The sequence below is a fragment of the Streptomyces albidus (ex Kaewkla and Franco 2022) genome (genome assembly GCF_013870515.1).
Taxonomy (GTDB): domain Bacteria; phylum Actinomycetota; class Actinomycetes; order Streptomycetales; family Streptomycetaceae; genus Streptomyces; species Streptomyces albidus.
Genome location: NZ_JACBXA010000001.1, coordinates 1 through 57,671 on the forward strand (window position 1 = coordinate 1; position 57,671 = coordinate 57,671).

The window sequence follows — 57,671 nt, forward strand, 5'->3', positions numbered from 1 at the left end:
GAGCCGGTCGAGCGCGACGCCGACGTCGGCAAGGCCGGCTCCGAGGGCTTCGGCGAGCAGCGGCAGGTCGGCCACTTGGGCGTCGTCCCACATGGCCACGGCGGCCAGCACCCGCTCGGCCTGCTGACCGAGCGCCTTGGCGCGGGCCAACAGCTCGTTCCCGGGCGGGAGTTGGATCGGCTGCTCCGGTACACGCAGGCACACCCGCCCTCGGAAGACGGTCAGCCGGTCGCGGTCCCAGAGGTCGGCGAAGGTGCTCAGCAGTGCACCCGGGTTGGTGAACAGCGGCCCCAGCGCGTTGCGCAGGCCGGCCGTCACCGCGTCGTCCAGGCGCCGGCCCGCCGCCCTGCGTACCAGTGCCTCGGCGGTCTTGCCGGCCAGCGGTCCGAGAGTGATCACCTGGTCGGCGACGTTCATCAACTCGACCACTCCCGGCGGCCGTTCGAAACCGTCCCGGCAGGTGGCCACCACCAGACAGCCGGACCGGCGGGCCGCGTCGAGCAGTGGGGCGGGTTCGGCGACGGCGTGTGCGTCATCCACGAGGATCGCGGTACGGCCATGGAGGCGGATCCGGTCGAACAGCAGGCCCAGTTCCGTCACCATGCCCGTGACCCGGCCGCCGGCGTCCCGTCCGTCGGACTCACCCAGCCGCACCAGCGCGGTGAGCGAATCGGCCAGCCTGCCGTCGTCGAACTCCTCGAACCGCTCACGTACGGTGCGCTCCGCGCAGGCGATCCCGAAGACGTCGCCGCACCCGTCCGCCGAGCCGGACGAGCTTCTCAACTCGTCAGCGGCAGCGGGGTCGTTCCGGCAGTCCGAATGATCCGTATGGTCCGCACGGGACGCGCCGGCGCCGAAGGACATCGGCAGCACCCGCGCCCCGTCCGCCTGGAGCAACTGCCCCGCAGCGTCGAGGAGTGCCGTCCTGCCGACGCCGGCCGGGCCGCGAACCACCACCAGCCGGCCGTTCCCGCTCGCCGACGCAGCGCGGAACGCGGCCAGTTCAGAGTCCCTGCCCAGCACCGTCGCACGGTCTCGGGTCAATGGCCGCCCCCCTCGTGAGGCTGTCCGTGTCGGCCACTCGCGGGCGTTCGCCACCGATTCCGAGCCCTCGCGAGGGAGTCGGGGGCGGTCCGGCCCGCTGGACGGGAGACTCTACATTCCGACGTCGGGCCGAGCGCCACGATGTGCATACTGGCTTCGTGATCCACCACTGGCGCGACTCGGTCAGGACCACCGAGTCACATCACAGACTGTACGGCCGGGACGCCGAGGTCGCGCGGATCACCGAGGTCGCCACCACGCCGGAGGCAGCGCCGCTGGTCCTTGTCACGGGCCCCATGGGCACAGGCCGCAGCGCCGTCCTGCACGGAGTCCGAGAGGCGCTCACCGCACGAGGCGTGGCCACCCTGACGCTGCGCATGTCCCGCAATGAACGCGACCGCTCCCACGCCCTGGTCTCCCGGCTGTCCGCCGAACTCGGCGCCTTACAAGGGGGCGGTGCCGCCGGACGTCCGGCAGGCGGCGCGGCGACTGCCCCGAGCCACCCGGACATCGGTCACCAACTGACCGCCGAATTACGATCGTTGCAGGTCGAAGGACGCCAACTGGTGGTGCTCGTCGACGATGTGCAGTGGGCCGACCCCGGCTCGCGCATGGCGCTGCTGCCGGTGATCCGCACCCTCGCGGGAGGCTGCGTCACCTTCGTGTGCGCCTACCGTCCCTCGCTGTCCGACCCCGCGGGCGGGCCGGCCTCGATGCGTCAACTGCGCGCCGCCGGGCTCGCCGAGCTGGTACCCCTGCGTCCGCTGCCCGCGGCGCAGGTGCGCGCGCTGGTCACCCACGAGATGCAGGCCGTACCGTCCGCCTCGCTGACCGCGTACCTCCGGGAAAGCTGCCGTGGCGTCCCCGGAGCCGTGCGCGCCGCCGTCGAGGGTCACCGCCGCAACGGCTCGTTGTGCGTCTTCGACCGGCATGCGTACCTCAAGTCACCCGACATGCCACCCGAACTCCCCAGCGAAGAGCCGTTGGTGGAGCAGGTGCGGCAACTGGGCGGACTGGCCTGGCCGGTGGCCAGGGCCCTGGCGGTGCTGCATCCGCTGGGTGGCGCAGCGCCAGGGCTGATCGCTCAGGCTCTGGACGTCGCAGAGAACGAGGTGCGCGAGGAGCTGTCCCGTCTGTGGGCCGAAGGGCTGCTGCGCCACAGTCGGCGAACGGGTGCCTGGCGGTTCCGGCTGCCGCTGCTGGCGGCCGCGCTGGCGGCCAGGCTCGGACAGTACGAGCGGCGCATGCTCGCGCGGTCGGCGGTCACCTCCATCTGGGCGGGCGACGCCACGCCCCCCGACGGGTATCTCGCCGATCAACTGGCCACCGCAGGCAGGTTCGTGGAGACAGGGCGCGCCGCCGGCGAGTTGGTCGCCCGGAGCGTGGAGGCCATGCTGCACAACGGGTCCTCCGCGGAGCGCTGGCTGCGGGCCGCCGTCAAGCTGACCGCTGAGCCGGGCGCGCACACGCAGGCACTGCTCCTGCACGCCTCCACGTGCTACATCCACCACTGGTACGCCGAAGCGCTGGAGAGTGCCTGGGCGGTGATCTCCACTCATCCGGACCGTGTCTCCTCAGCCGCCCTGCTCGAAGCCGAGATGATCTACGTCATCTCGGTGGCGGCGACCTCCGACACCTCGGCGCTCGCCAACATCGCCCAGGACGGCTGGCGTTCCCTGCCGGGCGGCGAGGGCCACCGAAGCATCGTCAGGTGTGCGGCGCTGTGCCACCTGGACCGCTGGCGCGAGGCGGACGAACATCTCAAGGCGACGCACGCCGCCTGGTCCCAGGGTGAGGCCATCGTCGCCGCCCTCGGGCAGTTCCTGAGCGAATGCGTCGCCGCCGCGCTGGGGCGGATGACGGCCTTCGACGGGAGCGTCGCCGACCCGACGAGCTGGCGTCTGTGGGAGAAGGGCTCCCGTCACCGGTACGAGCGGCTGTCCGGGCTGAACCGCACCTTGCTGGCCTGCGGTGAGCTGGACCGCGCCAATCGTCTGCTCACCGACCACGAACTGCCGTCCAACCACCGGCCGGTGCCGGACGAGATCGTGGCCCACTGCCTCGCCGGGCGCTGGGACCGGGCCCTGGACCTGGTACGGATGTTCCTGGCCAGCGACTCCGCGCTCGGCGACCTTCCCAGCCACACCATGATGTGCCGGGAGGCGAGCATCATCTTCGTCTGCCGCGGACGGCTCACCCAGGCCCGCACCGTGCTCGACAGGGCACGGGACGAACAGCCCGTCCAGCTGCATCTGACGGCCGTACCGGAATCCGAACTGGCACAGGCCCTCGGTGCGACCGAGCAGGCCGCCCGGGTGATCGCGGAGGCACTCGAGAGCACTGCCGAACGCGGGGTCGTCCTGGGTACGGACGAACTCTGGCTCAGCATGGCCCAATGGGAGCTGGCTGCGGGCAACGAGGACGCCGCGCGACGGTGCGCCCGGCGGGTGACGGAGGTCGCCGAACAACTCGGCACCGGCCGGTCCCGCCTGTGCCGGCTGCTCACCACCGCCGTGGCGCACCAGGACACCCAGGCCGCAGCGGAGGCCGTCCGCCTCGCCCGGCGACGCGCCCAGCCCTACGAACTGGCCGAGACGCTGACCACCGCGGTCCGCCACGGGCTCGCCGACGTGGCACTGCTGCGGGAGGCGTACGCGCTGTACGGCGAGTTGGACGCGCTGCTTCCACGGGCTCGGCTGCGGAACCTGATGCGTGCGCGGAACATCGCCGTGCCGGGCCGCAGCGAGACCATCGCGGAGAACGAGCGGCTGCTGGCCATCCTGGTGACCGAGGGGCTCACCAACCGCGAACTGGCCGTCGTGCTGGGCGGCAGCCAGAAGAGTGTGGAGTCCAGACTGGGCAGGCTGTTCAAGCGCACCGGCTACCAGTCCAGGGTCGAGCTCGTCTCCGCCATGCTGACCGGGGAGTACCCCGCCTGAGACCGCCCGCCGGCCCGGTCAGAAGTACCCCTTCGACCCGTCCAGCAGCTCACGGATGATGTCTGCGTGACCGGCATGGCGGGCGGTCTCCTCGATCATGTGGTGCAGGATCCACCGCAGAGATGTCTGGTCCGCCTTGTAGCCGGGGTGCTTGCCCACCGTTTCGAGCGCGTACGACGCCGTGATCCGGTTCGACACCTCGCACTGCCGCTCGTATTCGTCCAGCAGCCGAGCCAGGGGAATGCCCTCGACCATCATGTCCGCGCTCTCCGGCCCGTCTTCGAACTGCGGGCCCTCAGCGGGCCCTCCGGTCAGCAGGACCTCGAACCAGCAGTGCTCGACCCAGCGCATGTGGGAGACGAGCCCGGCCATCGTCATGTGCGGAGAGGTGGGCAGCACGGCCCGGTGTGCCTCCGCCTCCGAGAGCCCCTCGCACTTCCAGTGGATGACGGCGCGCTGCAGGTCGAGTCATTCGACGAGCTGTGTGCGCTCGTCGGCGTCGAATCGTGGACGTACGCGAGGAGGCGTCATGCCCGGACGCTAGCCCTTTCCCGTTCCGGGGCGCAGGGCGATCTCAGGGCTCCGGCGTGGTGCTGTCGGTGCCGGCCGGGGGCTCGCCGATTCCGCCGCGGCAGCTTCACCGGCCCGACAGCGCCGCCGCGAACGCGCCCTCGTCCTGGGTGACACCGCTGCAGGTCTCGTCGACCTCCGCCTTGGCGCCGCCCGCGCACTCCCGGTCACGTGCGGAGGACCACATGGACAGCCCGCCGAGGTCTCTTTCGGACGCGAACCCGGCCAGCTGCGTGGCGTCGTCCAGCGTGAAGGTCTCGGCCTCGATGTCGTTGACGCCGATCATCACCGTCAGCCGCAGCGTTCGCCAGGCGTCGGCTTCGGACAGCCCGAGGAGGCTCTTCAGCTCGCCCTGTACGGCATGCGCCGCCGCCTCGCCGTAGTCGCCCATGTCGCCGGTGTGGGACGGGCTGTAGCTCATCGCCATGACGTTCACGGCGGAGATCTCCACGTCCTGGCCTTCGGCGACGCGGAGCAACTCCTTGCCCTCCGTCGTCAGTCCTGTGGGCATCACGGGCAGGGTGAACGACACGTCCAGTCCGTCGCGCCCGCGCTGAAGCAGCTCGATCGCCTTCGCTCGGCGAAGCGTGGCTGCGGAGTCCTCCAGCGTGTCCCCTTCGATGTCGAAGTCGGCGCTTTCCGCGCCGGTCTGATGCAGCACCTGCTCGTAGGCCGCGGCGAGTTCGGCCGGGCTGTCGCAGGCCAGAGCAAGTTCGGTGTCCGTGGCGCCTCCGAAGGACACGCGGATGTCCGCTCCGTCTTCCCGCAGCGCGCTGATCCGCTTCTTGGCGGCCGCATCGCCGATGGCGGTCTCGTCGTCCCACATGGGGCTGCATTCGTCGCGCCCCGACGCGACGGCGAACGCCACGTGGTACGCCGACGGTTTGCCTGCGGTCTCCGTCTCCGCGGCCGAGGTGGCGCTCACGTACGGAGCGAAGGGGACAGCGTCTCCGGCTGAATCGTCACCGGCGTGGTCGGGTGACGTGCCGCCCGACGAGCATCCCGCGCAGGCGATCGCGAGAACGGCTGTCAGACGCACCATCCAGTGCCGCACGCCGATCGCCCCCTTCCGCACCCTTCGAAGTGGCTCTCACGGGAAGGCAGTTCGCGAGAGCGTCCCGGCTCAGCAGCAACCTTGGCACTTGCGCTGCGTTCCGGGCGGGGCCACAGAGAAATCACAAGAACGGTCTCCAGGATGCCCGCCCATGAGTCTCTCGCCTAGCGACGCGCATCCCGACCACCGCCGGCGGCACGGGAGCCCGGACCGGTCCGAGGAGGCGGACGAGCTCGTCTTCGTCGATGCCTCCGGCCGCCGTGCCCTTCTCCTGCGCCGGGCCGGGATGGTCGTCGGGGCAGCTTTCCTCGTGTACGGGGGGATGGTCGGTGTGGCCTTCATGGGAGGTCCCTCGCTCGCCCCCGCGGAACTCGCGCCCTTCGAGAACGTCGGCACCACGCAGGATCCGGGCACCGAGCGTGTGCAGAAGGACGACTCACCCTCGGCGCGGAACTCGGCGAGGCCGTGCCGGAAGCAGTGCCGCAAGAACTGCAGGAAGCACCTCGGAAAGCCGTGCAGGAGAACGGCGTTCGGCAGAGCTGCCGACAGGAACAACGGCCCGACGCCCGCGCGGTCCGCCCCCGCCGCCGGTGAGAGCCCCTGAAGCAGATGACCTCCACCGCCACACGTCCGAGGCATGCCAAGCCCGGCCAGCTGTCCGCCGCCCGCCGACCGGCCTTCTTCGGGCCGCGCGCGGTGCTCGCCTTGCTCGCTCTGCTCACGCTGGTCGGCGTGATGCTCTTCAACGGCTATCTGCACTCCGAACTCGGTGACGACACCCGCGTGCGCGAGAACGCCTCCTCCGACCGCGTCCCGGAGAAGGTCCTCAACGGCGGGTCCACGCTGTCGTTCCCCGACGGCAAGGCGCGCAGCCGGCCCGTCCCGCGCAGGACCGTGGCCTTGACCTTCGACGACGGCCCGGATCCGCAGTGGACCCCGAAGATCCTCGCCATCCTCGAGAAGTACGACGTGCCGGGCACCTTCTTCGTCGTCGGATCCATGTCGGCCCGCTATCCGGGCGCCGTCCGCGAGATCGTCGACGGCGGCAACGAGCTCGGGGTCCACTCCTTCACGCACGTCGATCTCTCGTACCAGAGCAAGCAGCGCGTCGACCGGGAGATGGCCCAGACACAGCTCGCTCTCGCCGGCGCCGCAGGGGTCAACACCTCGCTGTTCAGGGCTCCTTACTCCTCCACCCCGGATGCCGTGGACGACTACAGCTGGCCCGTCTACCGGCGGCTCGGTCGCAACGGCTACACCAGCGCCTTCGTGGACACCGACAGCGAGGACTGGCAGAACCCCGGGGTGTCGAAGATCGTCGAGAACGCCACGCCCAAGGGCACCAAGGGCACATCCGTCCTCTTCCACGACTCCGGGGGCGACCGTTCCCAGACGCTGAAGGCGCTGCCCGAGTACATCGAGAAGATGAAGGCGCGCGGCTACACGTTCGCCACCGTCAGCGAGGCGACGCGACAGCCCAGCGCCCACAGGCAGGTCTCCGGAGCCCCCTTGTGGCAGGGCAAGGCACTCGTCGCGGCGACGGCGGTCGCCGATTTCATCATGCCGGTCCTGGTCGTCGGGCTCACGGTCGTCGGCGTCGCCGTGCTCGGCCGCTTCGCGCTCATGCTGGTACTCGCCCGCCGGCACCACCGGCAGCGCAACCGCCCGGGCTTCTTCTGGGGCCCGGAGGTGGTGGAGCCGGTGAGCGTGGTCGTCCCGGCGTACAACGAGAAGGAATGCATCGTCGGCACGGTCACCTCGCTCGCGCGGAGCACCCATCCGATCGAGATCATCGTGGTCGACGACGGTTCGACGGACGGCACTCCGGAGCTGGTCGAGGCGCTCGGCCTGCGCAATGTCAGGGTGGTCAGGCAGGAGAACTCGGGGAAGGCCACTGCTCTCAACAGAGGGATCGCGCACGCCCGTTGGGGAATCGTCGTGATGATGGACGGTGACACGGTCTTCGAACCGGACACGATCCACGCGCTGGTGCAGCCCTTCGGCGATCCGTCCGTCGGCGCGGTCGCGGGCAACGCCAAGGTCGGCAACCGCAGGACACTCATCGGGGCCTGGCAGCACATCGAGTACGTGATGGGCTTCAACCTCGACCGCCGCATGTACGACCTGCTGCGCTGCATGCCCACCATCCCCGGTGCCGTCGGCGCCTTCCGCCGCGAGGCACTCGCGCACACGGGCGGCATGAGCGAGGGCACCCTCGCGGAGGACACGGACGTCACCATCGCCCTGCAGCGCAGCGGCTGGCGGGTCGTGTACGCCGAGCACGCCGTCGCCTGGACGGAGGCGCCGGGCTCCATGCGGCAGTTGTGGCGGCAGCGCTACCGCTGGAGCTACGGCACGATGCAGGCGCTGTGGAAGCATCGCCGGTCCGTCTTCGACCGTGGGCCGTCGGGGCGGTTCGGCCGCGTCGGCATGCCGATGGTCGTCCTCTTCCAGGTCCTCACACCGCTCCTGGCGCCGCTGATCGACCTCTTCACCCTCTACGCCGTGGTCTTCATCGACCCGGTGAAGTCGCTGGCGGCGTGGGGGCTGGTCCTGGCCGTTCAGCTGATGGCCGCCGCGTACGCCTTCCGGCTGGACCGGGAGCAGTACCGCTACCTGCTGATGCTGCCGCTTCAGCAGATCGTGTACCGGCAGCTGATGTACCTCGTACTGATCCAGTCCTGCATCACGGCCGCTGCCGGAGGGCGACTGCGCTGGCAGAAGCTCAAGCGCACGGGAGAGGTCGGAGCGGTGGGGCCGGGATGACGCACGCGGGACGGCGCGGGCGGTGGTTTGCCGGCTCCGGCCACGTCGTGGCGAAAACGTGACTCCCCGGCATCTTGTCCAAATTGGACGTACGGGGTCATTCTCTACATGAGCGGTTGGGACGGGGTTCGTTGACTGACCAGTCTCCCGTTCGCTCCCGTGGGGGGTGGCGAACGGTCCGCCCCGCCTGATCCTGTGGGGGGATCAGGCGGGGCCCTTCTCCGACGAGCCCCGTACCGGTTTCCACGGGCCGAAAACGCGCAGGCGACCTAGCTGGTGACGGCGGCGGCGCTTCCTGCGGAGATCGATGCCATGGTCCGCATCACGGCGGAGTTCACTGCTTCAGCGCCCCAACTCTCCAGCTCCAGTTCCTTCGCACGCTTGTAGACCTTGCCCGACCACGGGATGGAGCGGTGCAGGGTTGTCAGGGTGCCGCTCGCGGAGAGCAGCCCCACCAGAGCCGCTGTCCGCGCATCGGGCTCCGCGTGGTCCACGAGTACGGCGCGAACCTTCTCCACCAGGGCCTTCTTGCGCCGGGTGTCCGCGATCGTGATCGACGTCGAGGAGAAGAGCCCCAGCCACTTCTTGGTGTCCCGACGGAGCACGCCTCGCTTGACGAGCCGGTCGAGTACGGTCCCGCGCAGCGTGGGACCGATCTCTGCGAGGAGGCTCTGGACGCCGCGTACGCGTCGGGCGACCTTGTCGTGGGCGTCCTTGAGAATCGGATCCGGTAGCCGGCTGCCTGGGACGGCGCGCACCTTCAGGCCGGTCAGTCCCCTGTCGTTCTGGTCGACCGTGACGTGGCCGCCGAGACCGAGTTCGACGAGCACGGCGCCGCCCAAGGTGTAGTAGAGCGTTCCTTCCCCAGCGACCGCTCCCGACTTGTCGTCCATCATCAGCAGCATCAGATCTTCGACGACGAGCAGCTCGTTCTGCATGGTCCTTCTTCCAGTCTTCGTGATGCGGACGGTGGGTGTCAGGGACGGGATCTGCGCTGCCCTCCATCGCGGGCGGGGCTCGCCCCCCCTCCTCGCCTGGAAGCCGTCGGCCGCGTGGGACGGCAACGCGCCGGGGGGCTCCCCGAGTGGGCTGCCACCACTCACGACACACTGTGCCGCTGCGTCACAGTCAAGTAGTCCGTGGTGCACGACCCGGCCGGCAGTGGGCTTGCCCATGCCGCCACGGCATGGTGTGCACTTGTCGTATGGCCTGGAGCACCCGAGAGATCGCCGAGCTTGCCGGAGTCAGCCTGCGAGCGGTCCGGCACTACCACGACGTCGGGCTGCTGACAGAACCCGAGCGGCGCGCCAACGGCTACAAGCAGTACGGCGTCGCGCACCTGGTCCGGCTGCTGCGCATCAAGCGCCTCACCGATCTCGGGTTCTCACTGGCGCACATCGCCGACATGGGCGACGTCGAGCACCACCCTGAGGAAGCTCTGCGCACCCTCGACGCTGAACTCGCAGCCACCATCGAACGCCTCCAGCGGGCCCGCGCCGAACTCGGCCTGATACTGCGCCAGTCACTTCCGACCGACCTTCCGACCGAGGTCGGCCCGGTCCGAACGACTCTGTCCGATGCGGACCGGTCTCTGTTCACGGTGATGACGCGCGTCCTCGGCCCCGCCCCTCGGCAGGCCTGGGCGGACGTGCTGCGGAATCAGCCCGAGGACCCCGTGGACAAGGAATTCGACGCACTGCCCGCCGACGCCGACGAGCAGACCCGGCAGGACATCGCCGAGCGCATGGTGCCTTCCGCCCGAGAGCTGTTCGACGAGCACCCGGCCCTGGGCGCACCTGCTGCCGGCGCTCCTCACGGCGAAGCCTTCGCCATGGAGACGATCGGGAAGGCTCTCAGGGACCTGTACAACCCGGCGCAGCTCGACGTCCTTCAGCGCCTCAACGCACTGCTCGCCGCAGGCCCCGACGGGGGCATCTCCCAGGCCGAAGGCTCTGGGGGAGAACAACCGTAGCCGTCCAACTCGGGGAAGCCGGCCAGGACTCCCCGCTGCCGGAAGGCGGGCAGCACTCACGCCAAGGACCGCCCCGGAGGCCTGTGGGCCGCTGCCCTTCGGGGCGTTCAGGAGAGGACGTCCTTGCGGGCGAACCCCCGGAAGGCCAGGGCGAACAGCACCAGCGCGTAGGCCACCGAGACGGAAGTCCCCTTGATCATCCCGGCCCACTCCAGCTGGGGCTGTACGGCGTCCGCCCACGCGTACTGCCAGTGCGCGGGCAGGAACTCACGCCAGGAGCCGAGAGCTTCGACCGCGTCGAGCAGATTGCCTACGATCGTCAGCCCGACGGCTCCGCCGACGGCACCCAACGGCGCGTCCGTGGTGGTGGAGAGCCAGAACGCCAGTCCTGCCGTGACGAGTTGGGAGACGAACACGAACGCGACGGCGAGGGCGAGTCTGAACAGGGCGTCCGTGGCGGGAATCGAGCTGCCCGTGGGGCTCTGAAGCGGGTGCCAGCCGTAGGCGACCGCGCCCACGGCCAGTGAGAGGAGCGGCAGGAAGACGATCGCGGCCAGGCTGAAGGTCAGAGCCACTACGAGCTTGCTCCACAGCAGCCGCGCGCGGGGCACGGGCGCGGCCAGCAGGTAGCGCAGCGACGACCATCCGGCCTCCGAGGCGACGGTGTCCCCGAAGAACAGCGCCACGGGGATGACCAGCAGGAACCCTGCCGAGAGGAACAGTGCCGAGGCGGCGAAGTTGAGGCCGGAGGCGGTGGCGGTGTCCATCAGGTTGATCCGTTGCTCCCGCCCGCCCCCGCCGCCGTCGTCGTCCCCGCCGATCGCGAAGGCGAGGACCAGGACGAAGGGAAGGGCGGCGAGGATCACTGCCACGACCGCCGTGCGACGGCGCCGCAGCTGCCGTACGGCCTCCACCCGGAAGGGGAGGGTGCGGCCCGCCCGATAGCCGGACGCGGTCTCCAACTGGGCGGTCACGAGGTCTTCTCCCCTTCGATCAGCGTGAGGAAGGCGTCCTCGAGGCGACGGTGCGGGCCCAGGGCGTTCACCGGGATCCCCATCCCGACCAGTTCCGCGAGCAGTTGGGACGGACTCGCTCCACCCAGGCGTACGAGCAGGCCCTCGTCGCTCCGCACGACGGAGACGACGCCCTCAAGTCCGGCCACCTTCCCCACCACGGCGTCGGACAGAGCCGGGCCGTCGATGCCGACGAACAGCGTCTCTCCGGAGCCGATGATCTCCGTGACCGTGCCCGCCTGCACCAGTCGGCCGCGGTCCATGACGACAAGGTGGGTGCAGGTCTGCTCGACCTCGGCGAGGAGGTGGGAGGAGACGATGACGGTGCGGCCCTGGGCGGCGTAGCGGATCATCACCTCGCGCATCTCGCGGATCTGCGGTGGATCGAGTCCGTTGGTCGGCTCGTCGAGGATCAGCAGATCGGGCAGGCCGAGCATGGCCTGGGCGATGGCGAGCCGCTGCCGCATGCCCTGGGAGTACGTGCGCACCGCACGTTGGAGTGCGTCCCCGAGCCCGGCGATCTCCAGGGCTTCCTCGATGTGGGCGTCCTGGGCGGGGCGGGCGGTCGCGGCCCAGTACAGCTCCAGGTTGGCGCGCCCCGACAGGTGCGGGAGGAATCCCGCGCTCTCGACGAAGGCGCCCACCCGGGACAGCACGGGCGCACCGGCGTGAACCGCGTGTCCGTAGATGCGGATCTCACCCTTGTCGGGCTTGACGAGGCCCATCAGCATGCGGAGGGCCGTCGTCTTGCCCGCTCCGTTCGGGCCGAGGAGGCCGAGCACCTGCCCCTTCTCCACCCTGAAGGACAGGTCGCGTACGGCGTACCTGTCGGCAGACTTCGAATAGCGCTTCGTCAGCCCGGAGATCTCCAGCGGCACGTCCGTCAGCTGCGGATCGGGGGCCGGGGCCGCGGTGCGGCGCCTGCCGACCACCAGCAGCAGGACCGCGGCGACGGCGCCTGCGAGGGGAAGGCCCCACACCCAGGCGGGCAGCGAGGCCGTTTCGGCGGTGACGCCGCTTGCGGTGGGAACGCTCAGTGCGCTCTCCACCGAGGCGGTGTACGAAGTCGGTTCGACGGGCGACGCGTAGCCGAGGTCGGTGGCGGCGAGAACGAGCCGCAACCGGTGGCCCGCCTCGGCCTCGTAGTCGACGGCAGGCAGGCGGAGTTGAACGGTCCGGCCCTTCTGGGCACCGGTGACCCTGACTGGGGAGACGAGCTGGGAGGGCAGTCTCCTGCTGCCGTCCGGCCCGACGTCGTACAGCTTCGCGAAGAGCACGGCGTCGTCGGCGCCGTCGGACTTCACCCGGACCCTGACGGTGGGCGAGCCGGTGATACGCAGGGAGTTCTTCAGCGGACGGGAGTCGAAGCGTGCGTGCTGGCCTGGGAAGTCGATGTTCAGACTGCCGACGCCGAGGGAGGACAGTTGCGAAAGGCCGCCGCCGAGGCTGGGAATGGAGGAGATCGAAGGCGGCCCTGCGCCCGGCGGGTTCTCGAAGGACTCCTCCGCGGTGCCGAGGGCGACCGTGCCGGCACCGCTGTTCAGCCCGGGGTAGGCGGTTCCGGTGGCGCCCCGCGTCTGGAGCGTGCCGTCCGTGGAATCCATCCCGCCGGACTCGGTGATGCGGAAGGCAGGGCCTGTCTCCGCGCCCTCGTCGCCTTTGAGGTAGTGGTCGAACCAAGCGGTCGTACGGGCGTCGAGCCGGGCCGTCTCCAGATCGCCGCCGTCGTGCCCACCGGCGAACCAGTCGACGGCGACAGGCGCCCCGTTGGCACGGATCGCCTTGGCCATGGCATCGGCCTGGTCGAGCGGGAAGAGGGAGTCGGACTGGCCCTGGGCGATCAGCGTGGGCACCTCGATCCGCTCCCCCACCGCGGAGGGGCTGCGGGCTTCGAGCAGGTCACGGGCGGCGGCGTCCGGCTTGCCGCTCACCGCCACCCGCTCGTACATCTCGCACACCTCCGCCTCGAAGCTGCCGCAGCCACCCTCGGGAGAGCCGGTGCCGAAGAAGACTCCCGCCCAGAGCCTCTTGAAAACCCCGTCCGGGAACAGCGCGTCAGCCAGATTCCAGTACGTCATCCGCGGCGCGACGGCGTCGACCCGCTTGTCGTGTCCGGCCGCGAGCAGCGCCATCGCACCGCTGTAGGAGCCTCCGGCCACGCCGACGCGTGGGTCGCCGGTCTTGTCGAGCCGGACCTCCGGACGCTGCGCCAGCCAGTCGATCAGTCGGGAGACGTCCGCGACCTCGTGATCCGGGTCGTTGAGGCCGATCTCGCCGGTCGAGGCCCCGAAGCCGCGTGCGGACCAGGTCAGTACGGCGTACCCCTCGCGCGCCAGCTTCTGCGCCTGCTCACGTACGTCGTCCTTGCTTCCGCCGAAACCGTGCCCGAGCAGCACGGCGGGCCGCTTCCCGGAGCGGGGGCCCGAGGTGAAGTACGAGGTGTCGATCTGCGCACCGGGCATGTCGAAGGTGCGGTTCGCCCGGTGGACGGGCGGCTGCTCATCGGACGCCATCGCGTTCCAGGTGCCTGCCCCGGCGAGTACGACGACGGCGGCAGCCACGACGAGCAGCCGTCTCCAGCCGCCGCGTGCCTTGCCGCGCAGTCGGGCCGGCAGTCGAGCCGGCGATATCCCGCGGCTCTTGCGCAGATTCATGCTCGAACCTTAGAAGGACGGAAGGCCTGATTGGGGCGCTCTGCAGGTGGATTCCGGCTCCGCTCAGAGGAGTACACGGACTGTCCGGCGTACAACCGACGGGGTACGGGCCCTCGTGGTGCCTTGAGACGCTCAGCCGGCCGGTGGTTGACCGGGGCACTCGCGAGGCTGTCGTCGGCAGATGCATCTGACGGCCAGGCATCGTCCCGTTCAGGTCGAATCGTGACCGCCGCCGGGCGCTGTCTCCACGGAGGACGGCATGCTTCAGGGGCCGGGCTTTGAGGGCTCGGCCCCTGAAGCATTGCCGGCGGAAGGCGGTTGCAGTGACTACATGATGTCGCCGGCGATCGATGTCCCGGTGCCACCGGTGGAGTCTCCGGCGGTGTTCACGTTGTCGTCGTTGCCGAGACCGCAGATCTGCTGGGTAGCGCTGGAGTCGGCGTCGCCGGCATCGCCGGTGGTCACCGGGGCGGCGGTGCCCTCGAGCGTGAACACCAGGGTGTTGCTGTCGGCTTCCTGCTCGCAGTTGACCGTCGGGATCTCCTGCTCGACCTGGGCGGATGCGACACCGGCACCGAGCATGCTGACGCTTCCGACCATGGCGGCCACAACGACTGCTTCGCGAAGCTTGCGCATTACTTCTCCACTTCCATGAGGCTGGACCGCGATCGGCAAAGATCGCTTACAGATGCACAGAAGCTATGGGCGGAAACACCCAACAAGGGAAACAACACGCCATTTCACCCGATTCGGCGTCTCGACGTACCGACGATCGCGGGTGGCCCCGACGTGAGCAGTTGAGTAGCACACATTGTCGGCGCGGTCCTGGGTGAGCATCATCGGGGGATGCGAACGCAAGCACATGGATGGCTCCTGGTGGCCGGCGGTGTTCTGGTCTCCGGCGTACCGGTGGCCACCTGGGGACTGATGGGGCAGGACGATGCGCAGGTCCTACAGCAATCCCAACTCGACCACGGCTACCGGCCCTTGACGCTCCCGGCGGGCCTGGAGACCGCGTTGGGTATCGGCGCCCTGTTGCTCGCGGGAGCCGGCGCGGTGCTGCTGGTGCGCGCCCAACGCCGCGGGGCCTTCGATCGGCGCTGGTGGCAGGTGCTCGCGCCCCTGGTGGCGGCGGGACTGATCGTCGGCGCGGGGTGGCGTGTGGTCAATGCCGGGGGGACCCCCGACAACATCGGAGCCGGTCTGGTCGTGTTGTTCGGCGGCCCGTTCGTGGTGGCGCTGGCGCTGTGGGCACTGGGCCGCGGGGTGTCGCTCGCACTGCAGCGGGACGCTCGCCGTCCGGAGCCCAGGGCCACGCAGGGGTCGCTGTCATGAGGAACGACGGCCAGGACCCCGAGGTAGCCCCGAGCATCCGGGGGCTGCGCATCACTTCAGGCATCGCACTCGCTCTGCTGCCCGTTCTGTTCATGCTGGCCTTCGGCCTGGTCCTCGACGATGCCCTGAACGGGGAGTCGACACTTCTCTTCGACGTCGGCACCTGCATGTTCGCCGGCTCCGGGCTGCTGGGCCTCGCGGTGCTGTTTGTGCCCGCGCGGGCGCTGGACCGCCGCGCGCGGATCGCTCTCCTCGTCGCCCAGTGCGGGCTGATGCCCGTGGCTGTGGCTCTGGTCGCCGTGGCCTGACCCCGCCGCCCTCGCTCGGATGCCGCCTGCGGCCGGCGTGGGCGGCGCCGGCTCCTCAACGTGGGAGGCAGAGGGCGCAACGAGTTGTCCCATGGCTCGAATTGGCGGTGTCTTATCCCTGACCCTTCTTCCACGCGGGCGGTATTCCGCTGCTGAAGCGGCCCGTCATCACCTGCACTGGTTGCGGGAAGCTGGACCTGCGGCCCAAGTGGGGCAACAGTGCGGCAATTCGGTTTGCCACGGGTCGTAAGGAATTGTTGCAGGTGTCAGCGAGAAGGATCTCGATAGCGCTTCCCTACGATGACTGATTTTCGCGGCGATTCCCGGGCAAGGGACTCAGCGGGAAACCGTCTTGAAAGCCTTGGATATTTCATGACATGTCCTGCTCCCCCGATGCCGTGACCGTGGCCGAAGCAGCCCTCACCCGTCCCATCGTCACCTGTTGACGACCCCCGGCATAAGGCGCCTGTTCAGCAGCCAATGCCTGGCTGTATTCATGGGGGTCAACCCGGTTTCGTCGATTGAGGCCGCGTCCGTGGGCCCGGCCGAGCCTGCTTCCGCGTGGGGGACGCGTACGTGTTCCGTCCCTGGACGGCAAAATGCAAGAGCGCTGATGTGTGGTCTTCACGTCACGCCAGAGCGTTTAGAAGGTTCGTTATTCGGTCGCAACTCTTTCACCAGCGACAATGTCGGCGCGTGATGCAAGGATGCAGCGCAACTCGCCCTTTCGAGTGCGGCTTTGCCGAACAACCCTCCTGGAGGCTCAAAGGTGTCTGCGCGTACCCTGCTTCGCCCCGTCGCAGTTGCTCTCCCCTTTGTCCTGGCGTCCGGCGTGCTGGCCGGATGTACCAGCACCAAGTCGTCCGGTGCGGGAGGCTCGGAGGTCCAGCTGGTCGCGAAGGGCAAGCTGACGGTGTGTACGCATCTGCCCTACGCACCCTTCCAGTTCAAGAAGTCGGGCAAGATCGTCGGCTTCGACGTCGACATGATGGACCTGGTGGCCAAGAAGCTCAAGGCCGATCAGAAGATCGTGGACACGCCCTGGGAGGGCATCCAGTCCGGCGAGGACCTCAACGCCAACAAGTGCGACGCGGCAGCCGCCGGCATGACCATCAACGACGTCCGCAAGAAGAACCTGGACTTCTCCGCACCGTACTTCGACGCCACCCAGGCCCTGATCGCCAAGAAGGGCGCCAAGTACTCCTCGCTGAAGGACCTCAAGGGCAAGAAGCTCGGCGTCCAGGCCTCCACCACCGGTGAGGAGTACGCCAAGAAGCAGGCCCCGAAGGACGTCGAGCTCGTCCAGTTCGAGGATGTCGCCCTGCTGCTCACCGCCGTCAAGTCCGGCCAGGTCGCCGCGGGCATCAACGACAACGGCGTGCTCTACGACTACGTCAAGAAGAACCCGGACACGGATGTCACGGCCGAGTTCGACACCGGCGAGCAGTACGGCTTCGGCGTACGCAAGGGGAACTCCGCCCTGCGCAAGGAGATCAACGAGGCGCTGAAGAAGGCCAAGTCCGACGGCACGTACAACAAGATCTACAAGAAGTGGTTCGGCACCGCGCCCGAGAAGTAGGCCCCGGTCCGGTCCCCGAGGGCCGGGAAATGCCGCCGAGAACACAGCAGTTGAGGAGTTGCACACCACATGCCCATGTCCCGCCGGCAGCGGACGCGGACCGTCCGGGGCGTCCAGTACGGGGTGCTGGCTCTCGTCGTGGCCGCCATGGCCTTCGGTGCGAACTGGGGCGAGATACGCCGCGCCTTCTTCGACCTCGACGTCGCGCAGGCCCTGTTCCCCGACATCATCACCACCGCCCTGGTCAACACCGTCGTCTACACCCTCCTCGGGTTCGGCTTCGGTCTCGCGCTGGGCCTGGTCCTGGCGCTGATGCGGCTGTCGTCGGTGCCGCCGTACCGGTGGCTGGCGACCGGGTACATCGAGTTCTTCCGCGGCGTGCCGGCACTGCTGGTCTTCATCGCGCTCGGCTTCGGCGTCCCGATCGCCTTCCAGGTCGTCATCAACCAGTACGTCACCGTGATGCTCGCCCTCGGCCTCGTCGGTGCCGCCTACATGGCGGAGACGATCAGGGCCGGCATCCAGGCCGTGCCCAAGGGACAGGTGGAGGCGGCCCGTTCGCTGGGCATGTCGCAGGGGCGGGCCATGCGCTCGATAGTCATCCCGCAGGCGTTCCGGATCGTCCTGCCTCCGCTGACCAACGAGCTGATCCTGCTGACCAAGGACTCCTCGCTGGTCTATCTGCTCGGCCTCTCCCTCGGCCAGTACGAGCTGGCCAAGTTCGGCCGTGACGCGCTGAACGAGAACCGCAGTCTGACTCCGATTCTCGTCGCCGGGCTGTGCTACCTGATCATCACCCTCCCGCTCGGCCACCTGGTCCGGCGGCTCGAGGCCCGTACCGCGAAGGCCAGGTGACCGAAGGTGACCGATCACAAGGCAGACGAGGCCGCGATCCGCGTCGAGGGGCTGCACAAGTCCTTCGGGGAGCTCGAGGTCCTCAAGGGCATCGACGTCACGGTGCGCCCCGGTGAAGTCGTGTGCGTCATCGGCCCGTCCGGCTCGGGCAAGTCGACGCTGCTTCGGTGCGTGAACCTCCTGGAGGAGCCGACGGCGGGCACCGTCGCCCTCTCCGGCACCGAACTGACCGATCCCGACGTGGACATCGACCGGGTACGGCGCCGCATCGGCATGGTCTTCCAGAGCTTCAACCTCTTCCCGCACCTGTCCGTGCTGGACAATCTCACCATCGCCCAGCGGCGTGTCCTGGGGCGCGGCAAGGACGAGGCCGAGCGGATCGGTCGGGCCAATCTGCGGCGGGTGGGGGTCTCCGAGAAGGAGTCGGCCTACCCCGCGCAGCTCTCCGGCGGCCAGCAGCAACGGGTGGCCATCGCCCGGGCCCTGTCGATGGACCCGGAGCTGATGCTCTTCGACGAGCCGACGTCCGCACTCGACCCCGAACTCGTCGGCGACGTCCTCGCCGTCATGCGCCGCCTCGCCGACGAGGGCATGACGATGATGGTCGTCACCCACGAGATGAGCTTCGCCCGCGAAGTCGCGGACCGCGTGGTCTTCATGGACGGCGGCGTCATCGTCGAGGAGGGCCCCCCGAGCCGCGTGATCGGCGACCCGCAGCACCAGCGCACCCGCACCTTTCTCTCCCGAGTCCTGGACCCGGCCGCCGCCGACGTCACCGAGGACAGCGCACCACCGGGCCGATAGCCCCTGGGTGCGCGGCCGGCGTAAGGCTGGCGGAGGAACACCCGCTTCAGGAGTGACGAGGGCGGGTGAGTGCTCACCTGGGCACGTGGACATCGCCCTCCACCGGCCAACTCGCCCGTCGGACAGCCGGTTTCCCCGTGGGCCGCGGCCCGTCTCCACGGTTCCAGGCCTGCGAAGAGCCGATGAACGTCGCCGATCAGTGAACGTGGACGTACTGATCGAGGACGTTGATCGAAGGCGACGGATGGCTCTCAGTGGTGCCGTTGGGGTGCGGCCCGACGCGACAGATGTGTCGCAGGCGTGGGACCCACAAAGATGTGCCGAGGTAACGATCACTTCGCTGATCTGGGGTTCTTGCGCTGGTTGGCATTGAAGCGCGCCTTCTTCTGACGATTCCCGCACGTGTTCATGTCACACCATTTGCGGGTGCGGCTTCGGCTGGTGTCGAAGAAGGCGGCCTGGCAGGTTGGCGACGCGCACAAGGCCAGACTTCCGTCTCGTTCGCCGGCGATGATGCTGATCGCGTCGGCGGCGATCACGCTGAGGGCATCTTCCACGCAGGAAGCCGAGCTGAGCTGCCATCGCCGCTCCCCCTCGGGCGTCAGGACGGCCGCGGCCCGGCCCTGAGCGCTGCGGTCATTGATCACTTGGACAGCAGACGCAGGAAGCGCCTCCCGGATCGCCGCCGCTGTCGCGGCGGCGTGAATCGACTCCCTCAGTTCCCGAGCGAGATCGAGCTGGGCGGTGCTGCAGGAGTCCACGGCGAGGCCGTTCACTGCCAGCCAGTCGACGAGCCGGTGCGGCGTGGGAATGCGCTCCACGGCGTCGCCATGACGCTCCGACAGAGTCCCCGTGAAGCTGGTCGCCAGCACGTTGCCGAGGCGGAAGTCAGGAAACTCAACTCGCATGGAACCACCATAGCAGGTTCCACATTCACGTGACGGCATGGTAGAACCGTCATAGCCGGTTCACGTGAGTCGTAGCCGGCTCCGCGATGGCCAGGAGGTCTCATGCCCCGTCCAACCAGCGACGTGCAAGCATTTGAAGCCCACGCAACCGACGCCGACCTCGACGATCTGCGCGCGCGACTGGCCGCGGCGCGGCTGCCGGAGGCCGAGACGGTCCATCGCGCCGCGCCCGGCCCTCGCCGATGGGATCAGGGCGTCCCTCTCGCCGACCTCGTCGACGTCGTGAACTACTGGCGCACCGGGTACGAGTGGCGGTCGTTCGAAGAGCGCCTTGACCGGATCGGCCAGTTCCGCACGACCATCGATGATCTGGGAATCCACTTCCTCCACCGCCGGTCCGCGCGCGCAGATGCCACTCCTCTGATCTTGACGCACGGCTGGCCAGGCAGCGTTGCTGAGTTCATCGACGTAGTGGACGAACTGGCGGATCCGGAAGATGCAGCCGCACCGGCGTTCCACGTCGTGGTCCCGTCGCTTCCAGGCTTCGGCTACAGCGACAAGCCGGCCATCACCGGGTGGGGAACCGAGAAGATCGCGGCCGCATGGGTGGAACTGATGGGAAGGCTCGGCTACAGCAAGTTCGTGGCCCACGGCGGTGACTGGGGAGGCAACATCACCACGGTTCTCGGCGGCAGGTTCCCGGCGCACGTTCTCGGCATCCACACAACGTTCGCGGAGGGACCGCCCGGGTCGGCAACGGACGGGCTGACGGCGGCCGAGCGCGAATGGATCGAGGAGACCCGCCATTTCTGGCGCCACCGCGCGGCGTACGCGAAGCAGCAGGCGACCCGACCGCAGACCATCGGCTACTCGCTCGTCGACTCACCGGTCGGGCTTCTCGCCTGGATCCTTGACAAGTTCGCCGAGTGGACGGACACCGAAGACAGCCCCTTCGAGACGCTTTCCATGGACAGAGTTCTTGACGACGTCACCCTGTATTGGCTGACGCGGACCGGCGCATCGGCGGCCCGCATCTACTACGAAAGCCACAACTCGCTCGACCCCGAACTGCGGGTCGACGTCCCGTCAGCAATCACGATGTATCCCCGCGACATCGAGCGGTGTCCGCGCCCCTGGGCACAGGAGCGGTACCGACAGATCGTCCGCTGGAGGTCGCCCGAAAACGGCGGACATTTCCCGTCGCTGGAGGTTCCCGAGTATTTCGTCAAGGACCTGCAAGAGGGCCTCGCGGCAGTGCTGGCCGCTCATCGGTGAAACGCGGCTCGGTGCCGGCGCTCGATCACGGCCTGATCCGGCTCAAGGCGTTGCCCGACGGCTTCCGGACCGGGTTCATCGAGACGGCAGAACGTGGTCAGCCGGGGGCGCGGCGAAGATAGCGTGGAGCAGTCGAGGTCTTTCAGACGGTAGACCTCGGCGCCGACCTGCCGACACCCTCAACTGCGAAGAGCCGTCATCGTGCCCGGCGCGGTTGATGGGGCTTCAGCCGTACCACGACGTAGAGAGATGCAATGAGCGCCGTCGTACACAAGACCGTTCTCGCCACTGACGGCGAACAACTCAGCCTCTACACGGTGACGCCGCAACACGAGAGCGTCGGTGCCTGCGGCGTCGTCATCATGCACGGCGCCGGCACCGGCGACAAAGAACGGCATCTGCCGTTCGCCGAGGACTTCGCCGCGTACGGGCATCCTGCCGTCGCGCTGGACTTCTCGGGTCACGGCGAGAGCACCGGAGAGCTGCTGAACCTCAGCCTCAGGCGGCGGCGCGACCAGGCCGCGGCAGTCGTCGACGAGGTATTCGGCGCCGAACGCCGTCTGGTCTTGGTCGGGTTCAGCATGAGCGGCCAGACCGTCGCCGACCTGGTGGACCTGTACGGCAAGCGTGTGGCGGCCATCGTTCTCTGTGCACCGGGGATCTATGGAAAGGACACCTGGGACGTTCCCTTCGGCGCCGGGTTCACCGAGTTGATCCGGCGCCCGGAGAGCTGGCGCGACAGTCAGGCTCTGGACACCTACGCGAGCTTCGACGGTCGCGCGCTCCTCGTCCTACCGGAACACGACGCGGTCATTCCCGACGGTGTGACCGAGCTCCTTCGCACCGCGCTCTCCACCCGCGCGGACTTCTCCTCCCTCCGGCTCGCGGGGGCCGGCCACCGGCTCGGAGCCTGGCTGGCCGACCAGTCGCAGGCCCGCAGCGACATCATCAGCACGCTGCTCCGGCGACGCCCCTCCGTTCAGACCACTGGAACCGGGCCCCGATCCGCTGGACTTCCCGCGGATGCGGATGTCCCGTCGTCCTGACCTTCGCTGCTGTACGGCGGCGCCCCGGGGCGTGAGGCGGCCGGCGGTCCATGCCGGCTCTCAGAGGCCGAGCGTCACCGGCTCGGTGCGGAAACAGCTACACGATGAAGAGGAGTTGGGCGGCGACGAGTACGTCCACGACGCCGCACCATTCAGCGAACGTACGGGCGACGACCTTGTCGAGCCAGAGGTGCACGAAGTCCCACACGCCGTGGAGGAACCAGCCGGCCGCCACGAGACAGCGTCCCAGCTCGGGATCGACCGCCAGCCCGGCGATCGCAAGTCCCCCGAATACGAGCGCCCCCGCGGCCTGGGCCCCGAAGGTGGCCCGACCGTGCGGAGTTCCGCAGACGGCGCCCCAGATCAAGAAGACCAGCGCGCAGGCGACGAGCACGGTGGACGGGGCGACCACATCCTGTACGGGCAGGGCGAACACGGCCACGAGTCCGGCTCCGAGCACCGGCCAGGTCCCCCGGGGCTTCCCGATCTGGTTGACGACCAGATAGATCAGCGGGAGCAGCGGCAGGACCTCCCCGAAGCCGCCGACGGCGTCGGCCAGGTCCTGCGATCCGGAGTCGATCACGTTGAGGGTGGCGAGTGCGACGGCCAGCGCCGTCGGCCAGCGACGCTTGAGCACCTCGGCCGTGTGCCGCGTCTCCGCCGTCATGTGAGGTGTCGGAGCGGTCATGGGAAGTCTCCAAGTCGTGGAGCAGTACGGGAAGTCGAGCCGGATCAGCAGCCGTACTCGTCGCGGCGGCGGAGCATGACCAGGAACATCAGAGGCAGCATCGCGACGTGCTCGAGTGCGACCACCGAGCCAGGGGCGACGACGTCCAGCCAGAGCAGAGGGAAGAGCAGGAGCATCGGCGCGAACATCGCCCCGCACATCTCGAGCGTGCTCGCCCATCCGTGACCGCGAAGGCGCATCCAGACGGCCATCCCGGCAGACATGTCGAACGCCATCTCCAGGGAGGCGAGTTCGGGATGACGGCTCGCGGAGAACTCCACGCCCGCGAGCGCCAGGATCCCCTGCGTCGCCGCGCCGAGGACCAGCATTCCGACGACCATCGCGGCGACCATCTCCAGGAAGTGGCGGGCGAAGCGCCGACGTGCGTGCTGATCGCCGTGCGAGGTGTGCGTACCTCCGGCTCGGGTCGGCGGCGGGCCCTGACCTTGTCGGATGTGCTGCATGGGGAGCTCTCCTTTCGGTACCGGAAGGGGACATCTCGGTCGCCTCAAGCGTGTGCCGGGGGCGGGGCCCGCCAGTAGTGCCGAATCCCCCCTGCGTGCGTGGGCTTGTCACGTCCTCGCATGACATCTGTCAGACGAGGACCGGCCGTGCAGCACCCTGAAATCGGCTGGCTTTGAGCGACAATGGCGAGATGACGGACGGGGCGGTCGATCGCGGGGCGGGGCTGACGAGTCTCCGTCGCTACACGTGGTGGACCGTGCCGGGCATGACCGCATGCGTGCTGGTCGTCATCGTCGGCGCCTGGGTCCTCGACGGCGACGTCACACCCTGGGTCCGCGGCCTGGTAGCCACTGCCCTCGTCGTCGAGGCCGTGGCGAGTGTGGTGTTGCTGAGCCGACGGCTGGCCATGCTGCCGGTGACCGACGCGCACCCCGGTGGCCCGCCTGCGGCTTGGCTGATCGCCGCGGGCGCGGCCGGGGTCGTACTCGCCGTCTTCCCACTGGCCCTGCGCAACTACGGGTTGTGGGCGGTCGGGCCCGCCGTGTTGGTGGCGATCGTCGCGACGTACCTCTCGCCGCACGTCAGGCGATTGCTGATCGCGGGAGCCGTGCTTCTCGCGCTCCTGCCCGGGAGTGCCGTCAGCCTGGTCGAGGGGGACGGGGAGCTGATGTACGCCGCGCTGTTCCCGGCCGGGCTCGTCGCCTTCACCTCCTGGGTCACGCTCGGCCCTCTGTGGGCATGGGACACGGCACGGCGGCTGGACGAGGCGCGGCTCCTGGAAGGGGAGTCGGCTGTCAAGGACGAGCGGCTCCGGTTCGCCGCCGACCTGCACGACATCCAGGGTCATCACCTGCAAGTCATCGCGCTGAAAAGCGAGTTGGCGGCCCGGCTGGTCGAGGTGGACCCGGCCCGCGCCGCCGCGGAGATGAAGGAGGTTCGGCGGTTGTCGGCCGACGCCCTCAGCGACACCCGTGCCGTGGTGCAGGGCTACCGCCGTACGACGCTGGACGAGGAGATCACCAACGCGACCCGGGTGCTTGCCGCGGCAGACATCGACGCGCGGACGGCCGTCGATCCCGCGGCCGTCGCGACCGACCTCGCGGAGCCCGCACGCCACCTCCTGGGCCTGGTGATGCGGGAAGCCACCACCAACGTCCTCCGGCACAGCCGGGCCAGGCACGCCGAGGTCGACTTCCGGGTCGCGGACGACTTCGTCCGCCTGCGTGTGAGCAACGACGGCGCCGATGAACTCCCCCGCGTCCTGGAGGAGGGCACAGGGCTGCGCACTCTCGCAGAGCGACTCGCCGCGGCCGGCGGCGCGTTGACCTGGGAGCACGTGGAGGATCGCTTCGTGGTGACGGCATCCCTGCCCGTAGAGGCCCCCAACTCGGCGAACGGGGCGGTGCGGTGATCCGGTTGCTGCTCGCCGACGACGAGGACCTTCTCAGAACGGCCCTGGTCGCGCTGCTCGCGCTGGAGGAGGATCTGACCGTGGTCGCCGAGGCCGCGACGTCCACCGACGCGGTCCGGCTGGCACGTGAGTGCCGCCCCGACATCGCCGTGCTCGACCTGGAGATGCCGCCGGGCGACGGGCTGAAAGCCGCGGAGGAGATCAGGTGCGAACTGCCCACCCAGATCGTCATGGTCACCCGGCACGCACGGCCCGCGGTGCTGCGCCGGGCGCTGGCCGCCGGCGTGCGCGGATTCGTTCCGAAGACGACGTCGGCAGCCAGACTGGCGGAGATCATCCGTGACATCGCAGCCGGCCGCCGCTACGTGGACCCGGACATCGCGGCCTCCGCCCTGACCGAAGACGACTGCCCCCTCACCGACCGCGAACTGGAACTCCTGCGCGCCGCCCGCACCGGATCGTCCGTCGCCGAGATCGCCGCCGAAGTCCACCTGGCCCCGGGCACGGTCCGCAACTACCTCTCGTCCGCGATGTCCAAGCTGGGCGTCGCGACTCGCCATGCCGCCGCCCATCACGCCTGGGAACAGGGATGGATCTGAACGCCCGTACCGGCACGACGTGTTGGGCGACAGGACGGCGACGCTCCCCCTGAACCGACGCACGCCCCTGAGGCGTCAGCGGTCGCGAACGAAGTCCCGGAGCACCCGGTGACCCAGCGCGGCAGTGAGGACCTCGCCGCAAGTGGATCGTGCGCCCGCGAGGCGCTGCCTCCCCTCCTCAGTGATGACGGCGTAGACACCGCGCTTGCCGTGGGGAGTCCAGCATCTCCCTTGGACATCGTTTGACAGCAAGATACATGCTCATGCAAGCTCCTGTCTCAACTCTCGCTTCTCCTAGAGGGAGTTGAGGCACTCCAATTCCTTGCACGTACAAGCAACTGCCTGCCCGGGTACCCCGCTCTGAGCGCGCCGCCTCAGCATCGACGGATGTTGAGCGGAGACGCGTGGTCACACCGCGGCAGACGCACGACCCGGCCGACCGGCCGAAGACTCAACTCCCCTGACGGGCCCGCGTCTCGATGGTTGCTCGATGGCGGTCGGGCTGGACCAGCAAGCTCCCCACCTGCCCGCCGACCCGCAGCTCGCCCTGCACCGTCAGCCCACTCGTTGAACGAAAGGACCACGACTCCCCATGCACTGGCTCTACCTCTCTGTCGCCGTCATCTTCGAGATCACCGTGGCCATCGCAGCCGGAAAGGCCGCGGGCTTCACAAACCGCCCGTGGACCATCGCGACCCTGCTCAGCGGTGCCATCGCGACCTGGTTCCTCAGCAGGGCGCTGCTGACCTTCGACGTCGGCGTCGGCTACGCCCTCTGGACGTCCGTTGCCGGCATCGGCATCACCGTTCTCGGAGCGCTGCTGATCGGCCAGCGCCTGGACTGGCGCAAGGCACTCGGTATCGCCGTCGTCATCGCCGGGGTCGTCGGCCTCCAACTCAGCGGTGCGGCCTGAGGATCCCGCCACCCCCCTGACTCTGACTTGCTTCGACGAAAGGACTCGGGCAGATGCCCCAGACGAATCCCAGCTCATCTCGCTCCTGGCTCATGCTCCTGCTTGCCGGAGGTTTCGAGATCGGCTACGCCCTCTCCGTAGGCGGAAGCGAGGGCTTCACGCGCCTGACGTGGTCGCTGGTCGCTGTGGCCTTCTTCCTCTTGACCCTCTACGCACTGAGCGTCGCGCTGCGCGCCATCGACGTCGGGATCGGCTACGCCGTCTGGGCAGGAATCGGCGCAGTCGGCGCAGCGCTGCTCGGTCCCGTCTTCTTCGACGAGACGCTTACTGCGACCCGCGCACTGTGGCTGGGCGTCATCATCGCGGGAGTGATCTGGCTCAAGCTGGCTGACCGGCAGCGGGCCACTCAGGAGGTTGCCGACGGGCCGCGGGACGCTCAAGTCGCAGTGAGCTGACGGCGAATCCCAGGCCCAGCCGCCGGATCTCCGACGAAGACAACGGCCTCCCCGGCCGAGTCACCGTTCAACCCCCGCCTCACCGAAGGGCCGGCGCCAGCTGCGGCGCCGGCCCTTCGGCATGGGGCGTTCCGGAATCGGTGGAGGCTCAACGGGCCGACTCAGGCGGCAGGTCGGCGACTGATGATCGGCCGCCTCACGCCCACCACGCGCACGATTCGCCGTCGCACCGCAGGAGTTGAACTGCACAGCCCACAACCTCTGTGCCCTGGAGATGAATCGGACGCGAGCACCAACGGTTACCTGGCAGGTCCTCCAACTCGCCGTGCGCGGTGCTCTCTTGAGGCCTCACCTGCCTGAGCGGAACGCGACGGCAGCAGCCCGCCGGGCGTCTGGTCGACGGGCGTTCAGGCCGGGGGCGTCGGTGCGGCGAGCTCGGCCAGGTGGTGCAGCGAGTTGATGAGGTGGTCAGGGCCGAACGGCGGGAACCGGAGGTACTCCCGGACGTACTGAGGCACCGCCGACCAGTCGTAGGTGAGCGTGACCTCAACCTCCGACGGACCGAGCGGCGCAAGGTCGTAGCGCCAGATCCAGCCGCCGAACTCCACCTGTCCGTCGCCCTTCTCATACCCCGTCATCCAGCCGACGGCGTGTGGCGGCTCGATCACCTGGACCTTGTTGACCACCTGGTAGTCACCGTTCGGATGGTCGGCGTGATACATGTCCATCCGGAAGATCTGACCCGGCTCGGTCAGCGGTGTGCGGTCTACGGACCGCTGAACCCAGCCGGTGCCGTCGATCGCGGAATGGGTCGCCGGATCCGCCAGCACCGCGAACACCCTCGCGGCGGGCACGGCCACAGCCAGGGTGGCGCTCACGTTCTCCTCGGCCACGGTGTGCACGCTCCTTGGCACCTCATCTCGGGCCGCCTCCCGCAGGCGCGGAAGGGGACGTTCCCAGATGCAGACGACACGGCGAGGCGGAACTCATCGGTCGTGCGAGCGGAGCCGTACCCGTGCCACCGCTACCCCGAAGGCACGCGCGAGATCCCTGCGGGCTGGACGCGACAGCGCCCGAGCCCCTGGCGGGGGCACGGGCGCGGCTGTTGTCGCGATGGCGTGTGGGTGCCTCGGGTCAGTCCTCGTCGTCGCAGTCGTCGTTGTTCCTGTGGCCTGCGGTGACGCCGCCCTTGGTGGTGCCGCCCTTGATGGTGCCGCCCTTGCTCCCTCCGCTGGTGGTGCCTCCGCGACTGCCGCTCGTACCGCCACTGGACTTGGTGAGGGAGGCGAACTCCGCGTCGTTGCCCGACGTGGTCCGGGTGGGGGCGCCCTGGTCGCGCTTGTCGCAGTCGTCGTCATCGGGGCTGCATCCGACCGTGACGGCCAAGACTGCGGTGACGGCGATGGTGGCGGCGAGGACAGCGGCGCGGGGACGGTCGATGATGCGAGAGTTCACAGTTCCTCCTGGCGGTTGGACTTCTCTCGTACCCGCTGAAGTGCGTTGTGTGCCAAGCCTGTTGGCATCTCGCAGGCTGTGGAAGCGGGGGCACGACTGCTCGTTGCGCCGTGAGCATGCTCGCCCCCTTCTGCACGACGTCACCGTGCCTCCCCGCTGTTTCCTCTGAACTACCTCAAGTCGCATCCTCCTCGCCGCCAAGTGGGCAACGATCCCTCCCGAGACCGCATGCGGCTCAGGTGACTCTTCGCGTCGGGCGAGTTCTCTGCAGCCCCTCCCTGACCAGCTGGGGCGGAGGCATGGACTCGCTGCGGGGTTGTGCGGACCAGGGGCCGTGAGACGAAGAACGACGAACGAAACGGGAGGAAGAATGCGCAAGAGAATTGTGCGGACATCGGTTCTGGGCGGTGTGGCCGGCTGCATCACGCTGGCACTGGTCGCCTTGCCGGAAGCCAACGCCGCACGTGATGTGGCACTGATCCTCGACTACAACGTGGCGAAGAGCTGCCGGGTGTACGAGAACTATCCGAAGGACGGAGTCGTAGGAAACGACCCGTCCTGGACGATCAAGCCCGGGGAAATCGTCGCCTGGCGCTACAACGTCAACAGCCACTGGGCGATGATCAGCGACAAGAAGTACCGCAACAGCCCGGACCACCCCTGGTGGGGATTCGTCGACCCGAACTGCATCGGCACCTCGGTGGGCGGCGAGCCCTTCCCCACACCGAGCAGCTCCTATCCGGCCGGGCGCGCGGTTCCCAAGCGCGTCCTCGAAGGGCGCAGCGCCGTCGAGAAGGACCACTACCGCAAGGTCGACTTCCGCGTCGCCGCCGGCTCGGTGGTCGACTCGAAGCAGCGGATCCGCAGCAAGGGCACGCTGCGCGACTTCCCGAACCGGTTCGTGATCGGCAACGTCAAGGGCGACTGGCACGTACACCGGACATCGGAGAGCAAGGCCGGCTGGACCAAGGTCTACGTCCCGAACGCGAAGCGCTGGGGCTGGGTGCAGAACACCCACTTCTGACGAATACCGCGGTGGTCGGTGCCAAGGCTGCTCTCCGGCCGATCCCCTTGAAGGCGAGCCCCGGTTGGTCCGTCACAGCAGCCAGGCGACCAGGATCAAAATCGGTGGGCCCCTCTTTGGCCACCTGGACAAACGAGAGGCCCATTCGTGATCGAGCGGGTGGGCCTCTCGCCGGTGTCGGGGTGGCGGGCAGTCATTGCGCGCAGACCGAGCCCGATTCCGGGTCGGTGTGGGGGCGTACCAGTCACATCACCCGGTGATGCAGACCCTCACGCTCGCGCACGACCGGCACAGCCGGGCGGAAGCCGTTGTCGAACGCAGTTCTGGTTTCGGCTGCGTACCGTCGTCACGATGACGGAAGATAGGGCGCCTGGCCCGCTCATTGTCTGTCGAAGCGGCGGGCTCGTAGCAGCCGAGGTCGACCCGGGGGGATTTCGGGCCATTTGGTGAACTGAGGCTTTGGCGGCTGCGAGCACGTGCGCAGAGGTGTGTTCCCTATGACTCAGCCGCCGGAGGACCGTTACGGCAGTCCTCGGTACGGAGGGCAGCGGCCTCGGCCGCCGCGCGTACCTCAGCAACCGCCGCAGCGGCTCCAGCCGAGACAGCCGCAGCCGCCGACGTCCGGACTCGGGTACTGGGATTCACCGCAGCAGCTTCCCCCGCAGCCGCCGCCCGGATGGCAGCCGCCTCCGCAGCCGCCGTACGGAAATGAGCCGCCGTACGGAAATGAGCCTCTGTACGAGGAGCCGCCGGGTGCGTACGACCCCGCACCGGTGCCGCCTGTGCCGCAACGGTCCGGTCCTCGACGGGCCCCTCGACGGGCCGGCCGATCCAGGCTGAAGCGCCTGCTGCTCATCCTCGGCACCCTCGTCGCGCTACTGGTCGCAGCGGGCGGCGTGTATTACCTGGTGGGCGGACTCGGCGGAGGGTCCACCGGCGCGAGTTCCCAGGAGGAGGCCCCACCGGAGCAGGGACAGGCCGGTGAGCAACCGGCAGGCGGGAATCCGGGCGGAGCCCAGGACGACGACGCTTCCGGAGCCCCGGGGAACGGATCCGGCGGAAAGAACTTCGTGGCGAAGTGGCAATCAAGCCGCGGAGAGACGCTGACGATAGGAAAGGCCGAACGGTCCGGGAAGGCCGCGGGCAAGAGCGCCGTCTCCTACAACCGCTCCGGCCGCCTGAGCACCTGCCGCGGCGTCGGCGAGCCGCGCAAGTCCGGCGCGGCTTTCCGGCTGGCGCTCAAGTGCGCCAACGGAGAGGTCAGGACCGACCTCGGGGGCACCGCGACCCGATCCGGCGACAAGCTCATCGTCGGGTGGGACGGCGGCAGCCGCGACACCTTCGCCAAGGCACGCAATTGACGTAGCCGTTCGGCTGAGCCGACCGCATTCATCCCCGGTCCAGGCGTCCTTCCGAGATCGCTGACGCCTGCTGGTAGTGCTCCTCAGCGTCTCAGGTGGGGGTTGGGCGCTACCGGCAGGCGCCGCCGAGAGGGCTCGGATGAGGGCTTCTCCGGCACGGTCCCTTCGGCGGCGGGCGGCTTCACCCGGCGGTCGGGAGTGGACGCCGGCGTGACCGTTCAATTCGGTCGCCGTCCAGGGCCGACTCTGTTGAACAGGATGTCCGGGAACACCTTCGCGTACTGCACAGTCAGCCCGGCCCGGAGACGGTCGTGCACACAAGCGCGGACTGAGCGCGGCTCAGGCCGCGCGGCCTCGGGGCCGTAGGCGTCCAGGAAGGTGTGAGTCGCACGGGCGACGGGCTCGCTGTTCGACTTCTGGGACGCGACGGGTGCCCCCCAGCCGGGCAGGGCCGAGCGCACTCCCATGGGCCCGGGCTCCGTGCCCGAGGCGGGCGCCGGGCACTTGAGGAGTCTGCTCGCACCGGACTCGGCGAGCCGGCGCGGTCGGCAGGCCGTTGGGAGCACTCCTCGGACGTAAGGGCGGGGCGACGAGTCGCGCGCCCGCGGCGTCGACGCTTCCGAGGCCGGATCCGCCGCCGGGCCGGGAGAACTCTCAATGGAGTACTCGAGCGCGTGCGGACGGCACAATCATCGCATCTGGCGCTTTTCGGAGAGTGAGCGATGTCTGGTTCCGCCATCCACGTCGAGGGTCTCGTCAAGCGCTTCCGAACCACCACGGCGCTTGCCGGCATCGACCTGAACGTCGAGGAGGCCAGCGTCTTCGGGCTGCTGGGACCGAACGGGGCGGGCAAGACGACCCTCGTCCGGATTCTCGCCACCCTGCTCGCTCCGGACGCCGGAACGGCCAGAGTCTTCGACCGCGACGTCGCCGACGATCCCGCCGGTGTACGCGAGCTCCTGGGGCTGACCGGCCAATTCGCGGCAGTCGACGAGATGTTGACCGGCCGGGAGAACCTTCAGATGTTCGGGCGCCTGTTTGATCTCTCGGCCATGGCTGCTCGCCGCCGGGCGGACGAGCTGCTCGAGCGCTTCGACCTGGCCGACGCAGGCGATCGCCGGGTGGGCACGTACTCAGGTGGCATGCGGCGACGTCTCGACCTCGCATCGAGCCTGCTGACCCGCCCGCGCGTGCTGTTCCTGGACGAGCCGACGACCGGCCTCGACCCGCGCAGTCGCAATGAGATCTGGTCGGTCGTGCGTGAGCTCGTCCGCGAGGGGACGACGCTCCTGCTCACCACCCAGTACCTGGAGGAGGCGGATCAGCTCGCCGACCGGATCGCCGTGATCGACCACGGTCGCGTGATCGCGCAAGGTACGGGGGACGAGCTCAAGGATCGGATCGGCGGCAAGCTCTTGGAGGTCGAGCTCGCCAGCGCCGTACAGCGCGACAGAGCACGGTCCGCGCTCGTCGGTGTCGGCTGCGGCGAGCCCGAACCCGGAGACCAGCTCACGCAGTTGACGCTTCCCGCGCCCCATGACGGCCTCGCGATGATTGAGAATGCGGCTTCGGCGCTTCGCAGGGCGGAAGTCGCGGTGCGCGATCTCAGGCTTCGCCGCCCGACGCTCGAGGACGTGTTCCTGCAGCTGACGGGCGCGCCGCCGAGCGAAGACGAAGCGGACTCCGAAGGCACGACGGACGAGAGACGGCCGAGCGCCGACGTCCCTGCTGCCGACACCCGGGCGGCCCGGCCCCCGGCCCCGACGCGACCACCGCTGTGGAGGCGCCTCTCGCCGGGGAAGATCCGTGCCGCCGGCTCCGACGCACGGGTGGTCAGTGCCCGCAACCTGCTCCACTTCATCCGCCAACCGGACCTGCTGGTCTTCTCGACGATCCAGCCGATCACGTTCGTGCTGCTCTTCTCGTTCGTGTTCGGCGGCGCGATCAGTCCGTCGCTGCCCAGCGGCGTCTCGTACATCGACTATCTGCTGCCCGGCATCCTCGTTCAGTCGGTCACCTTCCGGGCGAGCATGACGGCACTGGGCCTCGCCGACGACCTGAAGCTCGGCGTGATCGATCGTTTCCGCACCATGCCGATGGCCCGCTCCGCGGTGCTTGTCGGCCGCACCGCGGCGGACTTGGTTCGAAACGTTCTGATCATCGGCCTGATGATCCTCGTCGGCTACGTCATCGGCTTCCGCTTCCATGCGGGCGTCGTGGAGGCCCTCGGCTCCATCGTTCTCGTCAGCGCCTTCGGGCTCGCGCTGAGCTGGATCTTTGCCTTCGTTGCACTGATGGTGCGGAGCGCTGAGGCAGCCCAGTCAGCCGGCTTCGTGATCCTGTTTCCGCTCGTGTTCGCGAGCTCGGTGTTCGTGCCGGTCTCGAGCATGCCGAGCTGGCTGGAGGCGTTCGCGAACGTGAGCCCGGTGACCCTGACTGCGGACGCGGCGCGTTCGCTGGCGCTCACCCCTGGCGTCCCCTCCACGCTCAACGGCGCAGTCGCATGGATCGCCGGCATCCTCGCACTGTTCGTCCCGCTGGCCGTGTGGCGCTACCGACGCATGACCTGACGTGTGCGCGGTTCTTCCGGAGGCCTCCCCGTCGCGTGCGGACGCGCGGTTCACACAACTCGCCGCACCAGGAAGGTTTCCTGACCAATCATTTGTTGCGGCCATGCCAATACAAGTAGGTTCACCTGTCGAGAACGGGCAGTTGCGTCTACTCCCCGGAAGGGTGTTCCCCCACATGCGCAAGAGCCTCATAGCCGGCATCAGCGGGTCCGGTGTCCTGGTCGCGGCAGCGCTCCTGATTCCTGCGGCGGCCGCGTCGCCCGGCGACACCGGCGCGCGATCCCGCCCCGGTCACGCCACCGAGGACGTGAAGAGGGACCACGGAACCCAGGAAGGCTCGGTCAGCGCCGCCGACCTGCTGGCCAAGGTGAAGGACTGCGAGCAGATCTCGAACGGCAAGTACAGGACCGACGAAGACGGTTCACCTACGGTTCCGGTCTGCGACACCGAGAGCGCCGTGTTCTGGAAGGCGGACCTGGACGTCGACTGCGACGGCCAGGAGAGCGAGAAGTGCAACAAGGAGACCGATCCGGCCTACCAGGACGACACCGCCTTCCACACCTCCGACGGCCGGCCGCTCGACGCCGCGCAGACGCCGTACGTCGTCCTCCCCGGCAAGAGCGACATCTGGGACTTCAGCGACTCCGGACTCCAGGGCGGCAGCATCGTCGCCGTCATCAACGGCGACCAGGTCGAGTACGCCGGAGTCGGCGACATCGGCCCCGAGCAGGCCATCGGAGAGGCCTCCTACGCCGCCGCCGAAGCGCTCGGCATCGACCCCGACCCGGCCACGGGCGGAGCGGAGTCCGGCGTCACCTACATCGCGTTCAAGGGCTCCAAGACGGACGCGATCGAGGACCATGCCGAGACGGTCGAGCTCGGCGACGAGCTGGCCAAGGAGTTCGTCAACGAGGGCTGATGCTGCGGCCGTCGGACCTCGTCCCGCCGGCCCGGGGCCGGGTCTCGACGGTCACGGCAGGACGGCACCGAAGCCCGACGGGCAGGCCCCGGCGCCGTCCTCGTCCGGCAAGCCGCGCGACCCGACGCGGGCCACGGCACTCAGCGGTACTGCCGCTCGATCCTGGCCAGTTTCTCCTCGAGCGAGTCGAGCCGCGGTCCGGTAGGGCCGTCATCCTCGCCCCGGGCACCCGGCCACGCGTCCTCGCCCGACCTCGAGCTCGCGCTGTGCGTCAGCGGCGCGGGCAGCTGCGGGGTGGTGGGAGCGCTCGCAACCTCCGCGGGCACGGGAGCGCCCGCTGCACCGCCGAACCCGCGTCCGAGCCAAGGGCCGCCACGCCACTGCTGCGGGCCGCCCAACGCCTTGGCCTTCACCCGCTCCAGCCTGTGCTGCTCCCTGCGGTGCAGACGTTCCTGCTCCTCGCGGCGGCGCTCCTCGCGCACCTCGTCGACCGCCTGGTCGAGGCTCCGTACGCCCTCCAGCAGCATCAACGACCAGGCCCGAAAGGTCTCGCGTGGAGCGCGGAGCCACCGTACGACCCGGATCTGCGGCAACGGCCGTGGCACCAGGCCCTGTTCGCGCAGCGCGGCGCGGCGGGTCTGCTTGAGGGCGCGGTCGAAGAGGATCGCGGCGGACACCGACATCCCCGCGAAGAACTCCGGCGCTCCCGCAGCCCCGTCACCGCGCGGCGCGTGCACCCAGTTGAACCAGGCGGAGGCGCCGGCGAACGCCCATACCAGCAACCGCGATCCGAGCGACGCGTCGCCGTGACTCGCTTCCCGCACGGCCATGACAGCGGAGAACATCGCTGCACCGTCCAGCCCGAACGGCACCAGGTACTCCCAGCCTCCGGACAGCCGCAGGTTCTGGCGGCCGAAACCGACGAGGCCGTGGAAGGAGAGCGCCGCCGCCACCGCCGCACAGCAGAAGAGCAGCAGATACGCGGCGAACGCGTAACCGGCCTCCCTGCGGCGGCGGCGCTGTTCGAGCTGCTCCCATGGGTCGTCGGACGAAGTGTCGTTCTCGCGCTGCTGCTTGATCACTTGCTTTCCTCGTGTTGTCAGCACGACCGCCGTCAGTGAGGCGGTCAGCAGCACGACGCCGGCCACCACCACGCCCGGCGATATCAGTGTCTCTGCCATACCTTGCCCTTTGCCGGACGCGCCTGCCCGTCGCCCGACGTGCTTGCTCCGCCTGCTTCGTCCTGCTGCCTCCGTTCAACCGCGAGGCAACCGATGCAGGAGCCGGAACATTAACGTGGATCAAGCTCAAGTGCACACCGGCGAGGGTTGCCAGGAATCGCCAACACCCTTGCGCTACGCGGTAGTTGCCAAGCCTTCACGAATGCGGCCGCTCCCCCCGCGGTCGCATTCACCCCTCGTTCGCCGCCGCGATCCTGATGTAGCGCCGGAGGACCGCGAACCAGCCGTGGGCCAGTTCCTCCACCTCTTCGTCGGGAACCACTCCGGCCGGCCACGTCCATCGAGCCGCCAGCCGTGGGCCGCCCTCCCGTTCCTCGACGGCGACCGTCAGCGCCAGCGCACGGTTGAACCCCATCTCCAGGTCCGCTCCCCCGCCCATCGCGGACCCGGCCTCCCCCGTGGGCTCCCAGTAGCCGGCCCCGTCCCCGACCCGGAAGCGCCCGAGATAGTTGAGCGCGATCTCCGGGTCGCCGAGTGGGGCCAGGCGGGCGGCCGTTTCGGGATTCAGATACCGCAGCAGTCCGTATCCGATGCCGTGGTCGGGCAGGGCCGCCAGCTGGGCGCCGACGCTCTGGGCCGCCTCGGACAGCCATGCGCCCTCGTCCTCGACGGCTGCGGCAGGCGTCCCGGCGGCGAGCAGCATTGGGAACTGAGCGGTGAACCAGCCGACGGTGGAGAAGGGTTCGTGCTCCCCGGCGACCGCCTCACGCCCGTGCGCCTGGAGATCCACCAACACCCCGTCGCCGCCGTGCAGTCGCCCCCAGGCGATCGCGAACGCGGCGTACAGCACCTCGCGCAGGCCCGTTTCCAGTCGGTGCGGGACGCCGAGGAGGCTTCGCGTCTCCTCCTCGGACATGTCGAGTGCGAGCCCGCGCGCCGACGCGAGCGTGTCCGCCGACCGGTCGAGCGCCCGGCGCCCCGGTCTCGTCGCCCCGGAGGCGAACATCCTTTCCCACAAGGGCAGTTCAGCCACGCGAGCCGGCTCGGCGGCCTCCTCGGCGAGCAGCCGCGCCCACCGCCGGTACGTCACGGAAGTCTCCGCCGGCGTCGGACGTTCGCCCGCGGCCACGGACTCGTAGGCGCGGGCCAGGTCGGCCAGAAGGATCCGCCAGGAGACCCCGTCCACTGCCAGGTGGTGCACGAGGGTCAGCAGACGGCCCTCGCGTCCCGCCCCGGGGTCGAGCCAGACCGCCGACAGCATCTGCCCTGTGTCGGGGTCGAGTTCACGCTGCCGGCGTTCGGTCGCAGAGCGCAGCGCCCGCTGCCACTCGTCGTGCGTGGACGCGTCTGCCGGCTCGCGCGAGAAGTGGTCGGCGGCCTTCACGGACCCGGGCGGGGTCGTCTCCAGTGACCACGCCTCAAGGCCACCGCCCTCCGGGGCCCTGCGGGTCAGGCGTATCCGGAGTGCGTCGTGGTGGTCGATGACCGTCTGCAGGGCCTCGACCAGATGGTCCGGCTCGACGTCCCCGGGCAGGCGCACCGCCATCGACAGGTGGTAAGCGTCCACGGCGGTCGCTTCCTGCCGCAGCCGCTCGATGATCGGGGTGGCCGGGAACGGGCCGACGCCGTCCGCGAGTTGGTCTCCTCGGCCGGGTACGGAGTTGTCGTCAGGGCCGACCGGGCCGACGCACTCGGCTGATTCCGCGGCTTCGGCTCCCCCGGCGGCTTCGACTGCTTCGGCGAGCGCGGCGACCGTCCGCTTCTCCAGCACGTCCCGCGGCCTCAGCGCGACGCCCTTCCGGCGGGCGAGGTCCACGAACCTCATGGACGTGATGCTGTCGCCGCCCATCAGGAAGAAGTCGTCATCGACGCCGAGCTGCGGCACGCCCAGCGTCTGGGCCATCACGGTGCACAAGGTCCTCTCCAGGGACGTGCGAGGTGCGGACCCGGTGGAGACGGCGGCGTAGTCCGGGGCAGGCAGGGCGCTACGGTCCAGCTTGCCGTTGACGGTGAGGGGCAGCTCGGGCACCGTCACGAACGCCGAGGGCACCATGTGGCCCGGCAGACGGTCCCCCGCCAGGGCGGACAGTTCGGCCGCGCCGGGCAGAGCGGCGCCGTCCGCAGCCACCAGGTAGGCGACCAGCTTCGGCTCGCCGGGCCGGTCCTCGCGCAGCGTGACCGCCGCCTGGCCGACCTCCGGCAGGCCGCTCAAGTGGGCCTCGATCTCGCCCAGTTCGACTCGGAAGCCGCGCAGCTGCACCTGTCCGTCCGACCGGCCCTCGTAGAACAGCTCACCGTCGAAGGCGCGGCGGGCGAGGTCCCCCGTCCGGTACATGCGCTCTCCGGGAGGGCCGAACGGATCGGCGACGAAGCGTGCCGCTGTCAGCCCGGGCCGCCCCGTGTAGCCGCGGGCCAGGCCGGGGCCGGCGACGTAGACCTCGCCGACGGTCCCGGGTGGGACCGGCCGCAGCCAGCGGTCGAGGACATAGGTACGCAGGTCCGTCAGCGGCCGGCCGATGCGGCTCTCCGAAGAGCTCTCTGTCACGTCCTGCCCGCTGATCGCGGTGTGGGTGACGTGGACGGTCGTCTCGGTGATGCCGTACATGTTGGCCAGCCGGGGAGCGTCCTGCGGATGGCGTGCGTACCACTCCCCCAGCGGGCCGAAGTCCAGCCGCTCACCGCCGAAGACGACGTGACGCAGCGCCAGGCGGTCGCCCAGGGCGGGCCTGGCGCGGTCGGCGCGCACCAGCTGACGGAACGCCGAGGGCGTCTGGCTGAGCACGGTGACGCCCCGCTCCACGAGGAGTTCCAGGAAGCGTTCCGGGTCGCGCGTGACCTCGTGCGGCACGACCACGAGGGTCCCGCCGTGCAGCAGTGCTCCCCACATCTCCCACACCGAGAAGTCGAACGCGTAGGAGTGGAAGAGGGTCCACACGTCGCTCTCCCCGAAGGAGAAGAGCTCCTCGACGGAGGTGAAGAGCCTGACGACGTTCGCATGCGGGACCAGCACCCCCTTCGGACGTCCGGTGGAACCGGAGGTGTAGATGATGTACGCGCCGTGCTCAGCGGTGAGCGGTGCGGCGCGCTCTGCGTCGACGAGGTCGGCGTCATGGGCAGCGACGTCGTCGGGCGCTGCGGCGCTGCCCGCGCGTGGGCCCTCAGCATGGGCGTCGGACTCAGGCCCGGCCCCGGTGTCGGGGCCGTCCAGCGTGACGACGGGTATCCCGGCGGCGGGCGGTGGGAGTGTCGCCGCGTGCGCCTCCGTCGTGACCAGGCACACCGGGGCGGCGTCCTCGAGGACGAGCCTGGTGCGCTCAGCAGGATGGGTGGGCGGCAGCGGCACGTAGAGCGCTCCGCTCTTGAGTACGGCCAGCACAGCGACCACGAGGTCCGTGCTCTGGCCGAGCACCAGCGCCACGGGTTTCTCCGGGCCCGCGCCGTGTCGGACAAGGCGTCGCGCGAGTCGGTTGGCGCGGCCGTTCAACTGCGCGTAGCTCAGGGTCAGTCGGCCGTCGGTCACCGCTGCCTTTGCCGGTGTGGACCGTACTTGGGCCTCGAACAGGCCGGGCAGCGTCGGGCCACCCCGTTCCGGCCGGGCCGCCCGTGCCGAAGAAGACCGCTCGGTTCCGTCCGTCAGCGCGAGCGAGGCCAGCTTCGCCTCCCGCCCTTCGGCAAGGCCGGTGAGCAGCAGCTTCAGGGCGTCGGCCGCCGCTGCGGCGCGGTGCCCCTCGAAGGCCGAGGGACGGTGGTTGAGCCTCAGTACGAGCCGCTGTCCCGGCACCACGACGACACTGAGGGGGTAGTGGTTGCCGTCGCTGCCCTGAAGGCCCGTCACCCTCAGCTTGCTGGGCGCTTCGGCCGAACTCCCGCTGTCCATGGGGTAGTTCTCGTAGACGAAGAGGGTGTCGAAGAGCGGGCCCGTTCCGGCCGTGCGCTGGATGTCGGACAGGCCGACGTGATGATGGTCCATCAGCCGGGTCTGCTCGGCCTGAAGCTGTCGAAGGAGCTGCGGCAGGGTCGCCTCGGGGTGGACTCGGACCCGGGTGGGAACGGTGTTGATCAGCAGGCCGGCCATCGCCTCGATGCCTTCCACCGGGGCCGAGCGCCCCGAGACGGTGGTGCCGAACACCACGTCGTCCTGGCCGGTCAGCCATCCGAGCGTCACTGCCCAGGCGCCCTGAACGACGGTGCTCACGGTGACGCCCAGTTCACGTGCAACCCCCGTGAGAGCGGCCGTCTGTGCTTCGGAGAGTTCGCGCGTGTGGTGCGTGACGGGCGTCGTCCCCGGCGTCTGCGCCGGGCGATCGGCGCAGGGGCGGGCGGCCAGCGTGGGAGTGGTCACCCCGGACAGCGCCGTGCGCCAGGCGTCGAGCGCGGGGGCGGTCTCCTGACGTGCGTACCAGGTCATGTAGTCCCGGAACGGGCTCACTTGGGGAAGCGCGGTGGTGTCGCCGTCCGCGTCGTACAGGTGCAGCAGGTCGCGCACCACCAGCGGCAACGACCAGCCGTCCACGAGGAGATGATGCATGGTCAGCACGAGCCGGTGCCGGTCCTGAGCGACACGTATCAGCGCACCACGCGCGAGAGGGGCCTCCTCCACGGTGAAGGGCTCGGAGCCGAGCTGCTGTGTCAGCTCCTCCAGGCGAACGCCGGCATCCTCGATTCCTTCTGCCGTCAGGTCGAACTCCCGCCAGGGGAGCTCCACTTGCGCGGGGACGACCTGCACCGGCTCGGTGAGCCCGGAGTAGACGAAGCAGGCGCGCAGATTGTGGTGCCGGACGAAGAGCGCCTCGGCGGCGGCCCGCATCGCGGCTGCGTCCAGCGGGCCCTCCAGATCCATGGCGCAGCGCACGAGGTACTCGTCCTGCTGCTGGGCGTCGACGGCGTGGAAGAGCAGTCCCTTCTGCAACCCGGTCAACGGCCATACGTCCGTGGGCGTTCGAACCGTGGTCTCGAGCCGTTCGACCTCGTCGAGGGAGAGCCGCACAAGGGGGAAGTCGGCGGGCGAACGCCCGCCGGCTCCGGGCGTACCGATGTGCCGGACCAGGCCGCGCAGCGCGCCGAACCAGGCATCCGCGAGGTCCGCTACGGCTTCTTCCTCTAGCAGTTCCCCCGCCCAGGACCAGACGGCCACCAGCTGCGGTCCGTCCGGCCGGTCCTCGGTCATGGCGTTGAGCTCAAGGGTGTGCGGCAGGGGCATCCCCGGGTCGGCGCCTCCGGCGAGCGGTCCCAGGGCCGGGTCGGGCTGCCAGTCCGCGCCCTCCGGAAGGGGGAAGCGGCCCAGGTAGTTGAAGCCGATCTGCGGGTCGCCGTAGGGGGCGAGCACTTCAGCCGTCTCCGGGTCGAGATGGCGCAGCATCCCGTAGCCGATGCCGTGGTCGGGGACGGCGGACAGCTGCTCCTTGACCTCCTTGAGCGCTCGGCCGAGCGGGGGCCCGCCCTCGGTCACCGCCGCCCAGTTCAGGGCCCCGGGGCGCAGCCGCACCGGGTACTTGCTGGTGAACCAGCCGACGGTGGAGCTGAGGTCGACGTCGGGTGTGAGCTGTTCGCGGCCGTGGCCCTCCAGGTCGAGGAGTACGCCTGGTCCGCTGCCTGAGTCCGTGTGGCCCTGCCCTCGCCGCCACTCGGCGACCGCGAGGCTCAGCCCGGTGAGCAGCACGTCGTTGATCTGTGCGTGGTAGGCGGCGGGTACCGCGGTCAGCAGAGCGGCGGTCGCCTCTGCCGGGAGCCTGAGCGTCAGCGACCGGGAGGTGCCGGCCGTGTCCCGCTCCGGGTCCCGCCGGCGGCTGCCGATGAGGGGGTCCTCACCGTCCAGGACTTCCGCCCAGCGGGCCGCTTCGGCTCTGCGCCGCTCCGTCCGGGCGTTCTCGTGGAGAAGCCGGGACCAGTCACGGAAGGACGTGACGGGGGCGGGGGTGCGAAGGGGGCGGTCCTCGGCGGCGGCCTTCCAGGCGTCCGCGAGGTCTCGCAGCAGGATCCGCCAGGAGACTCCGTCCACACAGAGGTGGTGGACGACCAGCAGGAGCCGGCCCGGCGCGTCGTCGCCCGCATCGAACCAGACGGCTCTCACCCCCCGGGCGGCCGGGACGTCCAGCCGGGAACGTGCCGTCGCCGTCTCCTCGGAGACCAGCTCCCGCCACCGTTCGGTGTCTGCGAGAAGCGCTGCGCCGACGGGGACCCGGCTCAGGCAGTCGCGCCCTCGGATCTCTCCGGCGGGTGCCGTCTCCAGGATGGACCCCGCTTGGTGGACGCCTTCTGCGGTGCCGGCGTCCCGCCGGCCCCCGTCCTCCTCGTCACTGTCGTCGACGGTGCGGAGCCGGAGCGCGGCATGCCGGTCGAGCAGCAGGTCGAGCGTGGCGGCCAGCCGGTCCTTGTCCGCGCCGGGCGGTACCTGGACCACCACCGACTGGTGGAAGCCCCGCTCGGCACGTGGTCCCAGGGAGCGGAGCCAGTTGATGATCGGCGTCGCCGGGAAGGGGCCGCTGTCCGGCTCCGCCGCCGCCGCCGGGCGCTGTGTGCCCCTGCGGCGGGCAACACGCGCCAGGGCGGAGACCGTTCTCTTCTCGAACACCTCTCCTGTGGTGAAGGTCAGCCCGGCGGCCCGTGCCCGTCCGATGAGCTGGATGGAGAGAATGCTGTCGCCGCCGAGTTCGAAGAAGCTGTCCGCCGGGGTGACTGAAGGGACGCCCACCACCTCCGCGAACAGCTCGCACAGCGTCGCCTCGACCGCCGAAAGGGCGGCCGCGGACGCGTGTCGGCCGCGGTTCTCCTCGGGTTCAAGCGCGCGGGACGTCTGCTGCGGGTGTCGCTGCTGCTCCGGGTCCGGGCCGGGCGCGGCTTCCCGCTCGCTCCCAGACTCGGCGTCGCGCTCGGGTTCGGCGTCGCGTACCGTCACCGGCTCCGGCTCGGCTTCCGGTTCCGTGGGCAGCACTGCCGGCCCTGCCTCGGACAACTCCGCTTCCACCTCACGCAGTTGCTGCTCCGGCCGGTGGGCTGCCGTCTCCAGCAAGCTCACAAGCATTTCGGCGAGGCGCTCGGCCTGCTCCCGCCCGACCAGCTCCGGCACATGGCTGATCCGCAGCTGGATCCGCTCCCCCGGCACCACCGCGAGTGCGAGCGGATAGTGCGTGGCGTCGTGGGCGATCAGGCCGGTCACCCGCGGCCGGTCACCCCAACTGCCGCTGTCCATCGGGTAGTTCTCGACGACGGTGAGCGTGTCGAAGAGTTCTCCGTGCCCGGTGAGCCGGTTGATGTCGGCGAGTCCGAGATGCTGGTGTTCCGAGAGCGCTGCCTGCTCGTCCTGTATCCGTGACATCAGCTCCAGCAGCGACTCTCCGGGGGCGGCTCGCACGCGCACCGGCACGGTGTTGATGAACATGCCCACCATCGACTCGGCCGCGGCCAGCTCGGGCGGCCGTCCCGCGACCGTGCCGCCGAAGACCACGTCGCTCCGTCCCGTCACGCTGCTCAGGAGCACGGCCCAGACGGCGCGTATCACGGTGTTCAAGGTGAGCCCGTGGGCCCGGCACGTCCCCCTCAACGCCGCGGTGAGCTCGGCGGAGAGCCCGCGTTCCATGCGTACCGGCTCCAACGGACGTCCGCCGTGCGGCCGTTCACCGGCCAGCAGCGTCGGTGCCGCGAGCCCGTCCAGTGCCCGGCGCCAGGCCGTCCGCGCCGCTTCCCGGTCCTGTCGTGCGAGCCACGCGAGGTGACGGACGTACGGGACGGCCTCCGGCAACCCGGCCTCCTGGCTGCCGGCGCGGTAGAGCGCGAGGAGTTCACGAACGACCACGGGCATGGACCAGCCGTCCAGAAGGATGTGATGGCAGGTCAGGGCCAACGTGTGCTGTTCCGGGCCGAGTTTGAGCAGGGTGAGCCCGATCAGCGGTGCCTGGGCGGGGTCCGTCCGCCGTGTCCGTTCGGCACGGAGCACCGCCTCGGCTCCCGGACCGTCCACGCCCACGGTGGTCAGGTCGCGGTACTGCCAGCGCGGGGTCACACCCTCGCGGATCGCCTGAACCGGTCGCGACAGACCATCGTGCCAGAAGGCAGCCCCCAGGTGCGGATGCCTCCGCAAGAGCGCCTCGCCCGCCCCACGGAGCCTGTGCGCGTCGAGCACTCCAGCGAGTTCGACCACCAACTGGACGGTGTACGGGTCCTGTTGACCATGACCGTAGGTGTCGCGGAGGGCGTGGAAGAGCAGGCCTTCCTGCAACGGTGTCAGCGGGAGGAAGCTCAGGCAGTCGGGATGTTCCGCCTTGAGCCGGGCCGTCTCGGCGCCGTCAAGCGGTGCGGGGCACTCAGCACGGTCCACTGCCGCAGAACCGGATGCGGGCGCACTTGATGACGCGTCCGGTTCCTTCACCGTACGGGCCAGTTCCGCGACCGTGCGCCCGGAGAAGATCTGCTGGCTCGTCAGAACGATGCCCTGCTCGCGGGCGCGCGCGACGAGCTGCAGAGCCATGATGCTGTCACCGCCCAGGGCGAAGAAGCTGTCGTCGACGCCGAACCGGTCCTCGTCCAGGGCGAGGACCTCGGAGAAGAGGTCCCGCAGGATCTCCTCCCGGCCGGTGCGTGGCCGCCCGGAACCCGCGGCGGTGCCGGTCTCGGCGTAGGGCACCGGCGGCAGCGCGGCACGGTCGAGCTTGCCGCTCGGAGTGAGCGGGAGCGCGTCCAGCACGGCGACGGCGGACGGCACCATGTGCCCGGGGAGCCGCTGCTGCAGGAAGACCGTGACGTCGGCCGGTGCCACACTCTGCCGTGCCTCCGGGACGACGTGGGCGAGGATCCGCTTCGCGCCCGGCCTGGGTTCGTCGACGGACGCGGCAGCCCGGCGCACCCCCGGGCACGCGGCCAGCGCGGACTCGATCTCGCCCAGCTCGATGCGCAGACCGTTGACCTTCACCTGGCCGTCTGCCCGGCCCACGAACTCCAGCGACCTGTCCTCGCGCCACCTCACCAGATCACCGGTCCGGTACAACCGGGAGCCCGGAGGCCCGTACGGGTCGGCGACGAACCGGGAAGCGGTCAGAGCGGGGCGGCCCAGGTAGCCGCGGGCCGACGCGGGCCCGCTCAGGCACAGTTCACCCACCGAGCCGAAGGGAACCAGACGCAGCGCGCCGTCCAGGACGTACGCCGAAGTCCCCTCCACCGGAGTGCCGATGGGAGGCGTGCCCTCTCCCGTCAGGGGGTCGCTGAGAGTGGCGCAGACGGTCGCCTCGGTCGGGCCGTATCCGTTGACGAGGGTGATGCCCGGCGCCCAGTCGGCCGCCATCCCGGCCGTGCAGGCCTCGCCCCCCACCAGCAGCGTCGTACCGGTGGGCAGCGAGCCCGGCTCGACGGTGGCCAGGACGGCGGGTGGCACCAGCGCATGTGTCACGCCGTGGTCCGCGATCAGTTCCGCCAGTGAGGCACCCACCGGCGGCTCTCCTCCCGCGCCGACTATCAGCTCACCGCCGCCGAGCAGTGCGGCCAGCAACTCCCAGACGGCGGCGTCGAAACTGGGCGACGCCAGCTGAAGCACCCGGGAGCGGGGGCCGACGCCCCACCGGCTCTGTTGTGCCCGGGCGAGTCCGGGTATCCCCTCGTGCGTGACGACGACGCCCTTGGGGCGGCCGGTGGAGCCGGAGGTGTAGATGACGTAGGCGGGATGACGCACGGTGAGCCGGCACGGGCGCTCCTCGTCCCGCACGTCGCCGTCGCTTCGCTCCGCCAGATCGTCAGCCACCTCTGGCGCGTCCAGCACGAGAGCACCGGCGGGAAGCGGGCCGTCGCACATGGCGAGTGAGGCGCGCGTCGTCAGTGTCACGGACGGCGCGGCGTCGCCGAGCATGAACGCGGTACGCAGACGCGGATACCGGGGGTCCACCGGGAGCCAGGCACCGCCTGCCTTCCACACGGCGAGGACCGAGATCACGAACTCGACGGAACGCTCCATCACCAGAGCGACGATCCGTTCGGGGCCCACGCCTCGCGAGAGCAGAAGCCGCGCCAGGCGGTTGGCCCGCCGGTTGAGGGAGTCGTACGACAGGCACTCATCGGCCCCGAGGAGTGCCGCGGCGGAGGGCCGGCGTGCCACGGTCTGTTCGAAGAGGGCCGCCGCGGTTGCTTCGGGAGCCGCGCCCCCCAGTGCGAGCTGCAGGTCTCTCTCCGCGGCGGAGACCAGCGGCAGCCGTCCGACCTCGGTGCCGGCTCCTTCGTCGAGGACGTGCCGCAGCAACCGCTCGACGCGGCCCAGGTGCTCCCGCACGTCACGTTTCTCGTAGAGGGCGGTGTTCGCGTCGAGGTCGACTGTGAGACCACGGCCGTCCTTGCGGTCCGTGAACGAGACCGACACGTCATCGACGGGCCCTGTGGCCAGGTTCCGCACGCGTGCCGGGCAAGGCCCGAAGGCCAGCTCCCGGTCGAAGGACATGATGTTCACGACGAGGGAGTACAGCGGCGGCGGGTTCTCACCCGGGCTCGTCCGGCGCATGTCCTCCATGCGGTACCGCTGGTGGGGCAGCGCGGCGGCCACGGCGCGTTCGGCCTGGCGTGCCAGTTCTGCCAGCGGCCGGGCGTCGTGCGGACGCAGCCTGATCGGGAGGACGTTGGACTGTGCTGCCGCAGTGGCGCGGGCCAGGGGCGTGCGCCGCGCCGCGACGACCAGTCCGACCGTCACCTCGTTCGCGTCGGTCATCCGGTACTGGTACGCGGCCGACAGCGCCAGCAGCATCGACGAGCGGCGCACCCCGATTCCCGCACAGACCTCGTCGAGCTTGCGGCACTCCCCCGCGCCCAGCCCGGCCGAGGCGCGGGTGAACCCCTCGTACGGGGCTCGTCGCCGGGCCAGTGACGACGGCTCGGGCAGCTCCCGCAGCTGCTCGGTCCAGAACTTCCGGTCCTGCGCGAACGATTCGGACTCGCGGTAGTCGCAGTCCTCCTCCAGAAGCGCCCAGAGATCGCCGAAGCCGTGCGCGGGCACCGGCCCGCCCGCCTCCAGCGCGGAGTACACCTCCGCGCAGCGCCGCACGATCCCTGCCAGGGACGTCCCGTCGACGACGACGTGGTGGCAGCGGCAGCTCCACAGATACGTGTCGGCGGACAACCGCAGCAGCGCGAAATTGAAGAGCGGCCCGTTCCCGAAGGGCACGACGCGGTCCATGTCTTCGGACATCCAGCGGTGCGCGGCGGCCGTCGGATCGTCGGCGTCGCGCAGGTCGACGTGAGTGAGGGGCACGTCGCGGTGATCCACGGCGAAGAGACGCATCGCCTCGCCGGCCGGTGAGAAGCCGAGGTTCAGCGTCTCGCACTCGGAGACCGTGCGGCGCAGGGCACGTTCGAAGAGGTCGATGCGCAGGCGTCCCCGGATCTCGACGTACTCGCCGACGCTGTACATCGCGCTGTCGGGACGCAGCGACTGCGCGAGCCAGATCTCCCGTTGCGCGGCGGACGGTCCGATACGCATGCTTTCGCCACCAGGCACGATGCCACTGCTCCCCCGGTCGGTACGGCACGGGCACCGGTCGAGCGCCCCGCGGGGAGAACGTACTCAATCCCTGTCCGCGTCGCCCGCGTTGGCAGGAAGGTGCAACGGCTCAACCGCACGTCCCGTGTGTGACACCGCGCGGCCATGCCTCGCGAACTACGTCCGATCGGCTCGCAATCTCTTCCGTGGGGCCTCTCCGATTGGCACGCTCTCGATCACGCGAGTCGGGAGAGCTGTTCGCGCACCCATTGAGGATCGGGGTTGACGTGCGGCTCGCCCGCAACGACGACGGTCGGGACGGTCTCGTTGCCTTCGTTGGCCGCCCTCACCGCTGCCGCCCCAGCGGGGTCACGCCAGATGTCGACCCAGTGCAACTGGCGGGCGCTACGGCCCAACCGGAAGCGCAGCCGCAGGCAGTACGTGCAGCCCGACCGCCAGTAGACGACCGGCCGGCCGTCGGCCGCACTGCGGCGTTGTGCCTCGAGCGCACCGATCGACTTCGGGAAGATCAAAGGCGAGTTGACGCCCGCGAGCAGCACCAGCCCCAGCAGGAGAGCCGCGGCTGAGACGGGCCTCCCGCTGAACAGCATCCCGGCCGCAGCCACGGAGCCGCAGAGCACGATCAGCGTCGGCGGGATCCAGGTGCGCGTCATGACGACGCATGCTACCGATGCGTCGAAATGCCCCTCGAACCAGACCACTCGCTCCGGCACGCCCGGCACGCCCGGCACGCCCGGGACGCGGCAGAGGTTCATCCAGAAGCGCGCACCGCTTCCGCGATCTCCTCGTCGGCGACTGCGATGGCGGCGTCGGCCCTCAGGTACCAGATCTCCCTCCGGGCCGGGGCCAGCGTCGCCCAGGGGTGACGCTCGGCGCTGAATCCGAGCGTCTTGTACAGCGCCGTCGCATACCGCTCACGGCGGTCGCCGTTGCCATCCGCGGTCACTTGGTCTCCTCCGTGCTGGTGGGTCGAGCGGGGTCACTCAGGGCGTTGGTGCGGGCCAGTGCACCGTCGGGATATCGGCGCTTGGCCACAGTTCGGAACAGGGCTTCGGCCCGGCCTGCTTCCCTCCTTGCCGTCGGCGGACAGCCCCATCCTCCGCCGGAACGACGTGCAGCCCGAAGCTCCAGCTGGCTGGCGAGGCGTGACGACGTGGAAGCACCCGCACAACGCTGTGGCCGGTCCGACGGCGATGAGTCCGGCAGTGGGTCCCAGTCTGCATCCACACCGATCAACCGCCTTCGAGGAGAACGACATGACCGCTGCTTACACCTTCGACGTCTTCTCCAGCCTCGACGGCTACGGCGCCGCCGGCTCCGACTGGTCCGGCTACTGGGGCAAGCAAGGCCCCGAGCTGCTCGACCACCGCCTCGCCTCGTACGGCGCGGAGCAGCGGATGGTCTTCGGGGCCAACACGTATCGGGTATTCGCGCAGATGCTGGCGTCGAGTACCGAGGAGTCCGAGGTGCGTGACCCATGGGTCACTCGGATGAGGAGCCTGCCGGCAACGGTGGTCTCGACGACGCTGGAAGGCCCCCTCGACTGGCCGGACGCGACCGTCGTGAGCGGTGACGCCGTCGACGTCGTCGCCCGGCTCAAGGAGGAGTCCGAGGTGCCGTTGCGCTCCCACGGCAGCCTGTCGATGAACCGGGCGCTGATGGCCGCCGGCCTTGTCGACCGGGTGCAGGTGACGCTCTTCCCTGTCATCACCGGTCAGAGCGGGCTGGACCGGATCTTCCAGGGTGCGGCCGACTTCGACCTGGAGCTGGTCGAGAACCGGACCCTCGACGGTGACATCCAAGAGCTCATCTACCGTCCCACCCTCCATTGACCTCCGGAGGGCCGGGCCGTTACCGACATGGGTTGCGGGCCGGGGAGGCCACGGGCCACTTGCCTCAATGGGGCGTTGGACGCACCGCCGAATGACGATCTGAGAGTTCAACTGCCTTGCAGCGGCTGCGCGCTGAGCCCGGCTCAGGAATCTCAGGAACCGCCGTCCGGGTAAACACAGCGGACCGCACCCGTGGGTGAAGCCGCCGAAGGCGCTTCGGGTTGACGAGGTCGCGTCCATCGCTGTGCCCTGTGCGACGGCCCCGCCGCTGACTCCCGGGCACCCCACCCGGTGCCGGTGCCGGTGCCCGTCCTGTGATCCCAGGCGGGTCACAGGGCGCACCGCCCTCTCCTACGATGGCGCTCGGCAACCCGCGCTGACGGAAAGGCAGTTGTCATGACCGAGGCCTCTTCCCGAGTGGATCAGTCAAAACCGAGTATCGCCCGGGTCTACGACTACCTCCTCGGCGGCAAGGACAACTACGAGGCGGACCGCGTCATCGGGGACAAGTTCAAGAACGACCTGCCGGGGTCGGTGGCCATCGCGCACGCCAACCGGCAGAACCTGATCCGCGCCGTGCGGGAGATCGCCCTCGCGGGGATCGACCAGTTCATCGACATCGGCAGCGGACTGCCCACCGCGGACAACGTCCACCAGGTCGCGCAGCGCCACACCCCCGACGCCCGCGTGGTCTACATCGACAGCGACCCCATCGTCCTCGCCCACGGCCGCGCCCTGCTCGAGGACAACGCGAACACCCGCGTCATCCAGGCCGATGTCCGGGACCCGCAGAGCATCCGGGAGCATTCCGACACCACCGGCCTGATCGACTTCACGCGGCCCGTGGCCGTGATCCACAGCGCCGTCCTGCACCACATCAACGACGACGAGAACCCGGGCGCCATCGTCCGCTACTGGCAAGAGCAGGTCCCCTCCGGCAGCTACTTCTTCATCTCCCACTTCCGCAGCGGCGACAACCCGGAGACCCTCGAGGCCGAGGCGGTGCTCCAGGCCACCTTCGGCCGGGGACGATGGCGGACCGATGAGGAGATCCGCGCCCTCTTCGACGGCCTGGAGATCCTTCAGCCGGGCATCGTGCCCAGCCCTCTGTGGCGGCCCGACACGGCAGGGGAACTGACCAGCATCAGCTCGGCAGAACACGAGCTGACCGTCTGGGAACGGCTCATCGTGGGAGGCCTGGCACGCAAGCCGTAAGGCCACACGCGCCGACCGCCGGCGGGCGCCCCGGTGTGCTCGACCTGCGCCGGTCTCCACGACGGTCGGCTGTGAGAGCCCTCGGAAAACCTGGTGAGCCGAATGACCGCCCGCGGTTATCCTGCCTCGTCCTGAACAGGCCACGGAGGTCCCTCACCATGAGCAGCACCACGTTGCCCTTCCCCGAACAGATCGAGCTCACCGGGGAGGGCCTCGTCCTGCGCAGCTGGACGGAAGCGGACCTGGCCGCGATGCCCGACTTGTTCGACCACCCCGACATCGCGTACTGGACGCCGATCGTCTCCCCCTTCGACGAAGCGGCGGCCCGCACACGCCTGGGCCTGGACCGGCAGCTGCGCGCGGAGGGCAAAACCATCCTGCTCGCCATCACCGTCGACGGCCGCGCACCGCTCGGCGAGGTGATGCTGCGGCGTCACCCCGAGGGCATGGAACTCGGCTACGCGGTCGGCCCTGCGCACCGCGGTCAGGGGCTGGCCGCGCGAGCGGTACGGGTGATGACTTCCTACGCCTTCGAGCAACTGGGCGTGGACCAGGTGATCCTGGAGCTGGAGGCCGAGAACGCCGTCAGCGTCGCCGTGGCCACCAAGGCGGGCTTCAGCCTGCTCGACGTGCCGCTGATCGAGGGTGAGGAGAAGGGGCGGCCCTTCGCTCTGCAGACGTGGGGCCTGAATCGCCCCTGATCCTGCGTCTCGCCGGCACCGTACGCGTCGTTCCCACGAGCCGGACTGACGCTACCGATCGAGCAGCGGCAAGGCGGAAAAGGTGCGCTCCTCCCAGATCAGGCGCGAGGTCTCCTCCGGATAGGCGGTGATCGCCGGCTGGGTGTCGAACAGCTGCACAAGGCGTTGATCGGCCTCGTAGACGGGCCAGCCGGGATCGCCGTCGGTGGCGAACGCCGTCCACGCGGCGCGCATGCGGGAGGACAGCACCTCTGCCTCCGGGGACGGGCCTTCACCGATCAGCGCGGCAGGCTGGCCGCGGTCCAGGTTGCCGAAGACGAGAGGCACGTCCAGTCCGTGGCAGGCGCCGAAGGCACCACCCATGCCCGGGGCGGGCCAGGTCAGCTCATAGAAGTGGGTGCGGCCGCCGGCGGTGTTCTGGGCCTCGGCGAGGTGGAGGGTGGGCATGCGGAACAGCCAGTCGGACTGGACCAGTTCGTACAGCTCGTCCGGGCCCGAGTCCGGGAAGCCCTCGCGGTAGCGGCGTGCTCCTTGCCGGCCCGGCGCGAAGTTCTGCAGGGCGGTCGCCGCCTGCTCCTGCGTCACCTGGCCGAGCAGACCGTCGAGTGCGGTGAACAGCCGCTGCTCGTCGCGCGTGTGGCCCACGAGGAGTTCGACATCGCGGCCGGCGCCGTCGGCGAGGGCCTGCCACGGAGTGACCGGCAGGACGTCGCCGTCGACGACCGGCGAGATCGGGATGGACCGGTGCGCAGCTCGACCCCAACGTTCCGCCCACTGCGGCATCTTCGCGGCGACCGCGTCTCCGGCGGCCGACAGCCGGGCAGGAGCCACCGTAGCCAAGTCGACCACCGTGGCCCGCAGTTCGAGCTCGGCGGCGCATGCGGTGGCGATGTCGGAGGCGAGCTCCGGTGAGAAGTACGTACCCTGCACACTCTGCGCGACGGCCCGGCCGAAGAGCCCCACCGCACGCGGCATCGCCAGCAGCGCGGCGACCGATCCGGCCCCCGCCGACTCCCCGAAAACCGTGACGCGGTCCGGATCGCCGCCGAAGGCCCGGATGTTGTCACGCACCCACTCCAAGGCGGCGACCTGGTCGAGCAGGCCCCGGTTGGCGGGCGCCCCCTCGATCTGCCCGAAACCCTCAAGGCCCACGCGGTAGTTGAGGGTCACCACGACAACACCGCCGTCAGCTGCCAGGCGGCTCCCGTCGTACTCGGGAAGGCCGGACATGCCGATCATGTAGGCGCCGCCGTGGATCCACACCATGACCGGCAGCCCCGCGCCCGTGCCCGGCTCGGGCGACCAGACGTTGACGGTCAGCCAGTCGTCGCCCTCCGCGTCCCGCGAGAGCGCGTCCATGCCGAACGAGCCGGCCTGCGGGGGCGGCGGCCCGTACGACGTGGCCGCCCGCACCCCGTCCCACCGCGGCACCGGCCGCGGCCCGGCGAAACGCAGCGAGCCGACCGGGGGCTCGGCAAAGGGGATGCCGCGGAAGACCGCGACACCCGACTCCCGGCTGCCACGCACCGCCCCGGCCACCGTGCGGATTTCGGGCTGGGACCCGGAGGACTCGGACGCGGCAACCGTCATCACAGCTCCCTCTCTCTGCAGGTGGAGCGCGATCACGGGGGTTCGCGTCGGCCCGGACGTTTCGGATCATCCCGCTGCAAAGAGATGCGCGCCAGCCATTTACGGACGGCCCGGACCCGAGGCTGACGGAGCCCACATCGAGGGGCGTCGCAGACCGCGACTCCGTACGCCCAAGTGGCCGATGCCCGTGGCCACTTGGGCGTCCCCGGAGCTCACGCCGCCCTGACATCGGTCCGCCAGTCGGCAGGACGGCGGACCGATGTCAGGGCGGCGGAGTCAAGATCAGTGGTCGGCCGCCTCCAGGAACCGTTCGAGCTCGGCCGCGGTGTCGGGCCCGCAAGGCTGGAAGACGATCTCCGTGACACCCTGCTCGGCGAAGTCGTCCAGCCGACGTCGGATCTGGTCACGGGTACCGCTGACCGTCACGTCCTGGAGCATCCCGTGACCGCCGGCCCTCCATGCGGCCTGGTCGGCTTCGTTGAGCTCGACGCAGTGCCCCTCGTGGACCGCGAGGTGCCGTTTCTCCTCGGGGGACCGCTCGACGACCTCCATCCATTCCGGGCCGCCGGGGAGTTCACGCACGGCGGCGGGTCCACCGAATTCATAGGCGCCGTGGTACGCCAGGGCCCAGCCCGGCCCACCGGCCAGGCGGGCGTGTTCGCTGTCGGAGGCCTCTCCCTCGTCGAGCACCGTGCCCCACACGAGGTTCGGCACCCACGAGTACTCCTTCATGAACGCCGGCAACTGGAGCGTCACGTAGAGCCCGTCAGCCAGCTTCCTGGCCACCTCGTGGCCTTTGGGCCCGAGGGCACTGATGAGAACGGGAACGTCCACCGGGCGGGCGGGGGCGTGCCCGTCGGGATGCAGCATCTGCATCTGCGCGCCCTCCCATTCGACGGTCTCGCCCGCAAGCAACCCCCGGTAGGCGCGAATGTAGGAGTCCATGTAGGACCAGGTGATCGCGCGGTAACCCATCGCGCGGCGGCCGGTGAACCCGGTGCCGAAGGCGACTGCGACGCGGCCGGGCGCAAGTTCGGCGAGGGTGGCGGTCGCGGCGGCGTTGACCATCGGGTGGCGCAGGCTGGGAATCAGCACGCCCGGGCCGAGGCCGATCCTCTCGGTCCGCTCAGCGGCGAGCGCGAGGGTCATCCATACGTCCGGGCTCTGCTGAGGCGTGTCGTAGACCCACGCCCGCGCGTATCCCAGTCGTTCGGCCAGAGCTATGTTGTCCGGCGAGTCAAGGGCTGTCGGGAAAGCACAGGACACCTCCACGGCCCCTCCAGTTCAGATGTCGGATCGGATGGATCGGGCTGGTGGCCGCCCGTACTGCAGAACTCTTCAGCGCGGGCAGCCGGTTCGGGGGCGGTCTACGGCAGGCCGGCGTGCGGGACGTCGACGCGTACGGCCAACAGCTGGGCTTCGCGGACCGGCCGGCGTTCGTGCTCCGGGAAGGAGGGCGCAGCGCACAGGTACAGGGTTCGGCCGTCGTCGCCGCCGAGCATGCAGGCGAATACGCCGGTTCCGGTGGGGATTTCCTCGAGGATCTCGCCGCCCTCGGCGACGCGGATGACGCGCTGGTGCAGTGCGTCGGCCACCCATATCGCGCCGTCGGCATCTGCACAGATTCCGTCGGGACCGACCTGAAGGCGCCCCACGGCTTCGCCGACGTCCTCGGTCTGGGGCGTCTCGCCGAGCTGTGCCCAGACGCGCCGATTGCTCAGCCCGCCGTCCTCGCCGACATCGAAGGCGGTCAGGCGACCCGCGAACGTCTCCGCGACGACGAGTACTCCGCCGGGCAGGATGACCATGCCGTTGGGGAAGCCGAGGTCCTCCGCGACGGTTGTGACCGTGCCGTCCGGGTCGACCCGGGTGAGCGTGGTGTAGCGCAAGGCGGCCCCGCCCATGAGGTCGAAGCCGAAGTTGCCCACGAACGCACGACCGTGTTCGTCCACGACCATGTCGTTGAGCATCCCGGAGACGGCGTCGGACAGGTCGGCGTGCTCGCTCAGCTCTCCCGTCTCCTCACGCACGAGGACACGGTGATCACGCATCGACACGATGAGCGCACGCCCGTCCGGCAGGAAGCCGAGCCCGGACGGCTGGCCGGGCACTTCCGCCATGAGCTCGGTGTTGCCGCGACCGTCGGTCGCCACGACCCGGTTGGTGTAGAAGTCCGAGACCCACAACCGGCCGTCGTGCCATCGCGGGCACTCCAGGTAGGAGTATCCGTCCAGCACGACCGTCAACTCCCGGGTCGGCGGCTGTCCTTCCTCCATCGTGTCCTCATTCCCGTAAGTCCTGATCGGCGGTTCGGGACGCCTGGCGCCACGGCTGCTCCTGGGAGCGGCTTCGCCCCACGGCACGAGAGCTCCCTGCCAACAGCTGCCGGACGCGGTGACTAAGCGCATAGTCATTCGACCTCGGACTCACGTCAAGAGTCTGGAAGGCGGCATTCCGGAAGCCCTGAAGGTCACTGTCCGACTCCCGTCGAGGGCGGATCCCGTCGGCCCATGCCTGAGCGACTGGTCAACCGACCGTGGTACACAGGTCAAGGCGCTCGTGACGCGGGGCCCGCCAGGCAGTCACCGCATGTGAGCCGGAACTGAGCTGGAACTGAGCCGGCATCGAAGCCAGGATCAGTACCGAAAGCGCAGGAAGGGGCGTCTCGGCATGGCCAAACGGCAGGCCCGCTTCACACCGCAGGAGATGGAGGACGACCCTCGCTTGCAGGACCAGTCCCAGGATCTGTGGAGTGAGGAGTTCGGCGAGGTGGCCCGCGGGCTGCTCGCCTCCGCGGTCCGCTGTTTCGCCGCCAACGGCTTCCACGCCACGACCACACGCGACATCTCCGCCGGGGTCGGGCTCAGCCCCGCCGCGCTCTACGTGCACTTCCCGTCCAAGGAACTCGTGCTCTACGAGATCACCCGGATCGGCCACGAGCGCGCGCTCGCGCACATACAGGTACCCGAGATCAAGGAAGCAGGGTCACCAGCGGATCGCCTGCGCCTGCTCATGCGGCGCTACACCGCCTGGCACGCGCGCCACCACGTGGCAGCGCGGGTCTGCCAGTACCAACTCAACGGGCTGACCCCGGACCACTACGACGAGATCCGGGAGCTGCGCCGCCACACGAACGAGGTGTTCCGGGACGTCGTCGCCGACGGCGTCGCGGACGGCACATTCGCACAGATCGACGTGAACAGGGTGGTGCGCGGCGCCCTCTCACTCGGCATCGACCTGGTCCGCTGGTACCGGCTGGACGGGCCCGACTCCCCCGAGGAACTGGGCGAGTTCTACGCCGACCTGGCGCTGAAGATGGTGACGAAGACGGCGCCGGACGAGCAGTCCGCAAGGCCGCGGCCCTCCAACGGCCTCAACCACACGGGCAGTTCCCCCGTCTCGGCCGCCAAGTAGCCCTTCGTCAGCCCCCGGAGCGCGACCTCACAGGCACCCGAACCGTCCAGCCGAGCCCACGCACACTCGCCGGACCGGCGGTTGGTTCGTCGCGCGGCTGCCCGTGACCACCGGCGACGGGCTCAGCTCAGGTACGCGAGCACGGCCAGCACGCGCCGGTGGCCGCTTTCCTCGGCGGGCAGATCGAGTTTGGCGAAGATGTTCCCGACATGCTTGTGCACAGCGCGCTCGGTGACTACGAGCCGGCGGGCGATCTCGCCGTTGGCGAAGCCCTGTGCCATGAGGCCCAGCACCTCGCGTTCGCGGCAGGTGAGCGCGGTCAGCGGGTCGTGCCGGGCGAGCACCTGGGAGACGACTTCGGGATCCATCGACGTGCCGCCCGCGGCCACATGCTCAAGTGCGCGCAGGAACTCCTCCACCCTGGCCACCCGGTCCTTGAGCATGTAGCCGATTCCGCCGGCGCGGTCGGAGAGCAGTTCCAAGGCGTAACTCCGCTCGACGTACTGGGAGAAGACCAGCAGCGGCTGACCCGGGCGCTCGCGGCGGATGCGCAGCGCTGCGCGCAGCCCTTCGTCGCGGAACGAGGGCGGCAGCCGCACGTCGACCACGGCGACATCGGGCCGCTCGCCGAGGACGGCTTCCACCAGCGCCTCGCCGTCGGAGACCTGCGCGACGACCTCGTGGCCCTCGGCGCGCAGCAGCAGGGCCAGCCCTTCAGCCAGCACCACGTTGTCCTCGGCGATCACGACCCGCACGGGATGTCCGCTCGTACGCAAGTCGGGCCGCCAGGCGGGCTGTTCACGTACAACGTGCCGTCGACAGCCTCGACGCGCTGCCGCATCCCCCTGATGCCTGAGCCCGCCGACTCGTCGACGCCGCCCCGGCCTTCGTCCCGTACTTCGGCATGCAACCGCTCCCCCTCACGGCGCACGCTCACCGTCGCGCTCTTCGCCGCGGAGTGCTTCGTGACGTTGGTCAGTGCCTCGATGACGACGAAGTAGACAGCCGTCTCCGCCGGGGCCGGCAGCGGTGGGGTGTCCGGCAGCTTCACCTCCAGCCGCACCGGCACGGTCGACCTCGCCGCCACGGCCGACAGCGCACCGTCAAGGCCGCGGTCCGCCAGGATCGGCGGATACATGGTGCGCAGCACGGCCCGCAACTCGGTCATGGCCAGTTCTGCGCCCTCACGGGCCTGCCCCAGCAGCGCCTGCGCCGCTTTCGGGTCCTTCTCGAGAGCGCGCTCGGCCAGGCCGAGGCGCATCGCGAGGGAGACCAACTGGGCCTGGGTGCCGTCATGCAGGTCGCGTTCGATCCTGCGCAGGTCGGAACCGTGAGCATCGACGGCTCCGGACCGGGTGCGGCTCAAGTCTTCGACTCTTTCCGCAAGTTGACGCTTGCGACCGCCTTCGAGCAGCAGACGGGACAGTGCGGAGGTGGTTCGGGCGAGGAGCGGCACACTGACGAAGGCGAGCACCGCGCCCAGCAGAATCCGATCGCGCCACTCCCAGGGCGCGAGCAGCAATCCGGCACCGAGAAGGCAGATGGCCGCGGACCCGACCATGACGGGAAGGGTGAGCCACCTGAGGAGCCCCGCACCCAGGAGCCCCACACATTGCACAGCTGATCGGCTGTGGAGGCGCAACCGCCCCCGGACCGCCGCGTCTTGATCGATCTCAGTCGCAGACATGCTCGAACGGTATGCGCGGGCGCCGCTCCTGGCAGTGGAGCCTGCTCCACCATCGGGACACCTGCACGCTGCCGCCACAGGAAGCTGGTCGTGCGCTGCCCTCTGCGTCCACCGCATGCCGTCGCTGTGCCCGGGTGGTGAGCAAGCCGGTTCCTCCACGTCCTCCACGCCCTGACGTCGCCGGCGGGAACAGGGGAAGTCGTCATGTCCGGATTCCGCCAGCAGCCCGGAGACCGACCGCCGACGCTGGAGCCCATGACGGCATACACACCGCTCCCCATTCCTCCCGCCGCCCTCAAAGAACTCCGCGACACCGACGATGCCGCGCAGCCCTTCCTGTCCTTTGCCGCGCGTGAGGACGGAATTCCCCTCAACTGCGTGGGCAGTCCACTGCGTTGTTGTCTACGGGCGATCGAGCCCGGCGAACAGGTGGCGCTCGTCTCGTATGCGCCGCTGCGGCGCTGGGCCGAGGCGACCGGTGCCAACCCCGGAGCGTACGACGAGTCGGGGCCGGTCTTCATCCACGCCGAGGAATGCGAGGGGCCGCGCCGGACATACGGCTA

44 protein-coding genes and 2 pseudogenes (1 of these 46 running past the window's edge) are annotated in these 57,671 nt (G+C 69.7%); 25 read left to right on the top strand and 21 right to left on the bottom strand.

Annotated elements, in window-relative coordinates; translation table 11 throughout:
* A pseudogene (locus tag H5J26_RS00005) lies at positions 1–1,044 on the bottom strand (ATP-binding protein); the annotation flags it as partial.
* A gap of 158 nt (positions 1,045–1,202) precedes the next feature.
* Here H5J26_RS00005 and H5J26_RS00010 point away from each other — a divergent pair.
* The gene (locus H5J26_RS00010; protein WP_181763512.1) at positions 1,203–3,983 is read left to right on the top strand and encodes an AAA family ATPase; all 2,781 of its coding nucleotides are present in this window, start codon (positions 1,203–1,205) and stop codon (positions 3,981–3,983) included.
* An 18-nt stretch (positions 3,984–4,001) separates the two neighbouring features.
* Here the strand turns inward: H5J26_RS00010 and H5J26_RS00015 are convergent, their stop codons facing one another.
* Together H5J26_RS00015 and H5J26_RS00020 are read right to left on the bottom strand one after the other, a co-directional pair.
* Positions 4,002–4,445 (bottom strand): DinB family protein, encoded by a 444-nt coding sequence (locus H5J26_RS00015; RefSeq protein WP_235980007.1) that lies wholly within the window; start codon positions 4,443–4,445, stop codon positions 4,002–4,004.
* A gap of 175 nt (positions 4,446–4,620) precedes the next feature.
* Complete coding sequence (locus H5J26_RS00020; RefSeq protein WP_181763601.1) at positions 4,621–5,595, bottom strand: chitinase; 975 nt, start codon at positions 5,593–5,595, stop codon at positions 4,621–4,623.
* Positions 5,596–5,758: 163 nt separating this feature from the next.
* Here H5J26_RS00020 and H5J26_RS00025 point away from each other — a divergent pair, with 163 nt between their 5' ends.
* Positions 5,759–6,211 carry a hypothetical protein gene (locus H5J26_RS00025; protein ID WP_181763513.1) on the top strand — a complete coding sequence of 151 codons (453 nt, stop codon included), beginning with the start codon at positions 5,759–5,761 and terminating at the stop codon, positions 6,209–6,211.
* 5 nt (positions 6,212–6,216) lie between these two features.
* Positions 6,217–8,373, top strand: a complete 2,157-nt coding sequence (locus H5J26_RS00030) for a glycosyltransferase (protein ID WP_181763514.1) — start codon at positions 6,217–6,219, stop codon at positions 8,371–8,373.
* A gap of 269 nt (positions 8,374–8,642) precedes the next feature.
* Here H5J26_RS00030 and H5J26_RS00035 read toward each other — a convergent pair whose 3' ends face one another.
* Positions 8,643–9,311, bottom strand: coding sequence for a GOLPH3/VPS74 family protein (locus tag H5J26_RS00035; protein ID WP_181763515.1), 669 nt, complete (start codon positions 9,309–9,311; stop codon positions 8,643–8,645).
* Positions 9,312–9,577: 266 nt separating this feature from the next.
* Here H5J26_RS00035 and H5J26_RS00040 point away from each other — a divergent pair, with 266 nt between their 5' ends.
* On the top strand, positions 9,578–10,345 hold the full coding sequence (locus H5J26_RS00040; protein ID WP_181763516.1) for a MerR family transcriptional regulator: 768 nt from the start codon (positions 9,578–9,580) through the stop codon (positions 10,343–10,345).
* Between the two features lie 107 nt (positions 10,346–10,452).
* On the opposite strand, the gene H5J26_RS00045 is transcribed toward H5J26_RS00040, so the two are convergent.
* The 3 genes from H5J26_RS00045 to H5J26_RS00055 all read right to left on the bottom strand — a co-directional run bounded on the left by H5J26_RS00045 (position 10,453) and on the right by H5J26_RS00055 (position 14,648).
* On the bottom strand, positions 10,453–11,319 hold the full coding sequence (locus H5J26_RS00045) for an ABC transporter permease (protein WP_181763517.1): 867 nt from the start codon (positions 11,317–11,319) through the stop codon (positions 10,453–10,455).
* Complete coding sequence (locus H5J26_RS00050; protein WP_181763518.1) at positions 11,316–14,012, bottom strand: alpha/beta fold hydrolase; 2,697 nt, start codon at positions 14,010–14,012, stop codon at positions 11,316–11,318. The genes H5J26_RS00045 and H5J26_RS00050 overlap by 4 nt, the downstream gene beginning before the upstream one ends.
* Before the next feature lie 327 nt (positions 14,013–14,339).
* Positions 14,340–14,648 (bottom strand): hypothetical protein, encoded by a 309-nt coding sequence (locus tag H5J26_RS00055; protein WP_181763519.1) that lies wholly within the window; start codon positions 14,646–14,648, stop codon positions 14,340–14,342.
* Between the two features lie 210 nt (positions 14,649–14,858).
* Here H5J26_RS00055 and H5J26_RS00060 point away from each other — a divergent pair, with 210 nt between their 5' ends.
* The 5 genes from H5J26_RS00060 (at position 14,859) to H5J26_RS00080 (ending at position 18,893) form a co-directional block, all read left to right on the top strand.
* Positions 14,859–15,347 carry a hypothetical protein gene (locus tag H5J26_RS00060; protein ID WP_181763520.1) on the top strand — a complete coding sequence of 163 codons (489 nt, stop codon included), beginning with the start codon at positions 14,859–14,861 and terminating at the stop codon, positions 15,345–15,347.
* Positions 15,344–15,655: a hypothetical protein gene (locus H5J26_RS00065; protein WP_181763521.1), complete on the top strand. Its 312-nt coding sequence runs from the start codon at positions 15,344–15,346 to the stop codon at positions 15,653–15,655. The genes H5J26_RS00060 and H5J26_RS00065 overlap by 4 nt, the downstream gene beginning before the upstream one ends.
* A 769-nt stretch (positions 15,656–16,424) precedes the next feature.
* Positions 16,425–17,234, top strand: coding sequence for a basic amino acid ABC transporter substrate-binding protein (locus H5J26_RS00070; RefSeq protein ID WP_181763522.1), 810 nt, complete (start codon positions 16,425–16,427; stop codon positions 17,232–17,234).
* A gap of 69 nt (positions 17,235–17,303) precedes the next feature.
* Positions 17,304–18,089: an amino acid ABC transporter permease gene (locus H5J26_RS00075; RefSeq protein WP_181763523.1), complete on the top strand. Its 786-nt coding sequence runs from the start codon at positions 17,304–17,306 to the stop codon at positions 18,087–18,089.
* A 6-nt stretch (positions 18,090–18,095) separates the two neighbouring features.
* Entirely contained in the window at positions 18,096–18,893 is a 798-nt protein-coding gene (locus tag H5J26_RS00080) for an amino acid ABC transporter ATP-binding protein (RefSeq protein WP_309237717.1), read from the top strand.
* 332 nt (positions 18,894–19,225) lie between these two features.
* Here H5J26_RS00080 and H5J26_RS00085 read toward each other — a convergent pair whose 3' ends face one another.
* Entirely contained in the window at positions 19,226–19,801 is a 576-nt protein-coding gene (locus tag H5J26_RS00085) for a CGNR zinc finger domain-containing protein (protein ID WP_181763524.1), read from the bottom strand.
* 102 nt (positions 19,802–19,903) lie between these two features.
* Here H5J26_RS00085 and H5J26_RS00090 point away from each other — a divergent pair, with 102 nt between their 5' ends.
* Both H5J26_RS00090 and H5J26_RS00095 read left to right on the top strand, forming a co-directional pair.
* On the top strand, positions 19,904–21,076 hold the full coding sequence (locus H5J26_RS00090; RefSeq protein ID WP_181763525.1) for an epoxide hydrolase family protein: 1,173 nt from the start codon (positions 19,904–19,906) through the stop codon (positions 21,074–21,076).
* A 254-nt stretch (positions 21,077–21,330) separates the two neighbouring features.
* Positions 21,331–22,122, top strand: coding sequence for an alpha/beta hydrolase (locus tag H5J26_RS00095; protein ID WP_181763526.1), 792 nt, complete (start codon positions 21,331–21,333; stop codon positions 22,120–22,122).
* A 97-nt stretch (positions 22,123–22,219) separates the two neighbouring features.
* Here the strand turns inward: H5J26_RS00095 and H5J26_RS00100 are convergent, their stop codons facing one another.
* Positions 22,220–22,810, bottom strand: coding sequence for a hypothetical protein (locus tag H5J26_RS00100; protein WP_181763527.1), 591 nt, complete (start codon positions 22,808–22,810; stop codon positions 22,220–22,222).
* A gap of 44 nt (positions 22,811–22,854) precedes the next feature.
* Positions 22,855–23,313: a hypothetical protein gene (locus H5J26_RS00105; RefSeq protein ID WP_235979982.1), complete on the bottom strand. Its 459-nt coding sequence runs from the start codon at positions 23,311–23,313 to the stop codon at positions 22,855–22,857.
* A gap of 191 nt (positions 23,314–23,504) precedes the next feature.
* On the opposite strand from H5J26_RS00105, the gene H5J26_RS00110 reads away from it, so the two are divergent.
* From H5J26_RS00110 to H5J26_RS00125, 4 genes are all read left to right on the top strand, one after another.
* Positions 23,505–24,725, top strand: a complete 1,221-nt coding sequence (locus H5J26_RS00110) for a sensor histidine kinase (RefSeq protein WP_181763528.1) — start codon at positions 23,505–23,507, stop codon at positions 24,723–24,725.
* Positions 24,722–25,324: a DNA-binding response regulator gene (locus H5J26_RS00115; RefSeq protein ID WP_181763529.1), complete on the top strand. Its 603-nt coding sequence runs from the start codon at positions 24,722–24,724 to the stop codon at positions 25,322–25,324. Before H5J26_RS00110 ends, H5J26_RS00115 begins: the two co-directional genes overlap by 4 nt.
* A 592-nt stretch (positions 25,325–25,916) precedes the next feature.
* Complete coding sequence (locus tag H5J26_RS00120) at positions 25,917–26,237, top strand: DMT family transporter (protein ID WP_181763530.1); 321 nt, start codon at positions 25,917–25,919, stop codon at positions 26,235–26,237.
* A 53-nt stretch (positions 26,238–26,290) separates the two neighbouring features.
* Positions 26,291–26,692 (top strand): DMT family transporter, encoded by a 402-nt coding sequence (locus tag H5J26_RS00125; RefSeq protein ID WP_181763531.1) that lies wholly within the window; start codon positions 26,291–26,293, stop codon positions 26,690–26,692.
* Positions 26,693–27,099: 407 nt separating this feature from the next.
* Here the strand turns inward: H5J26_RS00125 and H5J26_RS00130 are convergent, their stop codons facing one another.
* Together H5J26_RS00130 and H5J26_RS00135 are read right to left on the bottom strand one after the other, a co-directional pair.
* Entirely contained in the window at positions 27,100–27,585 is a 486-nt protein-coding gene (locus H5J26_RS00130; protein WP_309237718.1) for a polyketide cyclase, read from the bottom strand.
* A gap of 241 nt (positions 27,586–27,826) precedes the next feature.
* On the bottom strand, positions 27,827–28,147 hold the full coding sequence (locus H5J26_RS00135) for a hypothetical protein (protein ID WP_181763533.1): 321 nt from the start codon (positions 28,145–28,147) through the stop codon (positions 27,827–27,829).
* A 370-nt stretch (positions 28,148–28,517) separates the two neighbouring features.
* Between H5J26_RS00135 and H5J26_RS00140 the strand changes: the two genes are divergently transcribed.
* From H5J26_RS00140 to H5J26_RS00155, 5 genes and pseudogenes are all read left to right on the top strand, one after another.
* Entirely contained in the window at positions 28,518–29,171 is a 654-nt protein-coding gene (locus H5J26_RS00140; protein ID WP_181763534.1) for a hypothetical protein, read from the top strand.
* Positions 29,172–29,953: 782 nt separating this feature from the next.
* Positions 29,954–30,532: a hypothetical protein gene (locus tag H5J26_RS00145; RefSeq protein WP_181763535.1), complete on the top strand. Its 579-nt coding sequence runs from the start codon at positions 29,954–29,956 to the stop codon at positions 30,530–30,532.
* 722 nt (positions 30,533–31,254) lie between these two features.
* A pseudogene (locus H5J26_RS32360) lies at positions 31,255–32,235 on the top strand (ATP-binding cassette domain-containing protein); the annotation flags it as partial.
* A gap of 126 nt (positions 32,236–32,361) precedes the next feature.
* Positions 32,362–33,102, top strand: a complete 741-nt coding sequence (locus H5J26_RS32365) for an ABC transporter permease (protein ID WP_419183740.1) — start codon at positions 32,362–32,364, stop codon at positions 33,100–33,102.
* Positions 33,103–33,277: 175 nt separating this feature from the next.
* Positions 33,278–34,021: a glycoside hydrolase family 75 protein gene (locus tag H5J26_RS00155; protein ID WP_181763537.1), complete on the top strand. Its 744-nt coding sequence runs from the start codon at positions 33,278–33,280 to the stop codon at positions 34,019–34,021.
* Between the two features lie 140 nt (positions 34,022–34,161).
* Here the strand turns inward: H5J26_RS00155 and H5J26_RS00160 are convergent, their stop codons facing one another.
* The 4 genes from H5J26_RS00160 to H5J26_RS00175 all read right to left on the bottom strand — a co-directional run bounded on the left by H5J26_RS00160 (position 34,162) and on the right by H5J26_RS00175 (position 47,615).
* A complete protein-coding gene (locus H5J26_RS00160; RefSeq protein WP_181763538.1) occupies positions 34,162–35,202 on the bottom strand; it encodes a DUF2637 domain-containing protein in 1,041 nt (346 codons plus the stop codon).
* A 229-nt stretch (positions 35,203–35,431) separates the two neighbouring features.
* Positions 35,432–46,648: a non-ribosomal peptide synthetase gene (locus tag H5J26_RS00165; protein WP_181763539.1), complete on the bottom strand. Its 11,217-nt coding sequence runs from the start codon at positions 46,646–46,648 to the stop codon at positions 35,432–35,434.
* Positions 46,649–46,884: 236 nt separating this feature from the next.
* Entirely contained in the window at positions 46,885–47,322 is a 438-nt protein-coding gene (locus H5J26_RS00170; RefSeq protein WP_181763540.1) for a glutaredoxin domain-containing protein, read from the bottom strand.
* Between the two features lie 98 nt (positions 47,323–47,420).
* Entirely contained in the window at positions 47,421–47,615 is a 195-nt protein-coding gene (locus tag H5J26_RS00175) for a hypothetical protein (protein ID WP_181763541.1), read from the bottom strand.
* A 310-nt stretch (positions 47,616–47,925) separates the two neighbouring features.
* Between H5J26_RS00175 and H5J26_RS00180 the strand changes: the two genes are divergently transcribed.
* The 3 genes from H5J26_RS00180 to H5J26_RS00190 all read left to right on the top strand — a co-directional run bounded on the left by H5J26_RS00180 (position 47,926) and on the right by H5J26_RS00190 (position 50,417).
* On the top strand, positions 47,926–48,501 hold the full coding sequence (locus tag H5J26_RS00180; RefSeq protein ID WP_181763542.1) for a dihydrofolate reductase family protein: 576 nt from the start codon (positions 47,926–47,928) through the stop codon (positions 48,499–48,501).
* A gap of 396 nt (positions 48,502–48,897) precedes the next feature.
* Positions 48,898–49,716, top strand: a complete 819-nt coding sequence (locus H5J26_RS00185; protein ID WP_181763543.1) for an SAM-dependent methyltransferase — start codon at positions 48,898–48,900, stop codon at positions 49,714–49,716.
* Between the two features lie 158 nt (positions 49,717–49,874).
* On the top strand, positions 49,875–50,417 hold the full coding sequence (locus H5J26_RS00190; protein WP_181763544.1) for a GNAT family N-acetyltransferase: 543 nt from the start codon (positions 49,875–49,877) through the stop codon (positions 50,415–50,417).
* A 51-nt stretch (positions 50,418–50,468) separates the two neighbouring features.
* Here the strand turns inward: H5J26_RS00190 and H5J26_RS00195 are convergent, their stop codons facing one another.
* The 3 genes from H5J26_RS00195 to H5J26_RS00205 form a co-directional block, all read right to left on the bottom strand.
* Complete coding sequence (locus H5J26_RS00195) at positions 50,469–52,007, bottom strand: carboxylesterase/lipase family protein (protein ID WP_181763545.1); 1,539 nt, start codon at positions 52,005–52,007, stop codon at positions 50,469–50,471.
* A 282-nt stretch (positions 52,008–52,289) separates the two neighbouring features.
* Positions 52,290–53,273 carry an LLM class flavin-dependent oxidoreductase gene (locus H5J26_RS00200; protein WP_309237719.1) on the bottom strand — a complete coding sequence of 328 codons (984 nt, stop codon included), beginning with the start codon at positions 53,271–53,273 and terminating at the stop codon, positions 52,290–52,292.
* A 101-nt stretch (positions 53,274–53,374) separates the two neighbouring features.
* Positions 53,375–54,283: an SMP-30/gluconolactonase/LRE family protein gene (locus H5J26_RS00205; protein WP_181763547.1), complete on the bottom strand. Its 909-nt coding sequence runs from the start codon at positions 54,281–54,283 to the stop codon at positions 53,375–53,377.
* Between the two features lie 394 nt (positions 54,284–54,677).
* On the opposite strand from H5J26_RS00205, the gene H5J26_RS00210 reads away from it, so the two are divergent.
* Positions 54,678–55,421 carry a TetR/AcrR family transcriptional regulator gene (locus H5J26_RS00210; RefSeq protein WP_181763548.1) on the top strand — a complete coding sequence of 248 codons (744 nt, stop codon included), beginning with the start codon at positions 54,678–54,680 and terminating at the stop codon, positions 55,419–55,421.
* 122 nt (positions 55,422–55,543) lie between these two features.
* Here H5J26_RS00210 and H5J26_RS00215 read toward each other — a convergent pair whose 3' ends face one another.
* Positions 55,544–56,176 (bottom strand): response regulator transcription factor, encoded by a 633-nt coding sequence (locus H5J26_RS00215; protein WP_181763549.1) that lies wholly within the window; start codon positions 56,174–56,176, stop codon positions 55,544–55,546.
* The gene (locus tag H5J26_RS00220; RefSeq protein WP_210770843.1) at positions 56,164–56,982 is read right to left on the bottom strand and encodes a sensor histidine kinase; all 819 of its coding nucleotides are present in this window, start codon (positions 56,980–56,982) and stop codon (positions 56,164–56,166) included. The genes H5J26_RS00215 and H5J26_RS00220 overlap by 13 nt, the downstream gene beginning before the upstream one ends.
* A gap of 381 nt (positions 56,983–57,363) precedes the next feature.
* Here H5J26_RS00220 and H5J26_RS00225 point away from each other — a divergent pair, with 381 nt between their 5' ends.
* On the top strand, positions 57,364–57,671 hold the 5' portion of the coding sequence (locus tag H5J26_RS00225) for a DUF1203 domain-containing protein (protein WP_181763551.1). Its footprint extends 211 nt past the window's final position; only the first 308 of its 519 coding nucleotides appear in the window; its start codon is at positions 57,364–57,366; its stop codon lies beyond the right edge, outside the window.

Bases quoted from the DNA above. Each gene is read 5' to 3' on its own strand.
- H5J26_RS00020 (WP_181763601.1), bottom strand. From the start codon at position 5,595: ATGGTGCGTCTGACAGCCGTTCTCGCGATCGCCTGCGCGGGATGCTCG.
- H5J26_RS00025 (WP_181763513.1), top strand. From the start codon at position 5,759: ATGAGTCTCTCGCCTAGCGACGCGCATCCCGACCACCGCCGGCGGCAC.
- H5J26_RS00030 (WP_181763514.1), top strand. From the start codon at position 6,217: ATGACCTCCACCGCCACACGTCCGAGGCATGCCAAGCCCGGCCAGCTG.
- H5J26_RS00035 (WP_181763515.1), bottom strand. From the start codon at position 9,311: ATGCAGAACGAGCTGCTCGTCGTCGAAGATCTGATGCTGCTGATGATG.
- H5J26_RS00040 (WP_181763516.1), top strand. From the start codon at position 9,578: ATGGCCTGGAGCACCCGAGAGATCGCCGAGCTTGCCGGAGTCAGCCTG.
- H5J26_RS00050 (WP_181763518.1), bottom strand. From the start codon at position 14,012: ATGAATCTGCGCAAGAGCCGCGGGATATCGCCGGCTCGACTGCCGGCC.
- H5J26_RS00055 (WP_181763519.1), bottom strand. From the start codon at position 14,648: ATGCGCAAGCTTCGCGAAGCAGTCGTTGTGGCCGCCATGGTCGGAAGC.
- H5J26_RS00060 (WP_181763520.1), top strand. From the start codon at position 14,859: ATGCGAACGCAAGCACATGGATGGCTCCTGGTGGCCGGCGGTGTTCTG.
- H5J26_RS00065 (WP_181763521.1), top strand. From the start codon at position 15,344: ATGAGGAACGACGGCCAGGACCCCGAGGTAGCCCCGAGCATCCGGGGG.
- H5J26_RS00075 (WP_181763523.1), top strand. From the start codon at position 17,304: ATGCCCATGTCCCGCCGGCAGCGGACGCGGACCGTCCGGGGCGTCCAG.
- H5J26_RS00085 (WP_181763524.1), bottom strand. From the start codon at position 19,801: ATGCGAGTTGAGTTTCCTGACTTCCGCCTCGGCAACGTGCTGGCGACC.
- H5J26_RS00090 (WP_181763525.1), top strand. From the start codon at position 19,904: ATGCCCCGTCCAACCAGCGACGTGCAAGCATTTGAAGCCCACGCAACC.
- H5J26_RS00095 (WP_181763526.1), top strand. From the start codon at position 21,331: ATGAGCGCCGTCGTACACAAGACCGTTCTCGCCACTGACGGCGAACAA.
- H5J26_RS00100 (WP_181763527.1), bottom strand. From the start codon at position 22,810: ATGACCGCTCCGACACCTCACATGACGGCGGAGACGCGGCACACGGCC.
- H5J26_RS00105 (WP_235979982.1), bottom strand. From the start codon at position 23,313: ATGCAGCACATCCGACAAGGTCAGGGCCCGCCGCCGACCCGAGCCGGA.
- H5J26_RS00110 (WP_181763528.1), top strand. From the start codon at position 23,505: ATGACGGACGGGGCGGTCGATCGCGGGGCGGGGCTGACGAGTCTCCGT.
- H5J26_RS00120 (WP_181763530.1), top strand. From the start codon at position 25,917: ATGCACTGGCTCTACCTCTCTGTCGCCGTCATCTTCGAGATCACCGTG.
- H5J26_RS00125 (WP_181763531.1), top strand. From the start codon at position 26,291: ATGCCCCAGACGAATCCCAGCTCATCTCGCTCCTGGCTCATGCTCCTG.
- H5J26_RS00140 (WP_181763534.1), top strand. From the start codon at position 28,518: ATGCGCAAGAGAATTGTGCGGACATCGGTTCTGGGCGGTGTGGCCGGC.
- H5J26_RS00155 (WP_181763537.1), top strand. From the start codon at position 33,278: ATGCGCAAGAGCCTCATAGCCGGCATCAGCGGGTCCGGTGTCCTGGTC.
- H5J26_RS00160 (WP_181763538.1), bottom strand. From the start codon at position 35,202: ATGGCAGAGACACTGATATCGCCGGGCGTGGTGGTGGCCGGCGTCGTG.
- H5J26_RS00165 (WP_181763539.1), bottom strand. From the start codon at position 46,648: ATGCGTATCGGACCGTCCGCCGCGCAACGGGAGATCTGGCTCGCGCAG.
- H5J26_RS00170 (WP_181763540.1), bottom strand. From the start codon at position 47,322: ATGACGCGCACCTGGATCCCGCCGACGCTGATCGTGCTCTGCGGCTCC.
- H5J26_RS00180 (WP_181763542.1), top strand. From the start codon at position 47,926: ATGACCGCTGCTTACACCTTCGACGTCTTCTCCAGCCTCGACGGCTAC.
- H5J26_RS00185 (WP_181763543.1), top strand. From the start codon at position 48,898: ATGACCGAGGCCTCTTCCCGAGTGGATCAGTCAAAACCGAGTATCGCC.
- H5J26_RS00190 (WP_181763544.1), top strand. From the start codon at position 49,875: ATGAGCAGCACCACGTTGCCCTTCCCCGAACAGATCGAGCTCACCGGG.
- H5J26_RS00195 (WP_181763545.1), bottom strand. From the start codon at position 52,007: ATGACGGTTGCCGCGTCCGAGTCCTCCGGGTCCCAGCCCGAAATCCGC.
- H5J26_RS00205 (WP_181763547.1), bottom strand. From the start codon at position 54,283: ATGGAGGAAGGACAGCCGCCGACCCGGGAGTTGACGGTCGTGCTGGAC.
- H5J26_RS00210 (WP_181763548.1), top strand. From the start codon at position 54,678: ATGGCCAAACGGCAGGCCCGCTTCACACCGCAGGAGATGGAGGACGAC.
- H5J26_RS00220 (WP_210770843.1), bottom strand. From the start codon at position 56,982: ATGGTCGGGTCCGCGGCCATCTGCCTTCTCGGTGCCGGATTGCTGCTC.